Source organism: Cedecea sp. Ae19-4 (assembly GCF_059801165.1).
The window spans coordinates 171487-227928 of record NZ_JBCHWG010000003.1 but is presented as its reverse complement, the minus strand read 5'-3'; the positions used below and the strand labels follow the sequence as shown (position 1 = coordinate 227928).

Here is a 56442-nt window from a genome sequence, read left to right as displayed (position 1 = left end):
CTGCACCGGAATGCGCTGGGTGGCAGAAATCAAACGCTGTTTGGCCGCGTCCTTATCCCCCAGCCACAGGGCAATCGCGGCGGCCTGAACGTCGTCCCAGGTGCCATGATTATTTTCAGCCGCAGCCTCTTTTTGGCCGTTTTCGCTGGTGGTCAGCCACTGGTAATAATCCCGGTACCACTGCCTGAGCGAGCGCCAGGTTTTATCATCCAGCTTTCCGCCGTCGTGCAGCAGCTCAATGGCATCAATAAGCCGCACAAAGCCGCGTCCGTCGAGAATACCAGTGCCGCGCACGCCTTTTCTCCCGGGAATGGTTTGGGCGTGAGCGAGATTCGGCGTCATCCGGGTTTCCGGCGTGATAAACCAATTCACCAGCTGCTGGCGGGCTTTTTCCGCGTAGGTATCTTTACCGGATAACTGCCAGGCCAGCGCCAGATTCCATACGTCATCGGTCATGCTGTTCAGGCGGGCTTTATCGCTTTGCTTGCCGACGGCGACGGGATTGATCTGGCCATCTTTTCGCACCCACGGCAGGCCGTCGGGGCTTTTAGGATCGGGCCACCAGTAGTCAGAAAAGCTGTAATAGTCGTGAGGATCGCCTGCCGGTGCGCCGGGGCTTTTTTGGGTGATGCTGTAGAGCGGATGAATTAGCGCCTGGTCGGCTTTATGCTTAAGGGCTTGCCAGGCGGGCATCAGGGCCGGGTTTTGCTGGCTAATCTCTTGCTTACTGTGCGCCAGCTGTGCCGTGTCCAGCAGCAGCGGGGCGCCAAAGGCTAACGGTGCGCTGCCGCAAAGCAGCGCCAAAACAGAACAACGAAATAACGACATAAGCCACCTCGCAAAATGCTCAATGGCCAGATTACTAGAAATCCCAGTCCTCGTCCTCGGTTTCCACCGCCTTGCCCATTACGTAGGAGGAGCCTGAGCCGGAGAAAAAATCGTGGTTCTCATCGGCATTGGGGGACAACGCCGCGAGAATGGCCGGGTTAACTTCCGCCATCTCCGCCGGGAACAGCGCCTGGTAGCCCAGGTTCATTAGCGCTTTATTGGCGTTGTAGCTCAGAAACGCCTTCACTTCGTCTTCCCAGCCCAATTCACGGTAAAGCGTTTCGCTGTACGCCAGCTCGTTATCGTAGAGATCCATCAGCAGATCGAGGGCAAAGTTTTGCAGCTCGGTCTGGCGCTCGCGGCTCTGCTGCGCCAGCGCTTTCTGGTACTTGTAGCCGATGTAATAGCCGTGCACCGCCTCGTCGCGGATGATCAGCCGAATGAGATCGGCGGTGTTGGTCAGCTTGCCGCGGCTGGAGTAATACATCGGCAGCCAGAAGCCGGAGTAAAACAGGAAGGACTCGAGAAACACGCTGGCAATTTTCTTCTTCAGCGGGTCGTTGTCCCGGTAATGGCCCAGAATAATCGAGGCTTTACGCTGCAGGGCTTCATTCTGCTCGCTCCAGTCGTAGGCGGCGTCCACATCTTTGGTCTGGCAGAGCGTGGAAAATATCGAGCTGTAGGAACGGGCATGCACCGCTTCCATAAAGCTGATATTCGACATCACCGCCTCTTCGTGTGGCGTCAGCGAATCGGCCATCAGCGCGGGGGCACCCACGGTATTCTGAATAGTGTCCAGCAGCGTCAGTCCGGTAAACACGCGGATAACGAGCTGCTGCTCCTGCTCGCTGAGCGATTGCCAGGCCGGAATATCATTAGAGAGCGGCACCTTCTCCGGCAGCCAGAAGTTACTGGTCAGGCGGTTCCAGACCTCGAGGTCTTTATCGTCCTCGATTTTGTTCCAGTTGATGGCGCTTACGCGCGTCAGTTGCGTCATTTTCTTTCCTTGTCCTTTAGCCTGGTTCTTTGCGTTATAGCGCGCAGGACACGCAGCCCTGCACCTCGGTGCCTTCCAGCGCCAGCTGCCGCAGACGAATGTAGTAGAGCGTTTTAATGCCTTTCTTCCAGGCATAAATCTGCGCTTTATTGATGTCGCGGGTGGTGGCGGTATCGCGGAAGAACAGCGTCAGCGAAAGCCCCTGGTCAACGTGTCGGGTGGCCTCGGCGTAGGTGTCGATGATCTTTTCCGGGCCGATATCGTAGGCGTCCTGGTAAAACTCAAGATTGTCGTTGGTCATAAACGGGGCGGGGTAGTACACACGCCCGGTTTTACCCTCTTTACGGATCTCAATCCGGGAGACAATCGGGTGGATGCTCGAAGTCGCGTGATTGATGTAAGAGATTGATCCCGTCGGCGGGATAGCCTGCAAATTCTGGTTATACAGGCCGTGCTCGCGTACGTCGTCGCATAGCTGCTGCCACTGTTCGCGCCCTGGAATCGCAATCCCTGCTTTGGCAAACAGCGCCCGGACTTTCTCCGTTTTTGGCTCCCACGTTTGTTCGAGGTACTGTCGGAAATATTCGCCGCTGGCATAGCGCGACTGTTCGAAACCGGCAAAACGCTGCTGTCGCTCCCGGGCTAAAGCATTGGAAGCGCGAAGCGCGTGCCAGGTGATGGTGTAGAAATAGATATTGGTGAAATCCAGCCCTTCGGCTGAGCCGTAGGCAATGCCCTCGCGCGCCAGGTAGCCGTGCAGGTTCATTTGCCCGAGGCCAATAGCGTGGGAGGCGGCATTCCCGGCTTCAACCGACGGCACCGAGCGAATATGGCTCATATCAGACACCGCCGTCAGGCCGCGAATGGCGGTCTCCACGGTGCGGCCAAAATCCTCAGAGTCCATGGCATGGGCGATGTTCAGCGAACCAAGGTTGCAGGATATGTCTTTGCCCGTTTGCGCGTAATCCAGGTTTTCATCGTAGGTCGAGGCGCTGTTTACCTGCAAAATTTCCGAGCAGAGGTTACTCATGTTAATACGCCCGGCAACCGGGTTTGCCCGGTTAACCGTGTCCTCAAACATGATGTACGGGTAGCCGGACTCAAACTGGATCTCCGCCAGCGTCTGGAAGAAGTCGCGAGCGTTGATCCAGCTCTTACGAATCCGATCGTCCTCCACCATTTGCTGATAAAGATCGTTGACGCTGATGTCGCCAAACGGCTTGCCGTAGATTCTTTCCACGTCGTAAGGCGAAAACAGCGCCATCTGCTGATTGGTTTTGGCTAGCTGGAAGGTGATATCCGGAATAGTCACCCCGAGCGACAGCGTTTTAATGCGGATCTTCTCATCGGCATTTTCCCGCTTGGTATCGAGGAAGCGCAGGATATCCGGGTGGTGCGCGTTGAGGTAAACCGCGCCCGCGCCCTGGCGTGCGCCAAGCTGGTTGGCGTAGGAAAACGCGTCTTCCAGCATCTTCATTACCGGGATCACGCCCGATGACTGGTTTTCAATGCGTTTGATGGGCGCCCCGGCTTCACGCAGGTTGGAAAGCAGGAAGGCAACGCCGCCGCCACGTTTGGACAGCTGGAGCGCCGAGTTAACCGCGCGGCCAATCGACTCCATATTGTCTTCAATCCGCAGCAGGAAGCAGGAAACCAGCTCGCCCCGCTGCTTCTTACCGCAGTTGAGGAACGTTGGCGTGGCAGGCTGGAAACGGCCGCTGAGCATCTCTTCCATCAGGCGTGTGGCAAGCGGCTCATCTCCCTGCGCCAGGGTCAATGCCACCATGCAAACGCGATCCGGGAAATGTTCCAGATAGTGCTTCCCGTCCCAGGTTTTCAGGGTGTAGCTGGTGTAGTACTTCCACGCGCCTAAAAAGGTCTGGAACTGAAAGCCGCTGCCGTGCGCTCTGTCGAACAGTTCAAGGATAAACGGGCGCGAATAGCGGGTTAGCACGGCATCGTCGTAATAGTGCTCGGCCACCAGATAGTCCAGCTTCGCCTGCCGGCTAGGGAAGCTGACGGTGTTCGGTAAGACGTGCTGTGCAAAGAAGCTTTCCACGGCCCGTTTGTCTTTATCAAACTGGATATTTCCCTCTTTGTCATAGAGGTTGAGCATGGCGTTGAGGGCGTGGTAGTCCACGCTTTCCGTTGCTAAACGGACTGCTTCTGTCGTTGCCAAAATTCGCTTACTCCCTTACGCACGTTGTCGATGTCTTGCGGGGTGCCCAGTAGCTCAAAACGGTAGAGGTAAGGCACCTGGCATTTTTGTGAAATGACGTCCCCGGCCCGGCAAAACCCTTCGCCAAAACTGCGGTTACCGCTGGCGATCACGCCGCGGATCAGCGCGCGATTGTTCGGGTTGTTCAGGAAGCGGATCACCTGCGGCGGTACCGCCCCGGCAATGCCGCCGCCGCCATAGCTGGGCACGATTAAAATGTAGGGTTCCGTCACTTCCAGGCGCGCTTTTACCTCCAGGGGAATGCGTAAGGCGGGCAGTCCCAGGCGTTCGATAAAACGCAGGGTGTTTTCCGACTCGCTGGAGAAGTAGACGAGGGTGCTCATGCGCTGGCAGCAACGCACAGGCGATTGATCATATCCGGGCGAAAACCACTCCAGCTTTCGGCTTCGGTCACCACCACCGGCAGCTGACGAAAGCCTTTGGCCCGCAGGTCGTCAGCCGCTTCCGGATACTGATCGAGGTTGATCATGTCGAAGGCAAAACCCCGGCTCTCCATCGCCCGTTTTGTAGCATGACACTGAACACAGTCATCTTTAGTGTAAATAGTAATGCGCATGATTCGTATTTCCCTTTAGAATAATGGAACGCCGCATAAAGTGGACAGCGGGTGGTGTGTTCGTACTGAAAGAAATACTAGATGTTGATTTTAAAATTTTCAACCACGCAAGATATAGTGTTTCTGTGATTTTTTGTAGGGGGTTGAAAAGTGTAGGGGAAGGGGGATCTTTTTCAGTAGAAAGAGCTTTATCTATGAAAGAACGGTTGAGATTCCGGTCACTTGTAATCCTGTTTCCTCTGCACGTTCAAAGCACGTGAACGTGTCAGGGGGCATTACGCCATGCCTCCTGACAACCCCCGGCGCCCGGCGAGCTCATCGCCGCTGAAGCGGTAAACCCACCGGTTATCACCCAAACATTCGGGGTCGTTCGCGATTCGTTCCCGACAGCTCAACCCCGTCTGAGTTGGGTCATAACCGGGGGTGCTGAGAGCCGGGAACAAGGGCGTGGCTGTAAGACTTGCAGCAACGTTAACGTCCCGTGTGGCTGCAGGTTAAAAGCGAGGCTCGGCTCCGGCTTAAATCGCCTCTGTTTTATCTCCGACCCAGGACTGGGAGATAAAACAGAGGCGATTTATTTCGCCGGGAGTCCGGGTTCTTAGGGGAGTGACGGTGACTCCCCTAAGACGCTCACCGTTACAGTGGCTGCATATCAAACAGGCCTGGAAGTGAACGTAATATTCTCCAGGCTACATAGAACGTGTTTGTGTCTCAAAGACAAAAAAATCTCTTACTGCCGCATCCCAATCGCAACGCGGTTAAACGCATTCATCATGCTGGCCGCCAGGGTCAAATCTACAATCTCCTCGGCGCTGAAAAACTGCAGCAGCGGTTGGTACACATCATCTTCGGCATTGCTGTCGGCAATCAGGGTGAGCGCTTCTGCCCATGCCAGCGCCGCACGTTCTTTCTCCGTAAACTGGTGGCTGACTTTCCACCCCGCCAGTGAATCCAGCTTCACCTGGTCAACGCCGGATTTACGCAGCGCTTTGGCATGCATCTCCAGGCAATAGGCGCAGCCGTTAATCTGCGACACACGCAGGAAAACCAGCTCGATCAGCTCGTTGCTCAAGGGGCCATTTTCCAGCCCCTGCAGCGCCTGCCGCATCGGTTTGATCACGTTGGGGGAGAGTTCATAGTAAGGCTGACGTAATTCGATCATGGTGTGGCTCCTCAGGTTGATGTGAGGACAATTTACCACTATGATGGACTATCAAAGAGAGCCATAAATTAACTAAAAAACCAGACCATGAAACAAAAATTTGCGCCGCTTACCGTGACCTCTCATCCCGCTCAGCCGCGCTACCAGCAAATTGCCCGTCAGCTAAAGCAGGCGATAAACAGCGGTGAACTGGCGGCAGGGAGTCGCCTGCCGTCCAGCCGGACGCTGGCGCTAGAACTGGGGGTTGCCAGAGGCACGGTTGAGAACGCTTATGGCGACCTGGTGGCTCAGGGCTGGCTGGAGCGACGTGGGCAGGCGGGCACTTTTGTGAGTCCATCGGTGAAGCACGATCCCGGTGGTCAAAACATTTCGGCCGCTCACCCGCAGGGCGCGCCCAGGCCTTTTCAGATGGGGCTGCCCGCGCTGGATCTCTTCCCCCGGGCTATTTGGGCGAGGCTTATGGGGCGGCGTTTGCGGCAGCAAACTCGTTTTGACCTGATGCTACCGGAACCCAGCGGGGAAACCTCATTGAAGCAGGCGATTGTGGATTACCTGCGCTTCTCCCGCAGCATTGACTGCCAGCCGGAGCAAATCTTTATTACCCCCGGCTTCCAGGCTGGTATTGCCCTGATCCTCGCCACGCTTGCACGGCCCGGGGATGGCATCTGGCTGGAAGATCCGGGCTACCGCTTTGTTCGGCCTGATTTTGTAAAAGCGGGGATGGCGCTCCGGGCGATCCCCGTGGACGATGAGGGCATGCAGGTTGATTACGGCGTGAACCATTTTCCCAATGCCCGTTTTGCACTTTTGACGCCTGCGCACCAAAGCCCGTCAGGCGTGGCGCTCTCTCTTTCACGGCGACACGCGCTGCTGGAATGGGCCAGTCGGGAACAAAGCTGGATCATTGAAGATGATTACGACAGCGAGTTTCGCTACCACGGCAAGCCCTTGCCGCCGCTAAAAAGTCTGGACAGCCCGCAGAGGGTTATTTACGCGGGGACTTTCAGTAAGTCGATGTTTCCGGCCCTGCGTGTTGCATGGCTGGTGGTGCCTTCCCACGCGGTAGAAGATTTTCAGCGTCAGGCTCGCAGGCAACCCTGTACCGCTCCAATACTTATTCAGCAGGCTATCGCCGACTTCTTGCGGGAAGGGCATTTCTGGCGGCACTTAAAAAAAATGCGTCAGTGCTACGCCGAACGCCGGTTATGGCTCGAGGAGGCGCTACGTGAGCAAGGGTTTACGGTTGTGCCTCAGGAAGGCGGCATTCAGATGGTGATGCAAGTCGAAGGTGACGAGTTGATTATCGAGGGCAAAGCCAGAGCCGCAGGACTTGCCGTCCAGGCACTCAGCCACTGGCGAATTGAACATCATGGGCCCGGTGGTTTGCTGCTGAGTTTTACCAATATCAGTTCGTATGAAATGGCCCAGCGCTATGCGCTTCAACTGCGGTTGGCCATAAAGTAAAAACCCCGGCGAATGGGGCCGGGGTTACAACGCGCATTTAGTCTCATTTATCGACTGTTAAACGCCCGGGGTTAGCGGCGTGACACCAGCAATGCCCCAAGGACAATACCTACCGCTGCGCCAATCCCCACGCTCTGCCAGGGTTTATCGCGAACATAGGAATCTGCGCAGCCAACAGCATCTCGCGCGGCTTGCGTCACTCGGCCCTGATTACCGTTAATCCTTGCACGGGTCTCTTTCAGAAGCGCTTCGGCTTTTTTACGTGCGGCATCAACTTCATCTTTCGCATCGCTGCCGAAGGATTTCAATACATCTTCCAGCGTATCTGCCAGCTGACTGACATCGTTATTGATTTCGTCTACCTGATCGTCAACGTTATTTTTGTTTGCTCGGCTAGCCATTATTGTCTCCCTTTTTAAGATGTAACGCTAAGTGTAGACCATGGATTTTAGTTATGGGGCGGCGCAAAGCCTTTGCCGGCCTTTCTGGACAATTCCGAAAGCGTTGCCAATGCTGCTTATTGTATGGTTGCGATGCAGTAAATGATGACGAGGAAAATCTATGTATTTACGACCGGATGAGGTGGCCCGAGTACTTGAGAAATCGGGTTTTACCATGGATGTGGTAACGGCAAAAACCTACGGCTACCGTCGTGGTGAGAATTACGTTTATGTTAACCGCGAAGCGCGCATGGGGCGCACCGCTCTGATTATTCACCCTACCCTGAGAGAGCGCAGCCAGTCGCTGGCCGAACCGGCTTCAGAGATGAAAACCTGCGATCACTACGAGCAGTTCCCGCTCTATCTTGCCGGCGAAACGCACGAGCACTACGGTATTCCGCATGGTTTCAGTTCCCGTATTGCGCTGGAAAGATATCTGACAGGGTTATTTGGCGAGTCTGAATAAGTGAACGACTGGCTTCAGGCCAGTCGCCTTTGCATGTCGGGACTCAGGCGCCCGCTTTCACGCCCATCTGGCCGCTGACGCGAAACAGTCGGCGGCAGAAATCCAGGAAGTAGCCGTAAGCGGCACCCATCATCATCGACACCAACAGGTTAGAGGTCACGGCAGCCACAATCTGGTGCCAGTCAGCGCCCACGCTCCATAAAATCAGCACGTAAACCGGGGACTGGAAAGTCACATAAGCCAGCACGTCAGCCAGGTTTTTCGCCCAGCTCGCCGGGGTCATGCGGCGCGCGGTACGCATAAAGGCATCGCGGTAGAAGCCATAGGGCCAGGCGATAATAATGTTGACCGGCACGGCGACCAGGCGGGAAGAGAGCGACTGCTCGAAGGTCATGCCTGAGAGGAAGATCTCAATCATCATGTTCACTACCGAGCAATACACTACCATTGCAAAAATATCTGCGGCGGCATGGCGTAAGCGTGACTCAGGGGAAAACATAATGTTGACTCCGGTTTAAAAGTAGTCGCTTGCGCTACTTTTATGGCTAATTATTGGTGTTATAAAACATGTAAATCACTGGGAGTAGAGTATGTCACTGCAATGTTTTCATCAATTAGCTATAAATTTTTATTTATAGGTTTTTTGTCGATAAAGTGCGTTGAAACACACTTTGCCGCTGGCATTTCCTGATTTTGTGGTTCTTTTTTTAATTTCTTATTGATTATCAACGAGATGATTTAATTACGTCTTAATGCACAACATCCCCCAAAAACTCCGGGTTTTAGGGATATCCATCGCGCTTAGAATCGTTATATAATTATTTATATAGCGAGTGATGAGGAGTCGCTGATGGATAACCATTTTGGTAAGGGCCTGATGGCCGGAATGAAAGCCCGACAGGCCGACAGCGCAGTTAACGTGGAGCGTTTCTGCGCGGATTACAAACGCGGCTTTGTGCTGGGCTTTACTCACCATATGGCCGAGCAGACCGGCGATCGCCAGCGTGCAGCCTGGGAAGCCGGGGTGTTAACTCGCCGCTATCAGCTGGATAAAGAGTCTGTGGCTGACTTTCTGAAAGAGGTCAACGCGGACGTTGTGGTTCGATGTTTCTTTGCGGGTTATGAGAAGGGCTATTGATTGCTGGCCTGGATTGCCGCCGTGCCCGGTTGTTTATGAATGGCGACGACAAGGATAGGGGCACTTTTATTGAGAAGAACGGCGTGATTAACCTCACGCCGTTTTTTGTTGCTTAGCAAACGCCGAAATCGCCTTCTTCCTGGTACAGCGAAACCGAATCTGCTTTCAGCGTCAGTTGATCCGCACCTAAGGTCGCGGCCGGGACGCAAATCAAATCTTCTCCCTGAACCTCAACCACCTGTAGCTTAGGGCCGCCCTGTTTGGGCTGCACCACATCACCTGGTTTGAACATAGAAAAACCTCTGAATGCTAAGGGAATTTAATGCGGTTTTGCCGCCTGATAACCATAGATCAGAAATCGAGGCGGATAAAGCAAGATACGCTAGCGCCGGTTCCACGGCAGCCAGGCCAGTAGACGTGCCATACCGCAAAATCCGCTGATACCTGCGAACAACAAACCTGCTCCAACAAAGCCGGAAAGCAGGAAAAATCCGCTATTAACGCTGTACCCGAGCACGACCCCAAGTAGGATTAACGTCCCCGCCACAATTTGTACCTGCCGCATGATTGGCAGAGGCTGGCTTTTATCCGCCAGAATCTCCTGCCCGCCTTTTTTCCATGCTTCGAGGCCCCCGGCCAGCAGCATGACCTGGGCCGGTTCGGCAAGCGCCGCCAGCTTTTGGGCATGCTGAGAAGAACGCATTCCGGACTGACAGTGGAAAATCACCACGTCGTGAGGATCTAGCGGCCCCAGCCTGGCGCCGTTTTCAATGGCGGAAAGCGGCATCAGATGCGCCTCTGGAATGTTCTCACGGGCATGTTCATCCGGTTCGCGGATGTCGATCAGCGCGGCACCGCCGGCAATGAGCTTTTTCGCTTCTTCTGGCAAGATGGATGAAATAGTCATGATGTTCCTCAGGGGCAGTAAATGGTTTTCAGCGTCGCGATCACTTCGCGTACCGCGCTATTTTTGATGAAATAGAGCACACGCTGAGCATTACGCTGGTGCGCTATGAGCCCTTCATCCTTCATTTTCGTCAGATGCTGGGAGGTCGCTGAGGGGCTCAATCCTGCGGCGGCGGCAAGTTCTCCGGCCCCGGTGCCTGGGGAGTCGAGCAGCAGGCAGAGGATCAGCAAACGCCGGGGATTACTCATGGCTTTTAGCAATTTGGCTGCTTCGTCCGCACTGGACTGAAGCTGGGAAAGTTCAGGTGTCATGATTTTTACTTTAGATAACTCTAAATTTAGTAAATGCTAAATTAAATTTTCAACAAAGGAAAGAGCGTGCGGGCAATTCTGGTACGGCATGGCGAAAGTGAGGGGAATCAACAGGGGATTATTCAGGGAAGGCTGGAAAGCCAGCTCACGGCGCGGGGGCTCCGGCAGAGCTTTGCGCTGGCTGCCGAGTTGGCCGATTTATCCGTCCCCCATATTTATACGTCACCGGCGCTGCGTGCACAGGGCACGGCTAATGTGCTGGCCAGTGAATTGCGCAGCCAGACAACCGTGGATGAACGTCTACAGGAACGTGATTTTGGCCCACTCCAGGGGCTAAATGTTATCGAGGCGCAAAAAACACATCCCGGGCTGTTTAATACCCTGCTATCGGGCGAGCCGCACCGGGTGACTCCTGAAGGGGAGTGCCTGGATAACGTTAGTCGCCGCCTGTTTTCCTGCCTGAACGATTTGAATGAACGCCACCGGAACGACACGGTGATTATTGTGACTCACGGCCATGCTTTGGAAATTGTCATCTGGCAATTGAAAGGCGCTTTAATTACCGACGATCTCAGACAATATGGACATCAAAACTGCAGTTATAGCATCATGAATATTGAAGGTGAATGTATCAAATTGGTTAAATGGGGAATTGCGACGTATTTACGTGATATTAAATAGACTTTGTTGGGGCTTTTTAAACTTGTTAATGGTTTATTTGTTGCACTGAAGGTAGGGGTTTTATTCGTGTTTTTTTGATAACGAAATTGATTCTTTGCTTTCAAAAACAAAATTAATGCTCACTTGCTAATAGGATTAATCTGTAAGTTGTCGTTTTTGAGTATTTCACGCCTATAGGTGTTCAATTGTTTTAAGGTAAATAAAAACAATTAGTTACTCTTTGTTTTTTGTCTAAGAACATCAGTTTTTATCCTCGCTCAAATTCTCCTTATTATTCATTCCATGCGTCAAATCAAATTGTAATACAATTTAGTTTTGCTTAAGTCTATTTTTGCGGTGTTAAAATCAGTCGCCGAAATAAACTTCTTTCATGAAATACATGGCCGTGAAAGGTTAATTTCGTTATCGCTCTGGTGTTTTTGTAATTACATTAGATTAACACCAGAAACATTTTTTAGTGATTTTACCTTTCGTTTGAAAGTCGTTTTCGTTCGTCTTTTAAAACCCGAAGGCAATTTTAAATAAATTGTTGCACGCCTGTTTCTGATATTTCGAATCAACAGACTCCGCAGAGTTAAAGAGGATGCAAATGCCCCGTATATTACCGAACCCCGGCAAGCGACGTTTGATTGCCACCGCTATCAGTGCCGCCTTATTAAGCGCCATTCCACAGCTAACGTTTGCCGCAGATGGCCAGACCGGTGGCCCGGCGACCTCTTCTGACAGCGCTCAGGGCGGCGGTGGCGGCACAATGGATACCACAACGGGCATCGGCGGCAACGGCGGTGACGGTGGTTCCGGTGAGCGTGGGCAGGGGAGCAGCCAGGGGGAAAATGGCGGCGCAGGAAGCGTGAATGGCGTGGATAATTCACTCCCTCCAGGCACCGCTACCGGAGGCACAGGCCAGCAGCCAGACGGGACAGCCACCAACGGCAGCGGTTCTGCTGGCGGCGGCGGCGGTGGCGGCTCAGCCGGGTCGGTGCTGAATAGCAGCAGCGGTAGCAATAGCGGCGATATCACAGGCGGAAATGGTGGTCGGGGAGGCAACGGCGGCAGCAATACCACGGACGTGGCCGATGCGGGCAACGGGGGTAACGGCGGTGACGGTGGTGGCGGTGGCGCTGGCGTGCTGATCACCGGCACGGGCAGCTATACCAACGGCGGTTCCATCACCGGCGGCGACGGTGGTACTGGGGGTAACACCGGAAGCGCAGCGGCAAACGACCAAACGACGGCGGGAGAAACGCTCCACGGCGGCAGCGGTGGAGCAGGCGGCGCGGGCGGGGATGGCGTCATGTTGACCCTGGGTGGGAACGTCACTAACACCGGGGAAATTACCGGTGGGCGGGGCGCTACGGGGGGCCTGGCGGCTAATGCCGACACCAAAAGCAATGCCAATGTGATCGGCGTTGGCGGAAGCGGCGGTGAGGCGGCCGAAGGCGGGAGCGGGGTCTGGCTGAGCGACACCAGTACGATAACCAACAGCGGCAGAATCCTGGGCGGCGGCGGCGGCGACGGCGGTAACGGCGGGGCGGTTGAGTCTGGCCAGGGAACAGGCGTTGTAGGTTATGGTTCTGCAGGCGGCAACGGCGGCAGCGGGATTACGGTTAAAGGCAGCGGCAACGTCATTAATAACAATGGCGGCCATATTATCGGTGGCAACGCCGGGACAGGTGGCGGCGGTAACTCTAACAGTACCGGGGATAATCTCAGCGGCGGTGACGGCGGTGACGGCGGGAAAGGCGGCAGCGGGATCGAGCTTGAAGGCGGCGGCAGCGTCAGTAACTTCGGCGAAGTGACCGGCGGGCTCGGCAACCGCGGCGGCGGTAGCGGGAACTTAAGTACCTCACAGGGCGGTGACTCCGGTGCCGGGGGCATTGGGATTGAAATCAACGGTGGCGGGGATGTTGTCAACGAAGCCAGCGGCGTCGTCACCGGCGGTAAAGGCGGGGATGATTCTGCGGGCGGCGGCGGCGTAGGTGGCGCAGGCGGTGATGCAGTCTCCATTGTCGGAGCCGGGAGCGTGACCAACCACAGCGCGTTTGTGGGCGGCGACGGTGGCGCGGGGGCGAACGGCAACAGCCCGACCTCCGACGGCGGGACCGGCGCAAAAGGCGGGAACGGCTTGTCCATTGACGGCAACGGTACGCTGACTAACGACAATGGCGCGAGTATCTCCGGTGGCCTGGGGGGAACCGGGGGCGGCAGCGGCGGTGATACCAGCCGCGGCGGTACCGGCGGTCAAGGCGGGAGTGGCGTCCTGATTGGCGCTGGCGGTCAGGTTATAAATAACGGCGATATCCTTGGCGGCACGGGTAACCGCGGGGGAGGCGGGGGCGGTAATGCCGGTGGCGCTGGTGGCGCTGGGATCAGCATGACCTCCGGCGGCGGGAGCGTCGTTAATACCGGCAGGATTTCGGGCGGTAACGGCGGTGAACCCGGTACAGCAGGCGGAATAAACGGCGTTGGGGATATTGGCGTCGGCGGAGTCGGGATCAGCGGCAGCGATATGACTATCGTCAACAGCGGAACCATCAGCGGTGGGCTGGATTTCAACGGGCAAAACCACTCGCAGGCCATTCTGTTTAACGGCGGAACCAACTCCCTGGAGCTGCGCGACGGCTATAACGTGCAGGGCACCGTGCAGGCTATCGGCGGTGATGACACGCTTATTTTGGGCGGTGATGCCAATAGCCAGTTCGATGCCGTCAATATTGGCGACAGTGCCCAGTACCGGGGCTTCGAGCACTTCCATAAAACGGGGGCGAGCACTTGGGTATTGAACAATACCACGGCAGCGGCCACGCCCTGGACTTTGTACGCCGGCATTTTACAGATTGCGCAGAACGGTGCGTTGGGGGCCGACACCAGTTTGTTGACCTTCGACGGTGGTACGCTGCAGGTAACTAATAGCTTTGATTTAGAGCGCCCCATCACGCTGGAAAACGCGGGTGGGACGCTGGACACTCAGGGGTTCAATACAACCATCAATCAGGGCGTGACCGGCAGCGGGGCGTTGACCAAGCTTGGCAGCGGGGCGTTGACCATGGCCGGGGACAGCACCTACACCGGCGCGACCACGCTGGCGGAAGGGAGCCTGGACGTGACGGGATCTTTGGTCAGCGATGTTATGGCTAAAAGCGCGACTCTGCTTTCTGGTACGGGCAGTATCGGCGCAGCCATGCTGGAAACCGGCAGTACCTTAACCATCGGCAGCCCGCAGCAGACAAACGACGACGCAGCCAGTTTCACCGTGAACGGCGATCTGAATAACAGCGGACTTGTGAATCTTTCTCGCCGTGCCGATATCGTCGGTAACACACTGAATGTCGGCGGCGATTATACAGGCGGCACCGATAGCCAACTGAACGTGAATACCGTGTTGGGGGACGATGCATCTGTCACTGACCAGCTAGTGATTCAGGGGGCGACGTCTGGTTCAACCGTGCTGGCGGTCAACAACGTTGGCGGCCAGGGGGCTGAAACACAGCAGGGGATAGAAGTGGTGGCCGTGGGCGGCAACTCTGCGTCAGGCGTATTCACTCAATCCGGGCGTATTGTTGCCGGGGCATGGGACTACAGCCTGGTGCAGAAGGGGCAGAATTGGTATCTGACCTCTATGAGCAATCTACCTCCGGAACCGCCTGTTGATCCTGTGACACCACCAGTCGATCCTGTCAGGCCTACGGTACCACCGATCCAGCCCGATCCGGTGCCGGTTTATCGGCCTGAGGCGGGCAGCTATCTGGTGAACCTGACGGCGGCGAATACGCTTTTCAACCTGACGCTGGACGATCGCGAAGGTGCCACAGAATACCGTGTCCCGCTGGATGAACGCGGCATGAGCCGCAGCACTTTCTGGCTGCGTCAGGAGGGCGGGCAGAACCGCTTCCGCACCGGGGAAGGCCAGGTAAGCTCCAGCGCCAACCGCTACGTTGCGCAGCTGGGGAATGAATTCTTGCACGGCACCAGCAATCAGACCGACCGCTGGGGCGCTGGGCTGATGGCAGGCTATGGCAACGTGCAGGGCAACTCACGTTCAAATTTGACCGGCTATCGCTCTGAGTCCGAGCTGGACGGTTACAGCGTCGGGGCTTACGGCACCTGGTACCAGAACGCCGTTTCCCGCGAAGGCGTCTATGTTGACGGCTGGGTGATGTACAACTGGTTTAACAACAGCGTCAGCGGTGATGATTTGCCGAACGAGGATTACAAGAGCCGCGGCTTCACCGCGTCGCTTGAAAGCGGCTATAACATGCTGCTTAGCGAAAGCGAGCGTCAGGCCGTCTACCTTGAACCTCAGGCGCAGCTGACCTGGATGGGCGTTCACAGCGCTGAACATACGGAAGCTAACGGCACTCGCGTGCAGGACAGCGGCCAGGGTAACCTACAGTCTCGCCTTGGCGTACGGTTATATCTGCGCGGCCACCGCACAGAAGACGACGGCAAAGGGCGTGAATTCAAGCCTTATGTAGAAGCAGACTGGCTGCATAACACCAAAAACTTTGGCGTGAGAATGGGGGATAAGCTGCTCAATGAAGAGGGCGTCCGCAACATCGGCCAGCTCAAACTTGGCGTGCAGGGGCAGATTTCCCATGATCTCAATATGTGGGGCGGTGTTGCCCAGCAAATCGGCGACAAAGGCTACCACGACACCTCCGCGATGATCGGCGTGAAATACGGGTTCTGATCAACCAACAAAGCGGCCGGAATAACCCGGCCGTTTTTTCATAAAAAGACTATTTGTTCCCCTTCTCGCTATTGTGCGGCGTTTTTTTATTCTCAACTTACCGTGTTGCGAGCGGCGTTACGCCAGGCTCTGGGTGACAGCCCGGTTTCGCGCTTAAAGGCGTTGCTAAAAGCGCTTTCGGAGGTGTAGCCGAGGGATTGGGCCACCATGGCAATTTGGTCTGCCTGCTCGCGCAGTGCTTTCTCCGCCAGCCGCATACGCCACTGGGTAAGATAAGCCACAGGCGTAATGCCCGATACGTTACGGAAATACTCCGCAAATGTGGTGCGCGACATCGCACAGGCTTGGGCGAGATCTTCCAGGCGCCAGTTCCGAGCCGGGTTGGTGTGGATAAGCTGCAGCGCCGGGGCTAGGCGGGCATCTCCCAATGCGCGTAGCAAACCTGCCGGAAGCGAACTGCTGGTTTGCAAATGGGCACGAAGGATCTGAATAAACAGCAACTGCGAAAGCTGCGCGGAGGCGAGCTGGGTGCCGGGCTGGGCCGTTTCTCTTTCGGCAATCAGCTGATCGAGCAGCCAGCGGAAAGACGCCGCCTGCGGGGATGCGGCCGGGATGTGAATCCACTGAGGCAACACCTGAGCAAGCATCTGCCCGCGATGGGGATCCAGCAGGACGTGGCCGCCCATATACTCAAACTCTTTCCCTTCTCCCAGAGCGGCGTAGTTCCGCTCTCCGGCCTTAAAAACGCTCATCGCATCGACCGGTTTGATCTCTGGTGAGCTGGCGACAATAAACGCCCGCCTGGCATTCAGCAGGCCGACATCGCCGGTGCAAAAATAAATCGGTTCCGCATGGCCTTCGAGCATCACCCAGCAACTGCCTTTGACGATGGCGAAGAACTTAATTTTGTCCGGAGGTGGGAAGTGAAGCGCCCAGTCGCCGCCCGCGGTAAAGCCGCCGGTGACCAGCGACTCGGCGTCGGCAAATTTGAGGATTTCAGAAAAAGGATCGGTGTGCATTTCCGTACTATCGCGCAAGTAGAACGGACTATCAAGCATTCAAAATCCAGCTGACCGGCTTTATTCTGCGCAGCAAGTGAACGTATGCCGCCTGCTTGCCAGGCCACAGAGGACCAAAGCATGACACAAGATATTGTATTAGTTACCGGTGGAACCGGATTTATTGCCCAGCACTGCATCATTACCCTGCTGGCAAAAGGCTATGAAGTTCGCACCACCGTACGTTCCGCTGACCGCAAAGCAGAAGTGCTCCAAAACCTGAAAGAGGGCGGCTGCGAGCCCGGAGAGCGCCTCTCCTTTTTCATCGCTGATTTAATGGCGGATGAAGGCTGGGCTGAAGCGATGGCCGGGTGCCGTTATGTGATGCATGGCGCATCGCCGACGCCTTCCGGCAACCACGCCACCGACGAGGACTGGATCAAACCTGCGGTGGACGGCAACCTGCGAGTGCTCCGCGCCGCAAGCTTTGCCGGGGTTAAGCGCGTCGTCCTCACCTCAGCCTTTGGGGCCGTTGGCGTCGGGCACCCGGCAAGCCATCGCCGCCCGTTTGATGAAACGGACTGGAGCGACGTGTCCGGTAAAGTGTGGCCCTATCAAAAATCGAAAACGCTGGCGGAAAAAGCCGCCTGGGACTTTGTGGCGACAGAAGGGCGTGGCCTGGAGCTGTCGGCGGTGAACCCGGTGGCGGTGATGGGGCCGGTATTGGGGCCTGATTTTTCCCATTCCACGCGGCTGGTGAAAAACATGCTGGATGGGCAAAAAGGCAACCCGAACATCAACTCTTGTTTTGTGGATGTGCGCGACGTGGCCGATTTGCATTGGCTGGCGATGACGCACCCTGCCGCCAACGGCGAGCGTTTCCTTGCCAGCTCCGGCCACAGCCTGCTGATGGTTGAGGTGGCGAAAATCCTGCGTAAACACCTCGGCGAAGCCGCCAGCAAAGTCTCCACCCTCGCGCTGCCCGACTGGATGGTGCGCCTGGCGGCGCACAAAAATCCGGGCATGAAAGGATCGCTGACTCTGCTGGGCGTCAACATGAACGTGACCAATGCGAAAGCGGTGAACCTGCTCGGCTGGGTGCCACGTCCACCGGAAGAAGCGATTGTGGCCACCGCCGAAAGTTTTATTCGCCTGGGCTTACTGGAAAAATAAGCGCTACTGCTTCGCGCTTAGCAGCAGCGCTGACAGCGAGGCGATAAGCCCGAAGAGTGACATCAGCAGCCACGCGGTGTGGTACTGCTCGCTGGCAACGGCGCTGCCGGACACGGCCACAAACACCGCCACGCCTATGGCGGCCCCAATTTGCCGTGAGGTGTTAATGATCCCGGTGCCGGTGGCATATTGCTGCGCCGGGAGCGCCGCCGTACCGCCTGCGATAAACCCCGTCTGGCCGATACCCGCTCCGGCTCCGGTCAGCATCAGCGCAGGCAGATAGGCCAGCAGATAGTCCGGTTCGGCGCTAAGGGCGCTGTACCACCAGAGGCCGGCTATCACATACAAAATACCGGCGGCGATGGTGAGTTTTTTAGGGGAGACCCCCGTTCTGCCTGCGATCAACGCCGCGACAACGGCGGTGCCAGGGCCGAGGCCAAAAGCGGCGCCTGCCTCGACGGTCGGCCAGTGCCAGACCTGGGTCAGATACAGGCTACCGCCCAGCAGCATGATGGCAAATCCCATGTAGAAAAAGGCCATGCCAAGCGTGGCCAGGGTAAACGCAGGCACGCGGAATACCCGCAGGTTTAGCGCCGGGGCGGGCTGCGTCAGGCAGCGACGAACGAACAGCGTCAGGAAGACGAACGCCCCGCCCAACACCGTCCAAAGCCTGATACTGGCGAAGCCCCAGTCGCTGGCCCAGGAGATCCCGGCCACCAGCAGCGCAAGCCCCGCAACCAGCATTAGCGAGCCGAGAATATCCGGGAAACGGCTCTTTACGATCTCCGTTTCCGTCAGGTGCTTGCTCAGCCACAGCGCCGGGATTGCCACCGGCAGGTTGATCAGGAAGATCAATCGCCAGTCGATATTCACCAGCGCCCCGCCGAGCATTGGGCCAAGCGCGGCGGCAACTGAGCCGGTAGCGGCCCAAATCCCTACCATTTGCTTATGGCGCTCTTTTGGGTACGCCGCCAGCAGCAGCCCCAGACTAGTGGGGATCATCAGCGCTGCGCCGATGCCTTTCAGGCCCCGAGCGCAAATCAGCGAGATAACATCCGGGGCAAAAGCACAGGCTATGCTCGCCACGGAAAACACCGCCAGACCTGCCTTGAAGATACGCTTGCGGCCGTAAATATCCGCTATTCGGCCTGCGGGCACCAGAAACGCAGCGAAGGCAATGGAATACGCGCTGATCACCCAGGACAGCGCCTGGTTAGTGGCCCCGGCAAAGCTATCGCGAATAGCCGGGAAAGCGAGGTTAACGACAAACAGATCTAGCGACGACAGCACGCTTCCCGCGCCAATCACAATCATGACCCAGGCGGACACTCGCGCGCTGGCCTGGCTGACGGACGGTGAATCCGTAGAATGAGACATACTCTGCTCCGAAGAAAGTAAGAACCTTAAAACGCAGGAGTATGAAAAGGTCAGCGGCGGCGGTATTGGATATTTGAAAAGTGTGCGCTAACAAATTGTGCGGGCGTGATGCCGAAGCAGCCTTTGAAGCGGCGAATCAAATGGCTTTGATCGAACAGGCCAACGGCGGTGGCGACGTCCGAAGCAGGCTGGCCCGCGCGGAGCATTTGCCTGGCGGAGTCCATGCGGACTCTGTTGAGGTAGGCGTGCAGCGACAGGCCATAAGCGGCGCGAAACAGTTGGTTCAGCCGAACCCGGCTCAGGCCGGATGCCTGCGCCATATCTTCCGTGGTCAGCGGGGAGGCAAAGCTGGCATGAATCAGGTCGCGGACTTTGGCAATTCGCGGCTCGCGGCGTTCTTCCTGCGGCGTAAACCGGCGGGTGGAATAGCGGCTTAGCAGCGGCTTCAACGCGTCAATCAGCAGCACTTCCAGCGCTAAGTTATCCTGCGATTGAAACAGCGTGCGGTGTAGCGTTTGCAGCCTGGCGACGATATCAGGATCGCTCAGGATCGGGCTGGTGAAGCACAGTCCGTGGTCGGGATCCAGTTCCAGCTCGTGGGCAATGCCGTCCACAACCCAGGGCTGGACGTAGAGCATGCTGTAGGTGTAGCCCTGCTCGGAATAAACGCTGCCGTCGTGGGCATCCCCCGGATTCACGATCATCGCACTGCCGGCAGGCGCGATAATCGAGCCGCGGCCCAGCCCCACTTTAGAGGCCCCGACGTCCATAGTGCCGATCACAAAGTAATCGTGGGAGTGGCGCTCGTAGCGGTGCTTATTAAAATGGGCGTGCAGGCCCTGGAGCCCCTGCGACGGCGCCGCGACGAACTGTGTCCACTCGTTGGCGAGAAGCTCCATATGACCTCGTTATTTGAACGGCTGCTGGGCCGCCGCGCCTGGCGTGTGCTGGTGGGCGTAAACCTGGAGATGGCAGTACGCAGCCCGATAAAGGGGGACGTTCAGGCCGTGTCGAGTGGCGCGGGTAATCATATCGCCGACAATCGCATCACCTTCCAGGCGTGGCGCGTTGCTGGCAATGTCGCGCCTCATCGAGGCGGCCCAGGCGGATTGTGGATCCAGCAGGCGTTCTTCAATGCTGGTGATTTCCGCCTGCGGTAGCGCATAGCCTTCCGCTGCGGCGACGCTCAGGCTCTCCGAAATCGCCTGTTTCATCAGCGCCTCTCCGTCCCGTGTCGCCATGATATCTCCCACCGTGCCACGCATCAGGCAGTTCATTAACGCGCCGGAAGCCAGCATCACCCATTTGTTCCAGAGCGCCTGCATGATGTTATCTGACAGGACGCGTGCGCCTGCGGAAGAGGCTAAAAGCGCGTAAACCGCTTTTGCTACATCAAGCGTTGCGGGCGATCTCGCGCCGACAACAACTTGATCCGCCGCACCCATCTGTTTGATGTCGCCGTTGGCGTTAAGCGTGGTGGCAATATAAGCCACGCCGCCGAGCACCCGGTCGCGGCCAAAACGAGCGTCAAGCTCGTCGTAAACCGAGAGGCCATTGAGGAAAGGCAAAATGGCGGTAGAAGGGCCAACTGCGGGCGTAATGTCCTCGATAGCCGCCTGCAGATCGTACGTTTTGCAACTGAGCAAAATCAGATCGTAGTCCGACCGGAGGCTCTCCCGGGTGACTGCGTTAATCGGGGCGTTAAAATCGCCCAAACTGCTTTCCAGCCGCAGCCCTTGCTTTGCCAGCAGCTCAGCCCGTTTTGGCCGAACGAGAAAAGTTACGTCAGCGCCGGCCTGAATCAGCCTTGCGCCGTAATAACCCCCGATTGCACCTGCCCCAACCACCAGTATTTTCATTACTTTTCTCGCTGAGTTTACGTTGATCTTACCCGACTTAGCTTTCGCTGGGTTCGGGGTTTCTGATTCGACCCGCCGAACGCCAGCGGGTGAGGTCGTCGGCACCTGGCCCCAACTCCACCATGACGTCCTGCGGCGAAACTTGCTGCCCGGTTTCGGTATCCACGAGGGCAACTTTCACTTTATGGCCGCTGCTGCCGTCCACCATGAAAAGCGACGGCCCCACAAGGCCCGGGATATTCCACTTACTGCCTATCTGCATCATGCTCAGCAGCACCAGCCCGATATCCCGCCCTTTTTCGGTGAGCAAATATTCGTAGCGTTCCGGTCTTGTCTGGTAGCGCTGCCGGGTAATTAACCCTTGCTCTTCAAGCGCTTTTAACCTGTCGGACAGTGTGGCATTGGTGATGCCGCTGGAGCGGCGAAAATCGTCGTAGCGGCGGAGGCCTAAAAAGAGGTCCCGCATAATCAGCATTCCCCAGCGGTCGCCTAAGGCTCCCATCACGCAGGCGATGGAGCAGGTCATACCTTCAAAACCTTTCGAGCGCATAGCGTTCCTTATTTTTCATCAACGTGGACCCGGTAACAGTCTATAGCCGGATCTCTGCCTCCGGCCAATGGTTACGCTGCAGTTGATCTTTTTATTGTTACTCTTATTATAAGAGTTAATGGTGAAAGGGCAAGTTTTAAACAGCCCGATGCCAGAGAACCGTCGCTCATTTACCCAGGTGAATCTTGATGAAATTTACGCGAATCCTTACGAAAATCAGTCTGTTGTTAAGCCTTTTGCTGGCCGGTACCGGGCTCTCCAGCCCCGTATTTGCCGCCCCCGCAGCAGCCCCCGCGGCGCCCTGGGATACTCAGCTCAACCCGGCGGCACATCAGGCCAATGCCGTATTCAATGACTACAAGTTTCGGGATGGTGAAACGCTGGCTCAGGTGAAGTTACACTACGCCACGCTCGGGAAGGCACACCGAAATGCACAGGGAGAGATTGATAATGCGATTCTCGTGCTGCACTGGACGGGGGCGGACAGCCGGGCGCTGCTGAGCCCTGTCTGGACTAAATCCCTCTACGGGCCAGGCCGCCCGCTGGACTCGAGCCGCTACTACCTGATTTTTGCCGACAGCATTGGTCACGGCCAGTCGAGCAAGCCGAGTGACGGCTTAAAGGCAAAATTCCCCAACTACGATTACGGCGATATGGTTGATTTGCAGCACAAGCTGGTGACCGAAACGTTGGGCATTAAACATCTGCATGCCGTGATAGGGATGTCGATGGGGGGCATGAATGCCTGGCAGTGGGCGGTGGCGTATCCGAGCATGATGGACGGCGTCATGCCGGTGGTGTCGCTGCCGATCAAAGTTTCCGGGCGTAATCTGCTGTGGCGCAGAATGATCGTGGACTCGGTACGAGCCGATCCGGCCTGGCACAACGGCAATTATACCCAGGCTCCCGAGAGCTGGCTTCAGGGCTACAACATCCTGCGAATGATGATCGACAGCGCGCCGGATCTGCAAAGAACGATCCCGGACAAGGCCGCGGCGGACAAGTTCCTGGCGAACAACCGTTTCACCGCCAACCATATCGACACCAACGATGTGATTTATTCGCTCAAATCCTCCTTCAGCTATAACCCACAGCCTGACCTGAACAAAATCACCACCAAACTGTATGCGCTGAACTTTTCGGATGACGAGTTCAACCCGGACAGCCTGCGCGTGCTGGAAACCGAAGTGCCGAAGCTAAAACAGGGCCGCTACGTGGTGCAGGCAGGCACGCCAACATCGCCGGGGCATTTCACCATGACGCGCCCGGATCTGTGGGCTAATCACGTCGGCGAGTTTATGCAATGGATTGGCGATAAACGAGTTAAGCGTCCTGCCAGTAGGGCGGAGAGCCAAACTTCGCCATAAAAAAGTCTATTGCGGTGCGGGTGTTGAGCGACGGAAAACGCCCGCCGGGGTAGAGCATATAGAGTGAATGGTCGGTGGCGCTGTAGGACGCGGTGTAATCCGTCATCATCGGGATAAGCCGCCTGGCCCGCAGCGCATCGCTGATTTGCCAGTCCGGGAACAGCACGATCCCCGCGCCATCTTCTGCCGCTTTCACCAGCATTTCAGCGTTGCCGGAGATGATTTTAGGCTCCGGCGTGAGCTGTACTTTTTCTTCGCCCTGCGTGAAATACCAGCGCTGTAGCCCCATCAGGCCGCGGTAGGCCAGCAGTTTATGACTGTGTAACTCTTCGGGCTTTTGCGGTGTGCCGTAGCGTGCGAGATAGGCCGGGCTGGCGACCAGATAAGCGCGCTGGCGGGTAATAAAACGCCCGTGCAGTGAGCTGTCCTGCATCGGCGAGATACGCAGCAGCAGATCGGTGCCGTCCGCCAGCGGGTCGATGTAGTTATCGGTCAGGTTTAGCTCCAGCCGCAGCGCCGGATAACGTTCGCTGAATTCAGCAATCCACGGGGCGATGTGACGCAGGCCGAAAGACACCGGCGCGTTGAAGCGAAGCACGCCGCCGGGCTGCTGGCGGCGCTCGCTAATTTGGTTTTGCGCCTGCTCAAGCTGGCTCAGCATTTCCCTGAACGCTGCGGCGTAAATATTCCCCGCCTCGGTGGCGACCACGGCTCGCGTGTTACGGTAAAGCAGCTGTGTCTCCAGCGATTGCTCAAGCTGAATTACGGTGCGGGAAACGGAAGAGGGGGAAAGGTTCTCCTGGCGGGCCACTTCTGAAAAGCTGCCTTCGCTGATAACGGCAAGGAAGAGGCGCATTGAGCGCGCATTTATCTGGCTCAGATCTTTCATTTGTGCAATTTCCGCAAAAGTCTTTAATGGATTATACGGTTTTTCGCTACGTCCGGCAGCGTTATCCTCCCCGGCAAGTAACGATGTCCGGTTTCGCCGGGCAAGCACAGAGAGGATGGTATGAGCAATACAGTTTTGGCTTTTGACGAAGCCGTACGTCAGCGTTTTTCATCCAGAGCGTTTCTGCCTACGCCGCTGACTGAGGCACAAATTCGGGATGTTTTGCAGGATGCCCAGCATTCGCCGTCCAACTGCAACACGCAGCCGTGGAACGTCCATATTGCCTCCGGCGCAACCAAAGATGCGCTGCAAAAGATGATGATTGAGAACGATACGGCGGGTAACGTCACGCCAGATTTCAGCTTCAGCTATGACGATTTTCACGGAGATTATTACGAGCGCAGCCAGCGCCAGGCGAAGGTTTATTACGATGCGCTTGGCATCGCCCGTGACGATAAAGAGAAGCGCCGCGAAGCGTATCTGCGTAACTTCAACTTCTTCGGTGCCCCACATGTAGCGTTCCTGTTTATGCCGTCGTTTGGCGACAACGTGCGCGTGGCGTCCGACATCGGCATGTACGGGCAGAGCTTCCTGCTGTCTTTGGCGGCGCGCGGTTTTGCCGGTATTCCGCAAACGCTGCTCGGCTTCCATGCCGATGCGACGCGTAAAATTCTTGGCGTGCCGGACGAGTATCGCCTGCTGTTCGGGATCTCCTTCGGCTATGCCGATCCGGACGCGCCTTCTGCTCAGGTTCGCATGTGGCGCCAGAGCGTGGACGACAGCGTGACGCTGCATAACTAGCGGCTGAGCGGGCGCTCTTTTTTCATGCCGATGGCCAGGGCCAGCAGGATCGCCGCCAGCGAAAGCGCGCTGGGGAGATCGGCAACCTGGCCAAGAATCAGCGCCGAGCTGAGCATGGCGAAGACCGGGATCAGCAGAGAAAGCGGTGCCACGCGGGAAGCCGGGTATGTGTGAAGCAGGGTATTCCAGCCCCAGTAGCAGAAGTGCGTGGCGGCATAAACCTGGAACAGCAGCGAAAACACGGCCTGTTTATCGATATTCTGCGCCAGCGAAGTGAAGGGCGCGGAACCGTGCCAGGCCCAGGTCAGCAGCACCAGCGGCACAGGAGGAAACAGGCTGGCCCACACCACAAAAGCAAAGATCTCTTTCACGCCGGAAAGTTTGATGATGATGTTCCCGGCGCTCCAGGCCAGCGCGCTGATCACAATCAGTATCAACCCGGTTAGCGTTGCGCTGCCGGCGCTATCCAGCACCACGCCAAGCAGCCCCGCCGCCGCCAGAACAATACCGCAGCGCTGCGGGCGCGTAAGGCGTTCGCCAAACAGCAGAACACCCCAGCCCAGGGTAAAAAAGGCGCTGAGCTGGATAAGCAAGGCGGCGCTGCCGGGCGGCACGCCAAACGCGATACCCAGATTGATCAGCGCCCACATCGCCACGCCAAAAATCAGGCCATAGGCCGCTACCCAATGTAAGGCTACTGCCGGGCGTTGGATAAAGAAAACCCACGGCAGGGCGGCAAACGTAAACCGCAGGGCGGTTAATAGAAGGGGATCGATCTGGGCCAGCCCGAGCCGGGTAAGAGGAAAGTTAATCCCCCAGGCGGCGGTGACGGCCAGGGCGAGAAAAAGGTGTTTGCGCTGCATGTCTGTGTCCGGTGAAAAGTGTCGCCGGGACTGTAGCGCTTCCCGAATTGGCCTGCTTTTATTAACGGGTCAATTTTTGTTAAAATTGGGCCATGCAAAATAACATCACAGCAGTTTATCAGGATTCGCCTCAGGCAATCATCGTCACGGAAAAGCACTTCGCCGATGGGGAATGCTTCCCGGTGCACAGCCACGATCGCGGGCAGTTTGCCTACGCCGCAAGCGGCGTCATCTCCGTGGAGACGCCAGATGGAAACTGGGCAGTGCCGCCGCAGTGCGCCATTTGGGTGCCGGGCGGCCTGGTTCACGCCATGCAAATGCGCGGGCCGGTCACCATGCTTAACGGCTATATCAGTGATGCCGCAGCGCACAGGCTTAGTCTGCCGCAGACGAGCCAGGTTTTTGGCGTGTCAATACTGCTACGTGAGCTGCTGGCGCAGGCTGTGGCCCTGGCTGAGGCTTCCCAACCTGAAGGGCGAGACCGGAGCCTGCTTGATTTTCTGCTCTATGAAATTGCCTCGATGCCCGCGCTTTCTCTCAATGCCCCGCTGCCCGACGAACCTCGTCTGCAGGCGGCCTGTCGGGCGTTCTTACTGGCGCCTTCGCTGGAAACGTCAGTTGATGATATGGCAGCGCGCGTGGGCATGAGCCGCCGAACCTTTACCCGCCAGTTCAGGCAGCAGACCGGCATCAGCTTTGTAGCATGGCGGCAACAGGCCTGCCTGCTGGCGGCGATAGGTCGGTTAGGTGAAGGGGAGGCGATCACGCGCATTGCGCTGGATTTAGGCTACAGCAGCCCTGGGGCTTTTTCTGGCGTGTTTAAAAAAGCGCTGGGGAAAACGCCGGGACGATATTTTGCTGAAAAACGGACAGATTGAGGCAATAAAAAAGCCGCTTTCGCGGCTTATTGTTTAAAGAAAGCTAATTATTCAGTGACCTTTTTCTTCAGGTCAGCAGCGCCTTCTTTGGTTTTATTCCAGCCTTTTTCAGCACCTTCTTTGGTTGCGTCCCAACCTTTCTCGGTGCCTTCTTTGGTTTTATGCCACGCCTTCTGGGAGCCTTCACTTATCTTGCTGCCCGTGCTGTCGCTCTTCCCTTCGGCGGCGTGTTTCGACTTAAGCTTCAGCTCTTCGCCTTTGTTCTCTGCCTCGTGCAGTTTCTCTTTGGCGGTGTTCGCGCCTTCGTGTGCTGCAGCGACGGTCTCATCGGTTGCATGTGTGGTGGTCGCGGCAAAAACAGGGGCAGCCAGCAGAATTGCAGATAAAGCGATGATCGTTTTTTTCATAATATCCTCAACAAACGTTATCAGTCCTTATGACCGTGAATAAGCCTGGCACAGCGAAGCGGATGTTGCCTTAGGTAATATTCCTAAATGATTCAGGGTGTTCACGGCTGGTGGATATATTCTGCTGAATAATCCACCAGAAGATAGGCTTATGGGTGGCGAATAAAACGCCCTATACGCTGCCGGAGCAGGCGATTCTCCTGGCGTAGGCGTTCGTTCTCCTCCAGCAGGGTGAGCGCCACGGCGATGCCCGGCCAGTCGAGTTCTAATTCTCGTCGTAGCCGCAATGCCCGCTGCGCTATGTTGATCGCGTGGTCGTCAAACTGCCACGGCCTGACTTCAAAATCGTAAGGCTCGACGACGCCAAGACCGACGATCTCATTGAGTTCCTCCTCCTGAATGCCGGTGTGCAGGCAGAACTCGGTGATGGTAAAAGTGACGGTGACGTTAGCCATTATTTTTTCCCCCAATCTTTGCGCGGATTGAACGCCGACTGGGCGTCTGCCAACTGTTGCCAAAGCGCCGCAGCGTTTTCATCCGGCTTAGGCGGCATCACGATTTTGATCACCGCGAACAGGTCGCCGGTGTGCTGTTTGCTGACCAGCCCTTTGCCCTTGATACGTAGCTTCTGCCCGGCCTGGCTGCCGGCAGGAATGGTCATCAGAATGCTGTCTTTGAGCGTAGGAACCTCGACTTTTGCCCCTAGCGCGGCTTCCCACGGGGCAAGCGGTACCACGACTTCAAGGTTGTGGCCGACGATGTCGAACAGCGGATGTGGCGCGATATGAATCACCAGCCACAGGTCACCGTTTGGCCCACCGTTTTCACCCGGTGTGCCCTGGCCTTTGAGCCGGATGCGCTGGCCGTCTCCGACGCCTGCCGGGATTTTTACATTCAGCGTTTTCGGGATTTCCTGCTCGACGATACCAAACACGTTATAGACCGGCAGCTTGTAGCTGATGGTGCGGCTGTGTTCGGCCAGGGTTTCTTCAAGGAATACGGCAACTTCGATTTCTAAATCGTGGCCGCGCGCGGCGTGCGGCTGGCGAGAATGCCTGGCCTGCTGGCCAAACATAGACGAGAAGATATCTTCGAAGTCCTGGGCGTTGTAGCTTTGCTCGCCGCCCTGGTGGAACTGCTGATTAAACTGCGGGTCGTTGCGGTGCTGCCACATCTGGTCGTACTCGGCGCGGCGCTGCTCGTCGCTCAGTACTTCCCAGGCTTCCGCCACTTCTTTAAAGCGTGCTTCTGCGTCTGGCTCTTTGCTGACGTCGGGGTGATATTTGCGCGCCAGGCGCCGGTAGGCGGTTTTGATGGTTTTGAGTTCGTCCGTCGGTTTCACGCCCATGATGGCGTAATAATCCTTTAATTCCATAGCGTTATCTCGCATAAATCGGTGCATGCAGAACAGAACGTGCGGAAAAGTGTCGCCGATAAGTATAGGCCCGTTGCGGGAAGGTGGGGCGGTGATGGCGGGTTTTTTCGGGCCAGGGATCTGGCCAGAATTTATGACACCTTAAGCCTCAGACGCTGTTGAAAATTTATCCCGACAGGCGTATTGTTTATGTACGGTTTTTTTCCGTACACCTTAAGGTGTTCATTGATTTCATCCTCCTGCTGACACCTGCGGCAGGTCGGGGAGTAAATACAGGATGTCAGCTTTAAAAAAACAGCGCATCGACCTCAGATTGAGTGACGACGACAAAAGCATGATCGAAGAGGCGGCAGCCATGTCCAATCAGACGATCACCCAGTTTATGATTGCCTGTGCGTCTGCTCGCGCTGCAGAAGTGATCGAACAGCATCGCCGCCTGGTGCTAAATGAAGCATCGTGGAACCGAGTGATGGATGCCATTAGTAACCCTCCTGAACCGGATGACAGGCTAAAACGTGCAGCAAGGCGTCTGAAAGACATGGAGTAAGCCGTGGCCGACCTGACTATTGAATTGTTTTCAGCAGACACCGCCTATGATTTTTACGGCTTTGACTGCGGAGAAACGTCTCTGAATGCTTTTCTCGCCGAACACTTTATTCGCCAGCACAATGGCCGCTTTTTACGTGGCTATCTTCTCGTGACCAAAGACGCCAACCCCAAAGTCCTGGGCTACTACACCTTATCCGGCAGCTGTTTTGAAAAAGAGGCGCTGCCGTCGAATAGCCAGAAACGAAAAATTCCTTATGCCAATGTGCCCAGCGTGACGCTGGGGCGACTGGCTATTCATAAAGATCTGCAGGGCCAGGAATGGGGTTCAACGCTTGTGGCTCACGCGATGAGAGTGGTTTATTTAGCGTCACAGGCGGTGGGCGTTCATGGGATTTTTGTCGATGCCATTAACGACAATGCGAAGCACTTTTATCAAAAATTAGGCTTTATTGCGCTGGTGGGGAAAAACGCTAATTCGCTTTTTTATCCAACCCGGTCGATTGAAAAATTATTTGAAGATGAATAAACGATCTATTTGATCCCCCGCCAGTTTCAGACTTACTGAATTGAAATCTAGTGCACTTCCTTCTATGGTCTGAGATCGGAGAATGATCGAGTATTTTCCGGGCACCTGCCTCTGGAATATTTTAATAAAGACTAAAAGGAATCTCGTTTTTGAAAACTTATCATATCGCTACCCTGGCATCTGTTTTTCTGCTGGCCGCCTGTGCGGGCCCGCAGTCGGCAAAAACATCGAAAATTAAAGACCTGGCGGCTCCGCAAACCATCGCTTTTGCCGGCAAAACGTACGGGCAATCCTTCACTCGCTCAACGCCGCAGCAGGCGGTGTGGGAATACACCACCGACGGTGAAAAGGCCGAAAACTGGCAGTGGACGCAGCTGATTACGGTTAATCAGATCAAACTCAATGCCCCGCTTGACCGCTGGATGCAGGCGACGGCGGTGGAGTTAAACCGCACGGTGCCGAAGCCACATTTCGATATAGCGAAAAATGGCGACGTGGCCGAGGTTCGGATTATCTATCTGCCGAAGCCGGGGGACGCAAAGCAAAGCGGCTACGAGTCTGACGTGTGGCTCGCCCGTGAGGCCTGCGGCGGCATCGTCAACCTGCAGTTTGCCCGCCAGTATCCCGCCGACGCGAAAGTAACCGAAAACGACATGGTGAAGCGTATTAAGGCGGATAACGACAAAGATATGGCGGCATTGCAGGCGTTAAACTGGAAAGCGGAGTGCCGCTAACCCGGGTCCCCGGTCGAATCAGGCCGGGGCATTTTATTAAACCTCAGCGGCATGACTTATTATTCAGCATGGCAAAGACTTGTATTAATTTACCGGCCTGCCAGAATTCATTTATTGAATAGTTTACTCCCGTAACTTATTGAAAATGAGCTTTCGATTATTTTGAGCTGGGTCCCAGGGAAAGCTCAGATTGCTTCAAAAAAAACCTGACATTTGTTATATTGTGCTGATTGCTTATTCACCTAAGCGGTGCCAAAAAGAACAAGATTCACCGCGACCCAGGAAAATGAAATGTTAGATTACCGCTTCCCGACAGCTTTGCAGATGGTTCTCAGCGTAGCGATGGCGGAGCAAATGGGTGAACGTTCGACCAGCGCAATCCTCGCCTACGGCCTGGAAGCCAACCCGAGCTTTATCCGTAAACTGATGGTTCCCCTCACGCGCGACGGCATTATTGTCTCGACGCTGGGGCGCAACGGTTCCATTCATCTTGGCCGCCCGGCCGAAGAGATAACCCTGCGAGATATTTACCTGTCGGTGATTGAAGACAAAAAGATTTGGGCTTCCCGCCCGGACGTGCCTGCCCGCTGCGTGGTGAGCGCCAACGCCTGCTGGTACTTTAAAACGATTGCGGAAGAAGCCGAAGAGGCGTCGCTGGCGGTGCTGGCTCGCCATACCGTGGCCAGCGCGCTGGAGAAAGTGAAAAAGAGCGATACCAGCGGCTGCCAGCCGGTGCCTGAGCTAGAGGCGCTGTACAAAAAAGGCCATTAACCGCCGCAGCCACTTCCCGCAGAAATAAAAAAAACCGCCTCTTTGAAAGGCGGTTTTTTATTGGGCTCATCAGGCAGTTTTTTCACCGCCTGATTTAGGGCATTCACGCCTCGACAGTTTTTGCCTGGGTTTTGCCGCGCGTAACGAGCTTACGCAGCGTGACGTAGAACACCGGCGTCAGGAACAAACCAAACAGCGTCACCCCTAACATGCCCGAGAACACCGTCACCCCGGTCACGCCGCGCACTTCCGCCCCCGCGCCATGGCCCAGAATCAGCGGGATAGTCCCGGCGATAAAGGCAATCGAGGTCATCACGATAGGGCGCAGTCGCAGGCGGCAGGCTTCCAGCGCGGACTCCATAATGCCTTTGCCCTGCATCTCCAGCTCGCGAGCGAACTCGACGATCAGGATGGCGTTCTTACAGGCCAGGCCCATCAGCACCACCAGCCCGACCTGGACGAACACGTTGTTATCGCCCCCGGTCAGCCAGACGCCAAACAGCGCGGACAGCATGGTCATCGGCACGATCAGGATCACTGCCAGCGGCAGCGTCCAGCTTTCGTACAGCGCGGCGAGCACCAGGAACGCCAGCAGCACCGCCACCGGGAAGACGATCATCGCCGTGTTGCCCTGGGTTGCCTGCTGGTAGCTCAGATCCGTCCATTCGATGTTCATCCCGTTCGGCAGCACCTGGCCGGACATTGCGGCCAGTTTAGTCATAGCCTGAGCGGAAGAGAGCACGCGTGGATCGGCATCCCCGATGAGATCCGCCGCCGGGTAGCCGTTGTAGCGGATCACCGGGTCCGGCCCGTAGGTGGTGGTGATTTTCACCATGCTGCCGATCGGCACCATTTCACCCTGGCTGTTGCGGGTGCGCAGGTTGCCGATGTCTTCCACGCTGTCGCGGAACTGCCCGTCGGCCTGGGCCATCACGCGCCAGGTACGACCAAACTCATTGAAGTCGTTCACGTAGGACGAGCCCAAATAAGTCTGCAGCGTGCCGAACAGGTCGGTCAGCGACACGCCCTGGGCTTTGGCTTTGTCACGGTCTACCTGCACATCCAATTGTGGCACGTTCGCCTGGTAGGTGGAGATCGGGAAGTGCATCCCCGGCGTTTGCATGATCGCGCCGGACATGGTGTTCACCGCGGTTTGCAGCGCCCCGTAGCCTAAGCCCGCCCGATCCTGGATATACAGCGAGTAGCCGGAACCCTGGCCCAGGCCCAGAATTGGCGGCGGCAGAATTGAGAAGCCGAAGCCTTCCTGAATTTGCGAGATTTTGGCGTTGATCTCGGCGTTAATTTCCGCCGCGGTATGTTTGCGCTCACCGAACGGCTTCAGGCCGAAGAACACCGTGCCGGTATTCGGCGTGTTGGTGAACTGCAGCGCGTTGAGGCCAGGGAATGCCACCGCGTAATCCACGCCTTCGGTGTTCATCCCGATTTCGCTCATCTTGCGGATCACCGCGTCGGTGCGCTCCAGCGAAGAGCCTTCCGGCATCTTCACGCCGCCGATCAGGTAGAGCTTATCCTGGGTCGGAATAAACCCGCCCGGCACGGTTTTGAACATCACTCCGGCAGCACACAGCAGCAGCACGTACACCGCAAACACCGCGCCACGGCGGCCAAGAGTTTTACTCACCAGGCCCTGGTAGCCGTCCGAACTGCGGTGGAAGAAGCGGTTGAACGGGCGGAACAGCCAGCCGAACAGGCGGTCGATCAGCCGGGTAGGCATGTCCTTCGGCGCGCCGTGCGGCTTCAGCAGCAGGGCCGCCAGCGCCGGGGAGAGCGTCAGGGAGTTAATCGCCGAGATCACCGTCGAAATGGCGATGGTCACCGCGAACTGCTTGTAGAACTGCCCGGTTACGCCGGAGAGGAACGCCATCGGCACGAACACCGCGCACAGCACCAGGGCGATAGCGATAATCGGCCCGGAAACCTCGCGCATGGCCTGATGCGCCGCCTGCAGCGGGGCAAGCCCTTCTTCGATGTTACGCTCGACGTTCTCCACCACCACGATGGCGTCATCCACCACGATGCCGATGGCGAGCACCAGCCCGAACAGACTCAACGTGTTCAACGAGAAGCCAAGCAGATAAAGAATACTGAACGTCCCCACGACTGAAACCGGGACGGCAATCAGCGGGATAATCGACGCGCGCCAGGTTTGCAGGAACAGGATCACAACCAGCACTACCAGCACCACGGCTTCCAGCAGGGTTTGCACCACCGCCCGAATGGAGTCGCGCACGAACACGGTCGGGTCATAAGGCGCCGCCCACTTCATGTCTTCCGGGAAGCGTGTGGAAAGTTCGGCCATCTTGGCGCGCACGGCGTTAGACAGGTCGATGGCGTTGGCGCCCGGCGCCTGGAAGATACCGATCCCGACCGCATCTTTGTTGTTCAACTGGGAGCGCAGGGCGTAGCTGCCTGAACCCAGCTCGATACGTGCCACGTCACGCAGGCGAACCAGCGACCCGTCCGGGGCGGTTTTCAGGATGATGTTGCCGAACTCTTCTTCGCTGTGCAGGCGGCCCTGGGCGTTAATGGAGATCAGGAAGTCGCTCGCTTTTGGCAGCGGCTCTGCGCCGAGCTGACCGGCAGAGACCTGCACGTTCTGCTCCTGCATCGCCGTGACCACGTCAGAGGCCGTCAGGCCACGCGCCGCCACTTTGTTCGGATCCAACCATACGCGCATAGCGTATTCGCCGGAGCCGAAAATCTGGATCTGCCCTACGCCCGGCAGGCGCGCGAGTTCGTCCTTCACTTTCAGCGTGGCGTAGTTACGCATGTACAGCGAGTCGTACTTGCCGTTCGGCGAGAACAGATGCACCACCAGGGTCAGCGTCGGCGACTGTTTCTGGGTGGTGATGCCGAGGCGGCGAACGTCTTCCGGCAGGCGAGCTTCGGCCTGGGAAACGCGGTTCTGCACCTGAACCTGCGCCTGATCCGGATCGGTACCCGGACGGAAGGTGACGGTTGTCACCAGCACGCCGTCAGAGCCAGCAACGGATTTCATGTACATCATGTTTTCGACGCCGTTAATCGCTTCTTCCAGCGGCGTCGCCACGGTTTCAGCGATCACCTTCGGGTTGGCGCCAGGGTATTCCGCCCGAACCTGCACGCTTGGCGGCACGACGTCCGGGTATTCACTGATCGGCAGCAGCGGGATCGCGATAAGCCCCGTAATAAAAATCAGAATCGACAGCACCGCGGCAAAAATCGGCCTGTCGATAAAAAAGCGGGAAAAGTCCATGCGTCGGATTCTCTGGTAAGGGATCAGTTAACGGCAGCGCTGGTAGCGGCCATGGCGACAGGTTTCGCGTTCACCGGCATGCCCGGCATAAACACTTTCTGTAGCCCGTCGACGATGACTTTATCGCCAGGGTTCAGCCCCTGCTGCACGATGCGCAGCCCGGCGGCCAGGCGGCCCGGCGTGATGTCGCGGCGCTGGGCCTTGCCGTCTTTATCCACGATGTAGACGTATTTTCTGTCCTGGTCAGTCAGCACCGCTTTGTCGTTGATCAGCAGGGCCTGGAACTCTGCACTGCCCGGCAGACGAACGCGGGCGAACAGCCCCGGCGTGAACTGACGCTGGGCGTTATCCAGCAGGGCGCGCATGCGGATGGTGCCGGTGCTGGCGGTGAGCTGGTTGTCGAGGAAGTCCACGGTGCCCTGATGCGGGTAACCTTCTTCGCCGGACAGGCCAATTTCAACCGGCAGGGCTTTATGGTCGCTGGACGCGCCCTGGCCGCTGCGGGCGAGGTTCTGGTAGTGGAGATAGGTGGATTCATCCACGTCGAAGTAGGCGTAAACCGTCTTCTGAGACACCACGGTGGTGAGCACGCTGGCGCTGTCGCCCGCCGTGACCAGGTTGCCGCTGGTGATCAGCGCGCGGCTGGCGCGGCCGTCGATTGGGGCGGTGACTTTGGTGAAGTCGAGGTTTAGCTGCGCCGCATCAACCGCCGCCTGTGCCGCACGAATATCGGCGTCGGCCTGGGTGGCGGCGGAGCGGCGCTGTTCCCACTCTTCGCGGGAAATGACGTTGGTGCCGATCAGCTTGTCGGTGCGGCTGGCTTCGCTGCGGGCGAGGCTGGCCTGGGTTTTGGCTCTCATCAACGCCGCCTGCGCCTGTTCCAGCGCGGCGCGGTAGGTTCTGTCGTCGATGGTGAACAGGACTTCACCTTTCTTCACTTCCTGGCCGTCGGTGTAGTTCACTTTGTCGATATAGCCGGAGACGCGGGGGCGGAGCTGAACGCTTTCCACCGCTTCGATGCGGCCGTTAAAACTATCCCACTGGCTAACGGGTTTCACCACCACGTCGGCGACGCTCACGGCTGGTGCCTGCGGCACGGCGTTTTGTGCGACTCCCCGGTCGCATCCGGCGAGCAGCGCGGCAAGCAGTACCGGCCCCAACACGCGCAGATGAAGGCTAACCCAATGTTTTTGCAGGCTCATTATTCTTATTCCGATAGTTGAAGTCGGCCGGACAAGACGCAGCGGAGGGTGCCGCGCCACTTCCTTTGTCCGGGCTGACCTGAGGCCATTTGTGTCGCTCATCGGCACAAAATGTGTATCAATTACGAATACAGTATCGCGGCGATTGTAGGAAGGCGTAGAACTAAGTGCAAGAATAATTGTTGCACTTTCTGTGCTATTTGTGCCATTCGAAAAAGGCCCATTTGTAACGAGGATTTAATGTAACAATAAAACTTGCAATTATTGTCAAAGCAGGTCAGATTTAAATGCAACTGATAAAGATGCTTTTAACAAACCCGCAGGGGAGAGAGACAATGAGCACCGATGCCTTCATGCATGATTTACTCGGCTGGATCGATAGCCATCTCGACAGCCGCCTCGACATCAACACCGTTTCCGAGCGGGCAGGGTACTCGAAGTGGCACCTGCAGCGGATCTTCAAGCAGCACACAGGCTACAACCTGGGCGAGTACATCCGCGCGCAAAAGCTGAAGAAATCCGCCGAGCGCCTGAGCCGCACCGCAGAGCCGATCCTGAACGTGGCGATCTCCCTGGGCTTTGACTCCCAGCAGTCTTTCAACCGCAGCTTTAAGCGCCAGTACGGTATCGCGCCGGGCGTATGGCGTCGGCAGTTGGCTCACTCCGGGAACCGCTATGGGGCCTGAGAGACATCAACTTACAGCCTGCTCTTTGATCAGAGCGGGTTGGGGGATGCCTGTTTCTCTTTACGTCATATTAAAATGGCGTTCAGCCTGTTGAATCAGAATGAATATATAGTCGATGAAATAAACCTGCCTATATACAATATATAACATAGTTAACCCGCCTTTTCGCTATATTCCATTTTGTACAAATGCTTATTCAAATAATCACCGTGATAGTAATGTGACATTTATAAGCCTGTTAAAATCAGGCCTATTAAAAATAAAAAAATAATGTTTTATGGCGGTTTGATCTTTTGCCTGGCCTGTATTAGAAATTATATCAGGGTAGGGAATGCATTGTTTTACCGCCTCACTATCCGCGAGAGCTTTTAACCTTTCTTTCCGTTTATTTTATTATGGTGAAAATCATGAAAGAATTATCCACTCAGGAAGTTAAGTCAGTTAGCGGTGCGGGTTTACTGGATGGCGTGATCGGCGGCGCGGGCGATCCGCTGGGCACCGTGGGCGGCATTGTTAGCGGCCTGCCGGTTGTGGGCGGCGTTCTCAATGGCGTGACCCAGCTCGTGGGTGGCGTGGTAAATAGCGTGGTTAGCGGCGTGAGTTCTATTCTGGGCGGCCTGCTTGGCGGCACCGGTCTGTTCGGCAGCACCAAGCGTTAATATCACGGATGCGATGCTTTTCCCAAGGGAATAACGGAACGGCATTTTAAAGGATTAAAACACTCCCCATAATATATGGCAGCCGCCGGAAGGGTGCTGCTGTATATTTTATTTGCGTTTATTTATTTTCCTTTTCTGTTTAGTCACTATTGCTCTGGAAAAAAATAAGAGGAATATTCCCCTCTTATTTAAGCCTCTGGCCACTATCCTAAATCTATCACCCGGTTAGCGCTGGCGATTGTCGACGGGCGATGGGCAATAAAGATGCGGGTTATTTTCAGCGAAGCGATAGCGGCATTGATATGCGCCTCATTGGCCAGATCCAGGTGGCTGGTGGCCTCGTCAAGAAACAGCAGATTGGGCTGCCGGTAAAGCGCCCTGGCGATCAGCAGCCGCTGTTTCTGCCCCCCGGAAAGGTTGCCCCCCAGTTCGCCAATCAGCGTTTCATAGCCCATCGGCAGGCTCATAATTTCGTCGTGGATGTTGCAGTTCCGGGCGCAACTGACAATGCGCTCTGCGTCTTTGCTGATGTCGAAGCTGCCGATGTTGTCGGCTATCGACCCGGCAAAAAGTTTGTCGTCCTGCAGCACACAGGCGATGCTATCGCGGTAGTTATTCAGCCCGACTTTGCTGATGTCCAGGCCGTCGATCAGGATTTGCCCGCGCGTGGGGTCGAGCAGCCCGGCCATCACCTTCATTAAGGTTGTTTTCCCGATCCCGGAAGGGCCGACGATGGCCACGCTTTCCCCGGCGGCGACGGTGATGTTCAGATCGGCAAAAATCGGCCGCGAGAGCGCGTCGTACTGGAAGACCAGGTCGCGGGCTTCAAAGCTGGCGGGCTGATTTTTAGGCAGCAGCTTGCGCGGCGGCTGGCTGGTTTCGGTCTCGGTAAACACCACGTCGGCGATACGGTCGCTGTGCAGGCCGAGCATACGCAGCTGCAGAATCATATCGATCAGGTTGGCCGCCCGCTCAGAGAACTGCCCGCGATAGGCGTTGAAGGCGACGAACATCCCGAGCGTCATCTGGCCATTGATCACCATCAGCGCGCCCAGCCACAAAATCACTATCTGGTCGACGGCACCGATAAAGGTGTTGATGCCCCCAAAGAGCATATCCAGCTTGGTGATGCGGATGTTGGCGTTGGCGGTATCTATATTGAGGTTGAGCCAGTACTGCGAGCGCGTAGTGGACAGTCCCAGCGCTTTCAGCGTGCCGATGCCGTAGAGGGTTTCCATAAAGTGGGAATTGGCCCGCGCGCCTTTGACGATCTTCTCTTCCGAGGCCTGGCGGTACTGGTTGTAGGTGGCCAGGCGCAGCACCATATAAAATGCGGTAAAGCCCAGCACGACCCACACCAGCCAGCCGCCGTAAAGCACCATCATAATCAGCACGCCGACCGACATCAGGGTGTCGATAATACCGTTGACCAGGTTGGTGGTCAGCGTGGTGCGAATGGTGTCCAGGGAGCCAAAGCGGGACTGGATATCGCCGAGTTTGCGCTTTTCGAAATAGGCCAGCGGCAGTTTGAGCAGATGGTCGAACATGCCCGCTTTCCACTGCACTTCAATCAGGGAATTCATCACCAGCGACGTCCAGGCCCGGAGCATGCTGACGAAGGTGCGAAACAGGGTAAAGAACAGCAGCCCGATACAGATCAGCGCCAGTAAATCATGATCCTCCGCGATGATGACGTGGTCCATCACCAGCTGGGTGCCGATGGGGATCAGCAGGTTGATCGCCTCCACCACCAGAGACAGGCAGAAGATTTTCGTCAAAAAGCCTTTCAGGCCGCCGATGTTGCCGAGCAGGGTGCGGAAGCTGAGGCGGCTGCGCTGGGTGACGCGGGCAAACTCGCTGTCCGGCCACAGCTCCAGCGCGACGCCGGTAAAATGCTGGGACATTTCCGCCAGGCCCACGACGCGGCGGCCAAAGCCCGGATCGTGGATCACAAAGCCCGAGCGTTTGACGGCGACCAGCACCACAAAGTGGCTCATGTCCCAGTGGAGAATACAGGGCGTTTTCAGCTCGCGCAGCTCGTTCAGATCCAGCGAAAGCGGGCGGCTTTTCAGGCGCAGCTGGGTGGCGATGTCGATCAGCACCGCCAGCGTTGCGCCGTGGGAAGAGATGCCAAACCGCTGGCGCAGGTTGAAGAGGTCGATGTTCATGCCGTGGTAGCGACAGACCATCACCAGGCAAGCCAGGCCGCACTCTGCCGCTTCCGTTTGCAGGACCTGGGGCACTCTGCGGCGCAGGCTAAAGTTCAGCTGATGCATCATGTCTTTAAAAGCGGATTCATTCATGCACGGGTCCGGTTAGGCTTTTTTTAAGGTCGTAGTAAGGGGCGAGCATCCACTGGTAGACGGGGCGTTTTTCCAGGAATAGCGTGGATTCCGCCTTCATGCCGCTGGAGAGCCGAAGGGGGTTGTCTCTGGCGGTGAGACGGTTCAGGTCGAGCGTGACCAGCACTTTGTAAAAGGGCTGACTGGTGGTGCCGGACGGCTGGCGAGGCACATTATTGTACATCGCCATTTCCTGCGCCGAGGCGGGCACGCTGGAAATCGACAGTATTTTGCCGGGGAACTGGCCAAACTTCTCAAAGGGAAAAGCCTCGTAGCGGATGTTAATGCTGTCCCCCGGCGTGACGTAGGGCAGGCTGCTGTTGGGGAGCCACAGCACCAACGCGTAGCCGTCGCCCCCGTTGGGCACCAGCTGGGCGAGGCTGTCGCCGGCGTTGACCATCTGCCCCTGGGTGACGCTCAGGGAGTCGATTTTGCCGTCGCTGGGGGCGTCGATAAACACGGTCCCGCCGCCGTCCACCTCCGCCAGCTGGCGGTTGAGCCCGCTTAGCTGGAACTGATACTGGGAGATTTGGTTGTCAAAATCTGTCGCCCGCGTTGAGAGCTCGCTTTGCAGGTTGGTGATCTGCAGGCTTTCCTGGATGCTCTGGGTGTTCAGGCTTTGGTAGGCGGTTTGCTGCTGATAATAGAGGTAGCGCTGGTTGTTGAGCTGGTCTTTGGTGATCATGCCCTTGCGCTGGTAGCCGTCGTAGTTGTCCATGCTCTGGCGCATCTCTTCCATGCCTTTGGCGGCGTTCGCCACCAGGGCGAGGGACTTCTCGTGCGCGGTCTGGTACTGAGTCAGCTGTTGCCTGAGGTTTTGCTCGGTTTTCTGCTTGTTCTGCTGCAGCTTGAGGATTATTTCCTCGATAAGCTGGATCTGTTTCTGGATGGCGGCGATAGAGTTCTGGCTGACGTTGCCCGACTGCGTCGAGCGGCTGGTATCTATCTGATAAAGATGGTCGCCTTTGGCCACGCTGTCGCCGGTTTTAACCCAGGTGTGGGTGATAAATCCCTGCTGCGGAGAGAAGATATTGATGGCGTGCGGCTGGGTGATGACTTCCCCGCTGACGTTAATCCGGCGGGTATAGCTGGAGAAGGCCATCAGGCTTATCAAAATAATTAAAAACGTGGCGGAGAGTAATACCACCACCCAGGCGGGATACCCGGAGATCAGTAACGCTTTACCCAGCCATTTGCTGCGGGTGTGCTCTATGGCTTCCTTGCGGAATATATTTCTGTTCATTGGGGGAGAGCAGGCCATCATCGTTTTTTATACTCATTAGAGTAGTTTAAGCGTTTGCGCGCGCCAGCAATGTGGTGAGATTTTTTATTCTTATGGCGAGAGGGAATAATATATTTGAAACAGATAAGCCCGAACCTGGAATAGGGTTTTTATTTTCAGGGTTATTTAAAGTGAAATTAACCTGGCGGTAAAACTTAGCTCATTAACCCCGGAAATTCACCGGGGCCAAGGTTAGCCGTTAACGCACCGGCGGTTTAGGGGCGATCACGTCCTCGATAAACGCTTTGACCTGCTTCTGCCTGCGGGCGGAAAACTTACACACCTTGCGCAGCGTCTGCATGATCTCCGGCTCTTCCACCGGCGGCAGCGGCTCTTTGGCCGTTAATATCAGGCAGCCCGGCAGAACCCGCACCTCCACGCTCGTGCCCGTATCAAAACCGGCGTCTGCAAGCCAGAACCCATTCAACGTTATGGCGGGTGAAGGCTGGAATTTTTTCGAATCTCGAATGTAGCCCACAGTATAAGTCCTTGTTGTTGTGGGGATGTGCTTCTCTGGCTTATTATGCTGGTCAGTCATGGTCAACTCTCTGTTAGTTGGTTGTGATTAGCGGTTAGGGCGGGTTGCCGCCTGCCTTAATCGCGCTTCTTTTGGCTTCTTTTCTTACTGCTCTCTTACTTTTGCTCTTACTGCTTTTGGTTTGTGCTTTCTGATTGCTTCATACGGGAATTATACCTTGCTGGAGGGATTGGCTGGGAAAAGGGGGGGATAAATGGAATGCGCCTCCCAAAAAATGGTAGGGGGAAAATATGTTTTATTTGTTTACTATCGCTTCTCTTTAGCTGTTGTCGGTTATGGATAAAAACAGGCCAATATTTTGATGAAAGCAGGTGTTTTACTGACGATGTTGTTCATTACATCTATGTCCTGGGCCGCAGAATCTGGGCCAAAAGTGCAGGCGAGAGAAATGGCGGAAGCACTCTGTCAGGCCCAGTATGAATTACTCCATACGCGTTTTGAACTGGAGCGTTCTGAAACGGAGGCAGTAGCGGCCTCAAATAAAATATTGGATGCTTACCTGAGAAAGAATAAAGAAAGCTTAGGTGAGCATGTCGCTGCCTTAATGGGGAAAGTTTTTCTGTCGCAGTTGCATGAATTAGAGTCTAATCCTGAGGCTGTAACGCACCTGAAATCATCTCCAGCAGGTTTTAAAGAGAAGTTCCTCTCGTTTTGTATTTCCGATAAGACAGAAAAGATTGAGTTTCTGCATGTTTTTGGGTGAAGGGCTTAGCTGTGGAGGCTAGAAACTTCAGAGGCAATAACCTGGTTATATCTCAACGAAGATTCTTAATGAGTGAAAAGCCGATTGTGATTATATGAGGAGGAATTTTATGTTCTAGTACTGCTGTTGTTGGTTATTATTAAAGTTTGGGTGATTGGTTGTTTTTTGTATTTTTATTACGTAATTTAATGTGCGAAAAAACAATCAAAGGTAGTTGTATTCATTTATTTCATTTTTGGTGGGGCTAGTTTTAGAATGGAACACATAAAACAATTGTTGAAAAAAAATGAATTTATAGAAAGGTATGGTTTAGGAAACTCGCATTTATTATGGTCATTAGGTTTATACTTGGATGAGTCAGATTTTGACAAGTTAGCCTCTGATGGATTAACTGATGGAGGAAATGATAAAAAAATAGATTTCATTACTGTAATAAATTCAACGCTTTTTATTGCGCAGGGTTATTATTGTAATCAGGAGGCATTGAAAATTGTTGCACCTGCTAATAAAGCATCTGATCTTAATACTGCCTTAGCTTGGATAACTTCAGGTTCTGGTCAATCTCCTAATGAAAAGCTAAGAGTTAAGATTTCCGAAATTAGAAGACTTATTGATGATAATGAAATAGAAGCAGTAGAGCTTTTGTATATTCATAATTGTGCAGAATCAGAACAGGTCCGAGTTGAGTTGGAAACGTGTCGCGACTACTTAGCTGGTCGATTTACTGATAAAGAAATAGAAGTAACGTACAAAGAGTTAGGTGTAAATAGTCTTGAGAAACTATATATAGCTCTATCGCAGCAAATAGTAGTTAAGGATAACATAATTTTTGATGGTGTACTTGTCGATTCGATAATGGGCGATGGGTGGACATCTCATGTGGGGTTTGCTAATGGTAGTTGGCTGAACTCACTTTTTAAAACGCATGGAGCTGAATTGTTTTCAGCTAATTATCGTGGTTTTATGGGGTTGAGTAAAAGAAGAAAAATAAATTCATCTATAAGAAGCACTGCAGAAAGTACACCAAAAGATTTTTTTGTTTTTAATAATGGCGTGTCGATTCTTACAACTAAATTTAACAAAATTAGAGGTGAGGGAGTTTTAGAGGGCATATCAATTATTAATGGGGCTCAAACAACAGGCTCGATAGGTTCTGTGCAAGATATACAAAAGCTTGATGGCTTGAAGGTTTTATGTAAAGTTATTGAGTGCAATGATGCCGATAAAGTGAAAAAAATTGTTCAGTTTAACAATACTCAAAACCATATTACAACGTGGGATCATTACTCAAACAGCCCGGAACAAAAACAAGTAGGGGAAGAATTTTCAACTTTAGGATATAGCTACTCCTTAAAAAGAGGTTTTGAAAATACTGGCTCTTTATTTGGCATAGAATCTGTCGCACAACCGCTAGTTGCTTTGCATGGTGATTATGCGAGCGCAAATAGAGGTAAAAACTATGTTTTTGATACTAAAACTGCCTATGACAATGCATTTCATGAATCAAAAGCCCAACATATTTTATGTGCTTATACTATATCTAAGGCAATAGAGCGAGTTAAAGCACAGATTAAAAATAAAGAAAATAAGATAAAATCTGATGAGGATAACTTATTGTTTTTACAGAATCTTAAGTCTCGATTCTTTTTGATTGCAATTGTTGGCGAGATTCTTGAAGAGTTAACGGATAAACCACTTAACAAGAAATTTGTAAAGTATAAATATAATACATCTCTTTCTAGAAATAATTCTTTAGATGATTTGATTAATTTATGGACGCCAGTAATCGCTGCAATACTACCATTTGTGATTAGGTTTTCTGGTCAAGACTTGACAACCTATCTATCTGAAACAGAAAGCCCATTGCTAAAAGTTGCGAACGAAGTTAAAAATACTTTAACCTCTTTAAAAGCATTTCAACCTATCGAGCCATTGAGAGTTTTAGCTGATAACTTAGAGTGATTTTTATTTAGGCGGAATTAATATTTCGCCTAAGTAATTAATTATAAATATATTTATCAGTGAGCATTTTTCAATTGTAACTATCTTATCGAACTCTAGGTTGTATGTTTGTAAGCATCCCAACTTCAGTTCCATGCACTTTTTGAGTGTTCCAGTTTTTCAGCCATCAGCCGGTACTCTTCCGGCGTCAGGTTATTCAGGGATTCATGAGGCCGCTCGTTGTTATATTCCATCAGCCAGCGCTCGGTAATCTCCCGTGCTTCATTCAGTGTTCTGAACAGGTAAAAATCCAGGATTTCTGTCCGGTACGTCCGGTTAAAACGCTCAATAAAGGCATTCTGCGTTGGCTTGCCGGGCTTAATAAATTCCAGTAACACACCATGCTCCTCAGCCCATTGTGCCAGCGCCAGTGAGACCAGTTCTGGCCCGTTATCCATCTGCATCTTTAGCGGATAACCGCGGTTTGCCACTATCCTGTCCAGCACTCTCACGACGCGTTGTGCCGGGATATTCAGGTCGATTTCTATCGCCAGGGCCTCACGATTAAAATCATCCACTACATTGAATGTCCGAAAGCGTCTGCCGCAGACCAGCGCATCGTGCATAAAATCTATCGACCAGCTCTGGTTAAGTGCCTCAGGCGTCATCAGTGGTGCCGGATTACGCACTGGCAGCCGTTGTTTTCCCTTACGACGAAAATTCAGTTTCAGCAGACAGTAAATTCGGTGAACGCGTTTATGGTTCCAGGCGTTGCCTTGCCTGCGTAGCAGCTGGAACAGCTTCTTAAAACCATATCGCGGATAACGTTCTGCCAGTTCGGTCAACGCCAGGACCACCGGCTCATCACGCCGGGTGTCGGGCTGATAAAAATATACCGTCCTGCTCAGCGATAATGTCCTGCACGCCTGGCGAATGCTCATGGCAAATTGTGCCGTCAGATAGCTGACGAGCTCCCGCTTTATCGCTGGTTTTAAAGCTTTTTTTCGATAACGTCTTTCAGGGCCCGGCATTCAAGGCTGAGATCGGCAAACATCTGTTTGAGACGACGGTTTTCGTCCTCAAGATCTTTCATCTTTTTGATATCTGAAGCCTCCATCCCGCCATACTTTGCTTTCCAGTTGTAGTACGAGGCTTCAGATATTCCCGCTTCGCGACAGACATCTTTGACGGTGCGGCCTGCTTCGACAGACTTTAGTACAGTGATGATCTGGTGCTCGGTGAATCGGGCTTTACGCATGGCGATCTCCTCAGGGGACATAATCAGTATGTCGGAAGATCTCTAAAAGTGAATGGTTCGGTTTGCCGGGATGCTTACATGTTGAGCTGAGATATTCATGTAGCTTTCTATCGTCAGCAGCCTATGGTTGAAATTATCTATCACGTTGAAGTTTCATAAATGTTTTCCGCAGACGGTTGCATGAATATTTACATTTGCGCAGTCATCAAAAATAGAAAAATATTCCCGACAGACACCGGGTGCAAAAAACTATTTATCAGGCAATCAGAAATGCGTCGAAAAATGTAGTATGCCAAGCCAAGCCAAGCCAAGCCAAGCCAAGCCAGAGCAGGCGGTTGGTAATGAGCCGTTTTTATTATAGAGTTCGGTGAGCGCCTGAGTTATCATTTTTAATACGGTGTTAGTTACACAGAATTACTGACAAGCCCTTTCATTATCGAGTTTGGTGACCGCTTGAGCGATCACCTTTAATCCAAAGGAAACTACACTGAATTAAGGAAATGTTCATACAATTAAATATTTTGTACATAAGAGTTCAATAATTTTACTTACAATGAATGCTAACTTAGCCAATTTTCTTCGGAAGGTCGTTGTGACCAATTATGTAGAATTCTGCACCTGATGCTCTAACGGCTGACTCGGCGCTAATTAACAATACGTCTAGTTGTTTTCTTATGTTAGACTGAATATTCTTATCATAATAACTTTTCATCGTGTGAGGTTGTACAATTATAACCCTAAATTTTATTTTGCTATTTTTTTCATATTTTTCAATGGTCTCTAAAAATGAGTTGTGATCACTTTTTTCATTACCATTCCAGCAAAATTTCATGGCAGCATTATTAGCTCTTTCTCTAAGATCTGTTATTAGTTTTTTTTCTGCTAATATATCGAAGGTTTTTTATTGCTTGATTTAAAACGATATCATGAGCACCAACTGAAATTCTTCGGTCTTTGCTTTTTGAATTCGCCGCCTTGATATGAACTAAGGAAATGTAGACTCTGCCGTTATGTTCCTCGATGTGAATAAAGTCAGCTTTTTCTCCGGCACCGTCATCGCATAGCAACCATCCAGATGGCTTATCGGTCGTCATGAAATTTTCATGTGAATCCCAACGTCCACTCCAGTGATGTTTCATCCAGCAAAAAAGAGATTTTTGGCTTCCGATTTTATCTAATGCTACGTTTCCATTTAATTCTGGTTTTTCTTTTGATATATCAAAATCTTCAAAGTCTGCCCATATAAAATTGTTATAAGAAACATCACGATATTCTGTTTTGAATACCCTGCCGTTAATGATGGCATGCCCTGATTCGTACCAGCACTTAACTAATTCTGGGTATTTAAAAGTGTTTGAAAAATATTCAATATCATGCTTTTTACCTTTCTTAGGTGTTTTATTAATTACATTAAAATTTACGGAGTAATCAGATATCTGAGGTGATATACTTATGTCGCCAATATTTTCTGAGTTTTTGAAGATCTCTAGGTTTATATTTGGTGAGTACAATGTGTCCAATACCTTAAAACTATATGTATTTTTAATTGTGTGCAGCCGCTCTACTTTGCTTTCACTCAGATCATTTCTATTGAACTCAGGATCAATAAAGGCTAGGTCATAGACATTGCTAACATCTTTCAGTTCTGCAATTGGAATGACTAGTATGCTTATTGGGTTATCCAATTCATTTTTATTTTTATCAATTGTATCTATTATTTCAAGAACTCTATTTTCAAATGTTTCCCAATCCCTACATGGGCCTCTCCATATAGATGACTTATATGGATTTAAGCCGATTGTTTTTTCTGTGCCGTCTAAGGACGTTCGAACTGCAGACATTACAAAAGATTGATCTTCAAGTGGATTCAAAGTGTCTGCTACATTCTCTCCGCCTAGAACTTTTGAATCAGCCTTAAAACTTTCTCGACCATGTGTGCCTAAAAGCCATAGCATTTTGATCTTATCTTCATTAATGAAGAGATAATTAAGATGACTAATGTTGATTACTCTTAAATTAGGGAGTGCTGGGGTATGGAAGTATGTCCTTATTTCATCTTTTAACCCTTTTTCAGACATGTAAAATGCGTAGGTATTGTTTAGATTAAAAGTAATAAAAACATGATTCTCAACATCAGTTAGAGTGTTTCCTGAGAACCAACTCGGGTTTTTTAAAACTGCATAGTGGGTATAAAATATAAGAGATTCACCAGATGAACCTTCTTTGGTCATGTTCATCTCTACTATTTGTTCTTTTCGACCTTCGGTTTTAATTATTCTTGATATCTTTTCATGAATTTCAAAAGCATTTAAAGCTTGATGGCTCATTCCTAAAAGTATTGAGAGGAAAGGTTTGATTTGGAGTTTATCAATTTCATCCATAAGAATGATCCTTATTAATTAGCATTTTTAATATGATCTATAAATAATTGATTGAATAAAACAGTGACTAATGTCTTTTTTATGATTAGTCAATAAAAAAACATATCATGGAAATGTCTCTACGTAACCCCCTCATTTTTGATAGTAAAGATAATTAGTATTACTTAAATGAAAGCGTTTTATATCGTGATAGTGATATTTTTTATCAGGTTTAGTCGTTTCTTGCTTATAAATCCACTGAAACTATATTATATATTTCAGTCGCTCATTTAGCGATAGAACCTGGCTATCAGGCAAAATAGAACTTTTCATATAAATAAAATTCTCTATATGCATTAGCTGGTTTTTTGAGCGTATTATCGAAAACAGACACAAAAAAGCCCGCATAACGTTAGCCATGCGGGCTTTCAGGACTTCGTATCGGGCTCTGGTAACCGTCAACAAAGGATTTTGGTGCTGGCGTCCCTGTAATTAGCTATTCATTCCATTGATTTTTAATATTATTTAAACTTTGAATTTTATGTGTGGTTCTAAAAAGGAACCATAAATCGTAATGGTATGGGCTCTCACGATTAGCGGATTGGAGAATTGTATCAAAAGGAAACAAATTCTTCAGTTCAACTCCCTGCTGGTAGCTGAACTGCGCAAGCAGGATCTGCTTTTCACCGATTAGTGAATGCGGTAGTTTTTCAGCAAAACTGAATTCTATCCGTAGGGCAGTACCAGCATAGGTGGAGAATGGATTTTGAACAACTGGTCACCAGAGCACACAAAAGACATCAAGAGTTGGTTTAAGATTGATACATATCGCAAATTTGAAGACCTCTCATTGCTCCAGTTTTACCATGAGATATGGGCTCGTAACTTGTTCTTTAAGGAGTATCGGGAAGAGTTTGAGAGCAGAACTCTTATGGGTTACTTCTCAAAAATTTTCAGTGGCAATCCTTTTTTAATTGAAGAAGGGCAACTGGGATACATGACTCCTGCCAACAAACTTTTTCAGCCTCCCCATTTTTTTCTAACAACTCTTGATCGCCTTGCTGAAACGAGCATCATTGCTATGCAACGCGGAGGTTTTGTTTGGGATGGTGATGACAATTATTCAATAAACAGAGATCTTCGGGAAGAATCACTTTCAGATATTATGCCAGATCAGTTTTCACGAACAGTCATGTTCGAGATTGATTTGGCAAGTGGCACAGACGAAGAGATTGCAGAGTCGCTTAAAGCTGCATTACCGCAGTGGCGTAAAATCAAAGGTATCGAACCAGATCCTTTAGAATCAGTTCGCTTTGGGTATGGAACTATCAAGAAACTCATCAGTTATCGTGTGATACCTATGCTGGATATCCTGGTGTGGGCAGCCGTTAAAAAAATCCGTGTCTCTGACGACAGGTTATCCAGACTGCTATATACAGACGATGACGAAGAAAGCGAAATGAGGCAGTCTAGCCAAATCAAAGATACCGACAGGCCTTTGGCTCTTAAATCCTGCACAACTGACTTTATCCGACAATTCCATTACTTCATGAACAAAAATAGCCATTTGAAGCAAATGAAAGTCTCTGATGTAATGAAACTATCGGATTAGAATTACATTTATAACTATTTGTTTTAATTGTGAAAATTAACTAAAGGCATCATTGTGAATGGTGCTTTTTTTTTGCGATTTTTACTTTAAACCGGGCATTTTGACACTTGCTATAAAACGGGGGAATTTCAGCTACTCTCAAGTTCCCCTTTTCTATACGGCACCAACTTCGAGAAAACCATCCTGCATAGCTACGAAGAACCTCCGCTTCAGGAGCTTCGCTCTTTTCTTTTCCCAACTGCTCGTATAGTGACTTCACCGCAACGACAAGGGATAACGAAATGAAAAATCAAGCAACCCGCCTAATACGATTACCAGAAGTTCTCGAACGAACTGGCTACGGAAAAGCCTGGATATATCGTCTGATCAACGATGGTAAGTTTCCTGCTCCTGTCAAAATTGGAAGTCGTGCAGTAGCTTTCGTTGAAAGTGAGATTGATACCTGGATTCAGTCTGTTATCGAAACAAGTCGAAATAATGTTGCTTAATTGAACATAGGAGCGGTTTTATGAATATCGAAGAATTTGTAAGCGAAGAAAACCATATGTGCAATTTATGCGGAGATCTTTTTTACAAGATCTTTGACCAAGAAGTGATTTATGACTTACCTAATAACGAGTTTAATAAAGAAATCATTTACTGGCTCAGTCAGTACCTTGTAGGAAATCTGAGAGAACCTTTAGACTCGATCTCTGAGCTTAATGCTTGCAAACAGATATATGTTTACGAGACCTGGTTATCTCTAATTAAATGTCCTGATGAATTGAAACTCCTAGCGAAGCGGATAATTTTATATCTAATGGATTAAGAGCTTTTTATGAAAGTGTAAAGTTTGGCTGCATAATTTACCTTAAAACTTTACAGAATAAATTACATTATTTTGGTTGTCGTTTATTAGCAAGGCAGTGAGATAGTTTTCGAAGTATTAGGTGTACATAAATATATCTAGATCTACCAGATGATAATTTGACAGGAATAATCGTCTATCTCACTGTTTTAATTTAAATAAATGATTCTAACGATTCAAATAAATTTGTAAATCTACGAAATGCTTATTATTAATATATTGGAATTATACTTTTTGTAAGGTTTAGGAGGAAAATATGTGCAGTATTTGTGTAGATTCGTTTATGTTGGAAAATGGTGAGAGGTATTGTCATGTAGTAAATAAAAAAACTGGTGAGCCATTGTATTATCCAAATTTGTATATAACAACACAAGTCAGAAATCGGTCAGAGTCTATATCAACAATGAAAGTTATTGCTGGTAGCATTTCATTGTTATATCGATTCTTTACGAGGAAAGATATCAATATTGATGAAAGAATTCAGAAAAGGATATTTCTGGCTCCTCATGAAATTGATGATTTGATTGAGTTTACTTCATTCAATTTTAAAGGTGGTGTAGATAATGATTTTTGCGTTTCAAATGTCAAAAAACCAACTAAGTATTTTCGGATTACAACAATAGCTAACTATCTGGAATGGTTATGTAAAATACTTCTTTCTCATACAGGTCAGAAAGATACAATCAAAGAGATACTTGTTTTCATTGACAACATAAAAAGAAAGAAACCAAGAAACAATGACAAATATGTTATGGATATCGAAAAGAGCTTAGATAAAGCTCAACTGGATACTTTGTTTAGCATTCTTTCGCCAGGAAGTAACTTGAACCCGTTTACGGAAATAGTACAAAAAAGAAATAACCTAATATTCCTATTATTACATTGCTTTGGCATGAGAGCCGGTGAACTTTTGAATCTGCGAATTGGTGACATAGATTTTGCAGAATCAACAATAGCAATAAGGAGGAGAGCAAATGATAAAACAGATCCACGAGTTTATCAGCCATTAGTGAAGACTTGTGAGAGGAAGTTAATTGCTGATGCGAACCTTATATTTGAAATTTCAGATTATATCTTGAATGATCGTAGGAAAGTCCAAAATGCTAATAAGCATGACTTTCTATTTATTACCTATAAGGAAGGGAAGACTCAAGGGCAACCGCTGTCATTTTCTTCATACCATAAGATAGTGAGTGTTGTTCGTCAATCATCCTCGCTTCTAAGTGGATTAACAGGCCATAAATTACGACACACATGGAATTATGAGTTCTCGAAAACAATAGATAAGGCCAAGGACATATCCGACGAAAAAAAGCAACAAATCCGTTCTTATCTAATGGGATGGATACCAGGTTCAGACACATCAATAATCTATAATCGCAGGCATATTTTTGAGCTATCGAAAAAAACTGCACTTGAGCAGCAAGAGCAGCTATTCAAAGGAGGATTTGATGAATAATTTAATTAAACAAAGCTCTGATAAAATGTCAATTCATGAACAAAAAATCGTCACTTTGATTGAGAGCCATGGAATCAATATTAGAGACTTGATATGTGTTATGAACAAAAGTTTGGTTTGTGGATTTGTGAATACATTACAGTATTATTTTTGTAGTAAAAGCCATTTGTATGTAAAAACAATAGTTAAAAATATGAAGAAGTTCATTAACAATGTTTCTCCTAATTACATTGATGATAAAGTAATAATCCAATATCAAAATATGCAATCAGCAAATAAACCATCATATTTGCGAGGTTTACGGCCATTTTTTACTAAATGGTTTGAATTAGGATACCCCGGAATAGATGAAAGTGCTGTTGAAATAGCAAAGCATTTTGACCTAAAAATAAAAAAAACTGGTCAACCTATATTACAAGATGATCCAACTGTGGGTCCACTGACTAAAGAGGAACACACTTCCTTGATCAAGGCTATGAGTCACGCATATAGCATAGGTGAACTGTCACTGTCAGATTATGCGATATCGCTATTAATAAGTCTTACCGGCAGAAGACCTCAGCAGTTAGTTATGTTGAAATATAAAGACCTTCTTCAAAAGAACTTAGATAATGGTAAAGAAGAATATTTAATTTCAGTACCACGAGTTAAACAAAGGGGTAAACAACTACAATATCGAGAACTACCAATAATCTCAGAGGTTGCATCAATTGTTCAACTTCAAGCTAATCATTCCGTTAGGCTTGTTGAGCAAAACCTTGGCAAAACCCTTGATGATCATTCTAAAGGCAAGGTTCCAGTTTTCTTGAACGAGGAAAAACTGCTTGATTTAGCCGTAATAGATATTAACTTCCTAGAGTCTAATAAAATATATGCGAAACCAACAATTGCTAATCGAGCATTAAAGAATATTGTTAATACTGGGAACTTAATTTCAAATCGTACAGGTTCTCTACTCAATGTTACTCCTCGCAGGCTTCGTTATACAATAGCAACTATGCTGGCTAAGGATGGTCATAATGCCAATACTATAGCTGAGTTGTTGGATCATTCTTCTACTTCAAGCACTGGAATTTATATTAAAAATCTTGCTGAGAGTGTTGAAAGGATTGATTCCGCTGTTTCAGAACAATTGTCATTTGTCGCTGAAATTTTTATGAATGGAATAAGGTCAAAAGAGATAACGAATTTCAAGTTTTGCTCTTCTAGAAAATGCCAAATTCAGAATTTAAATGTAAATTTTCCTTGTAATGAATGTGCTTTCTTTATGCCAGTTGATATTGACGAGGTAAATCCACGATGAACAATATTATTTTGTTTAAATCTAAAAAAGAAATTACGGCTGAAAACAATTATAATGACTTCATAAGTTTTTGCCGCTATCAACTATCAGGACTCACCCAAACTCAGGATTGGGAACAATATGTCTGGAAAGGGTATATAACTTTTAGAAAGATAGGGGTTGGACATAAAGCATTTAACTCCAAAGATGCAATGCATGAAGATTTTCTCGATTTTGCAAAAGCATATATCAGATATCAACACTCATTGAAACCTTTGAAAAACTATGGGGCTACAATGATGGCTTTGAGATGTCTCGAACAGGCTCTTTTGCAAGTTCTGAACAGTGGTCTCATTTATAATGTTACAGCCGTTGTTTTTGATGAGGCAATGCAAATCGGAAGTAAATATTTTGAAGGTAATGTTCTCGCTCAATGTGGGATACAACTTGAAAAATTATCAAAATTTCTATGTGAACATAACCTTGTGAAATCAGGATACATATCCTGGAAAAACCATGTTAAGCAGAAGGTCAAAAACAACTATCTTCCTGAGATCGAGGACTATCACAGAAACGATAAGTTACCAGATGAATCAGCATTACTTGCTATTGCTGATATTTTTTCTAAAAATGATGAGCTACTGAGTCCAAGGGATAAATTCACCAGTTCAGTATTTGCACTTCTGCTTTGTTGTCCGAGCAGAATTTCTGAGATTTTAGCCTTACCTGCTGATTGTGAGATTACACAAAAAGATGAGAAGGGTGTCGAAAGATATGGTCTGAGATTCTATTCGGTTAAGGGGTATGGCCCTAATATCAAGTGGATTCCACAGGTTATGATACCAGTTGCGAAGAAAGCGATTAGAAGATTGCTTTCCTTATCACAAAATGCAAGGGCGTTTGCTCAATGGTGCGAAAAATATCCTGATAAATTTTACCAACATGAACTTTGCCCAAAAGTTGATGAAAAATCAAAGTTGACAGTTATACAGGTTTGTCATGCACTTGGCTACCCTTTACATGATCACAAATCTTGCGTTCTAAAAATCAAAAAAACAAGTCTGGATGGTAGGAAAAGTTTCTTAAACCCCAATGATTATAACTATTCATTGAATGAGTTATGGGAAATGATTATCTCTGGTTTTAGTAAAGACTTTCCTTGGTATGATGAAGAAAAATCTATAAGATTTAGTAATGCATTATGTTTATTGAATCCTCGCCAATTTTCTTTATCCCAAATGAGCGATATCTATTCATTTTATAAACCTACTAAAGGATTCTTTTTTAAAGACATACAAGATAAAACAAGTAATGAGTCTGGATTTAAAAATATTTTCGCCCGATACGGATTCAATGATATTGAAGGAAAACCACTACTTATTCGGTCGCACCAACCACGGCACCTATTAAATACAATAGCCCATTATGGTGAAATGTCTGAGCTTGATATAGCTAAATGGTCTGGTCGTATCAATGTGAATCAAAACAGAGTTTATAACCATGTGTCGGAAGAAGATATGTTAGATAAAATTAAAGCTATTAAATTGAACAAGAGTAATTATTGTAAAAGGGAGTTAATTCCCTCAAATGAATCGACAGTTGACTTTGATAACCTTTATCAAGGGGCGATTCACTTAACAGAGTTTGGTTACTGTGTGCATAACTATTTAGTTCGTCCTTGTACTAAAATCAATGAATTTATAGAATATGATAATGAAACACTGGACATGAAATCAGTAGATAGAATTAGACTGGAATCAATCCGAGAAAAATTAATGCAATTGATAAATATAACTCAGATCGCTTTTGAAAATGGTGACTATGGGGCTGATAAATGGTTGCAACACCACGAAAAAAACTTGGAAAGAATTAATAAGCTTTTGAATAATTAAAATAGGAGATACTTATGGCAAAACATTTGAACAGGAGTGAAATAAAGGCAATTACACACATTATATTGACTTGGGACGGCAAAATCACATGGAGTGATTTATGTGAATCAGTTTATAAGAATTTAAACAGAACTATCACAAGGCAATCTTTAAGTGCTCATGATGAAGTTGTTGAAGCATATAGAACAAAGAAAAATTTGTCTAATTTGAAAAAATCTGGCCTTAAAAAGCCAGCTAACTTAACGATTGCGGCACAACAAATAATAAATCTTAAAGCCGAAAATGAAATGTTGAAAAAACAGAACATTAGATACAAAGAGCAGTTTAGCTATTGGCAGTATAATGCTTATAGACATGGTCTCACTATGGAACAATTGAATAGACCATTTAATAAAAAATAATAGTTGATAGGTTACACCTATTGACAAGTTAAATAATTACGATAAATATAAATATATGGTCAGGATGACTATTTCAATTATGCAAGGATGCATTTTATGGACAAAAACATCATCAATTCAGAGTTTACTCTGGAAGAGCAACTTATCATTATAATTGATAAATATATCTCAAAACGGTACCAGCCTGGAGATAAAAGTTTCTCATACCAGCTTTACTTAATTTTTGTGGGATACCATTTAAAATATTTCTATCCTAAAAGGATATATTCCAAATCCAATCGTAATATTGGTAACATAATGGCTATGTTTAGCTCAGTACACAAAAGTCTGACAAGCAATCTATTACAACGATTAAATAACAAAGAAGCCGTTCTCCGTGAACTAAATTCTCTCGTTAACTATATTGATAACAATCAAGAAAAAGCAGAAGAAATCTATGCTACTGTCAGAGCACAATATGAAATGAAAGTAATCGAGAAAGAGTTAACCCATGAAGTTCGCGTAAGAACCATTAGGCTGTAGCAAAAAAGCCCCTATGTAGGGGCTGACAAAGAGTGTTTGATAGCGGCTGTTACTGAACTTCTTTCCATACACCATCAGCTTTAACTAATTTGATTGGCTTTGTCTGTTTATTGTTGCTAATAGAAGCATCTACAATGCAGTTATATACATTATTTGCTTCCTCTGAACAGCTAACTTTCTTCACATAATCGATTCTTAAAAGATCCTTTTCTGAAACTCTTGAATCAAAAGCTTTCATACTTGCGTTTGTTCTATCTACAACACTTTTGAATGCATTATAGATGTCTTTGTCTGATGGTTCAGAATTACATGCGGTTAATAGGAAAGTAGAAAGAATGATTGTAAGCATAACATATGCTTTCATGTTTAATCCCTTTTGTACTAAATTAATGTTTGTGTGTGAAAACTGCTCTGTGTGCAAATTTCTTACGTAAATAAAATCTTAAAGAAATTGCTGACGCAAAATAGATAACGACAGTTAATATAAAATTTTGACTGATAGCGAATATAAGAAAAGCAATCGCTAACAGCACAATTCCTATTAGTAAAGCTAACCAGGCTGAAAAGGCTCCGTATCTAATAGTTGAATGACAGCCAGTGCAGACACGGACACCAAACGGACTCTCCTGAAAGCAGAACGGGCACTTAATTGTTTCGTTTTTCATAGCAACCCCAGAGTGGAAGATTTACTGCTGTTTGTAGGGATTCTCGATGACTGACTCGCTTTAGTAAAATTGCTTGTACCGATCGATAAAAGACTCATGATAGGTTATGGCTATCATAACTAGATTATCGATCTGTAATAACGATCAATTTATTATTGACTTATGCTAAATTTACTACTAAATAAAAATAATATTGTTGTCAGGGGTAAGCTGTAAGCTGTTGTCTATAAATGAATTTTCCTTTCTTTATGTAGAAGTCGGGTTGCATAGAGTTTTGAAAATCCAGGGTGGGGTTTGTGAAGAATGCTCTTACCGTAGCTTCGGAGAAGCTCTATGAGCCGTTGTAAAAAGGGAAACCAGCTACTGAGCCTTAGATGCTTTTTCTGTTGTATTGCATTCTTTTGAAGAATCTTCTCAACGATCTCGTTTCGTCCGTCTTTTCTGAGTCGCAGTTCGAGTTCGGAAATTTTTTCACTTATGCTTTCCTTTGGAATATCCGTTGTTGCAACATCTTTTGCAGGAGCAGGAGCAGGAGCAGG

General features: G+C 51.0%; 55 protein-coding genes (2 of these 55 cut by a window edge). 25 read left to right on the top strand and 30 right to left on the bottom strand.

Features of this window, described 5'->3' with window-relative positions; genetic code table 11:
- The 6 genes from AAIE02_RS19005 to AAIE02_RS18980 form a co-directional block, all read right to left on the bottom strand.
- A protein-coding gene (locus AAIE02_RS19005) for an alginate lyase family protein (RefSeq protein ID WP_336983708.1) crosses the window boundary here: on the bottom strand, positions 1-828 show its 5' portion. The gene continues 363 nt to the left of window position 1, outside the view; only the first 828 of its 1191 coding nucleotides appear in the window; the start codon lies at positions 826-828; its stop codon lies off the left edge, out of view.
- A 34-nt stretch (positions 829-862) separates the two neighbouring features.
- Positions 863-1960, bottom strand: coding sequence for a class 1b ribonucleoside-diphosphate reductase subunit beta (gene nrdF / locus AAIE02_RS19000; protein WP_498533052.1), 1098 nt, complete (start codon positions 1958-1960; stop codon positions 863-865).
- Positions 1860-4004, bottom strand: a complete 2145-nt coding sequence (nrdE, locus tag AAIE02_RS18995; protein WP_336983709.1) for a class 1b ribonucleoside-diphosphate reductase subunit alpha — start codon at positions 4002-4004, stop codon at positions 1860-1862. The genes nrdF and nrdE overlap by 101 nt, the downstream gene beginning before the upstream one ends.
- The gene (gene nrdI, locus AAIE02_RS18990) at positions 3977-4387 is read right to left on the bottom strand and encodes a class Ib ribonucleoside-diphosphate reductase assembly flavoprotein NrdI (RefSeq protein WP_008458227.1); all 411 of its coding nucleotides are present in this window, start codon (positions 4385-4387) and stop codon (positions 3977-3979) included. Before nrdI ends, nrdE begins: the two co-directional genes overlap by 28 nt.
- Complete coding sequence (gene nrdH / locus AAIE02_RS18985; RefSeq protein WP_008458226.1) at positions 4384-4620, bottom strand: glutaredoxin-like protein NrdH; 237 nt, start codon at positions 4618-4620, stop codon at positions 4384-4386. Before nrdH ends, nrdI begins: the two co-directional genes overlap by 4 nt.
- Positions 4621-5350: 730 nt before the next feature.
- Positions 5351-5782 (bottom strand): carboxymuconolactone decarboxylase family protein, encoded by a 432-nt coding sequence (locus AAIE02_RS18980; RefSeq protein WP_008458225.1) that lies wholly within the window; start codon positions 5780-5782, stop codon positions 5351-5353.
- Positions 5783-5869: 87 nt separating this feature from the next.
- Between AAIE02_RS18980 and pdxR the strand changes: the two genes are divergently transcribed.
- The gene (gene pdxR, locus AAIE02_RS18975) at positions 5870-7246 is read left to right on the top strand and encodes a MocR-like pyridoxine biosynthesis transcription factor PdxR (protein ID WP_498533051.1); all 1377 of its coding nucleotides are present in this window, start codon (positions 5870-5872) and stop codon (positions 7244-7246) included.
- 71 nt (positions 7247-7317) lie between these two features.
- Here pdxR and AAIE02_RS18970 read toward each other — a convergent pair whose 3' ends face one another.
- Positions 7318-7647 (bottom strand): DUF883 family protein, encoded by a 330-nt coding sequence (locus AAIE02_RS18970; RefSeq protein WP_008458223.1) that lies wholly within the window; start codon positions 7645-7647, stop codon positions 7318-7320.
- A gap of 160 nt (positions 7648-7807) precedes the next feature.
- On the opposite strand from AAIE02_RS18970, the gene AAIE02_RS18965 reads away from it, so the two are divergent.
- Positions 7808-8152 (top strand): DUF2002 family protein, encoded by a 345-nt coding sequence (locus AAIE02_RS18965; protein ID WP_498533050.1) that lies wholly within the window; start codon positions 7808-7810, stop codon positions 8150-8152.
- A gap of 43 nt (positions 8153-8195) precedes the next feature.
- On the opposite strand, the gene AAIE02_RS18960 is transcribed toward AAIE02_RS18965, so the two are convergent.
- On the bottom strand, positions 8196-8651 hold the full coding sequence (locus AAIE02_RS18960) for an L-alanine exporter AlaE (protein ID WP_008458221.1): 456 nt from the start codon (positions 8649-8651) through the stop codon (positions 8196-8198).
- Positions 8652-9002: 351 nt separating this feature from the next.
- Between AAIE02_RS18960 and AAIE02_RS18955 the strand changes: the two genes are divergently transcribed.
- Positions 9003-9290 carry a DUF2623 family protein gene (locus AAIE02_RS18955; RefSeq protein ID WP_008458220.1) on the top strand — a complete coding sequence of 96 codons (288 nt, stop codon included), beginning with the start codon at positions 9003-9005 and terminating at the stop codon, positions 9288-9290.
- A 112-nt stretch (positions 9291-9402) separates the two neighbouring features.
- Here the strand turns inward: AAIE02_RS18955 and AAIE02_RS18950 are convergent, their stop codons facing one another.
- From AAIE02_RS18950 to AAIE02_RS18940, 3 genes are all read right to left on the bottom strand, one after another.
- Positions 9403-9582, bottom strand: coding sequence for a GDFGVC terminal motif YodC-like protein (locus AAIE02_RS18950; RefSeq protein ID WP_008458219.1), 180 nt, complete (start codon positions 9580-9582; stop codon positions 9403-9405).
- A 90-nt stretch (positions 9583-9672) separates the two neighbouring features.
- Positions 9673-10197, bottom strand: a complete 525-nt coding sequence (locus tag AAIE02_RS18945) for a rhodanese family protein (protein WP_008458218.1) — start codon at positions 10195-10197, stop codon at positions 9673-9675.
- Between the two features lie 8 nt (positions 10198-10205).
- Entirely contained in the window at positions 10206-10508 is a 303-nt protein-coding gene (locus tag AAIE02_RS18940; protein ID WP_166995667.1) for a metalloregulator ArsR/SmtB family transcription factor, read from the bottom strand.
- 66 nt (positions 10509-10574) lie between these two features.
- Here AAIE02_RS18940 and AAIE02_RS18935 point away from each other — a divergent pair, with 66 nt between their 5' ends.
- Together AAIE02_RS18935 and AAIE02_RS18930 are read left to right on the top strand one after the other, a co-directional pair.
- Positions 10575-11189 carry a histidine phosphatase family protein gene (locus AAIE02_RS18935; protein WP_498533049.1) on the top strand — a complete coding sequence of 205 codons (615 nt, stop codon included), beginning with the start codon at positions 10575-10577 and terminating at the stop codon, positions 11187-11189.
- A 589-nt stretch (positions 11190-11778) separates the two neighbouring features.
- On the top strand, positions 11779-15879 hold the full coding sequence (locus AAIE02_RS18930) for an autotransporter outer membrane beta-barrel domain-containing protein (protein ID WP_498533048.1): 4101 nt from the start codon (positions 11779-11781) through the stop codon (positions 15877-15879).
- A 92-nt stretch (positions 15880-15971) separates the two neighbouring features.
- Here AAIE02_RS18930 and AAIE02_RS18925 read toward each other — a convergent pair whose 3' ends face one another.
- Entirely contained in the window at positions 15972-16937 is a 966-nt protein-coding gene (locus AAIE02_RS18925) for an AraC family transcriptional regulator (RefSeq protein ID WP_166995673.1), read from the bottom strand.
- Positions 16938-17018: 81 nt separating this feature from the next.
- On the opposite strand from AAIE02_RS18925, the gene AAIE02_RS18920 reads away from it, so the two are divergent.
- Entirely contained in the window at positions 17019-18050 is a 1032-nt protein-coding gene (locus AAIE02_RS18920; protein ID WP_498533047.1) for an SDR family oxidoreductase, read from the top strand.
- A gap of 3 nt (positions 18051-18053) precedes the next feature.
- Here AAIE02_RS18920 and AAIE02_RS18915 read toward each other — a convergent pair whose 3' ends face one another.
- From AAIE02_RS18915 to AAIE02_RS18900, 4 genes are read right to left on the bottom strand one after another with little or no spacing between them, the layout of a single operon-like run.
- A complete protein-coding gene (locus AAIE02_RS18915) occupies positions 18054-19427 on the bottom strand; it encodes an MFS transporter (protein ID WP_498533046.1) in 1374 nt (457 codons plus the stop codon).
- 50 nt (positions 19428-19477) lie between these two features.
- The gene (locus AAIE02_RS18910; RefSeq protein WP_498533045.1) at positions 19478-20326 is read right to left on the bottom strand and encodes a helix-turn-helix domain-containing protein; all 849 of its coding nucleotides are present in this window, start codon (positions 20324-20326) and stop codon (positions 19478-19480) included.
- A gap of 9 nt (positions 20327-20335) precedes the next feature.
- On the bottom strand, positions 20336-21286 hold the full coding sequence (locus AAIE02_RS18905; protein ID WP_498533044.1) for a ketopantoate reductase family protein: 951 nt from the start codon (positions 21284-21286) through the stop codon (positions 20336-20338).
- Positions 21287-21323: 37 nt separating this feature from the next.
- Complete coding sequence (locus AAIE02_RS18900) at positions 21324-21836, bottom strand: winged helix-turn-helix transcriptional regulator (RefSeq protein WP_336709462.1); 513 nt, start codon at positions 21834-21836, stop codon at positions 21324-21326.
- A gap of 188 nt (positions 21837-22024) precedes the next feature.
- On the opposite strand from AAIE02_RS18900, the gene AAIE02_RS18895 reads away from it, so the two are divergent.
- Positions 22025-23203 carry an alpha/beta fold hydrolase gene (locus AAIE02_RS18895; protein ID WP_498533043.1) on the top strand — a complete coding sequence of 393 codons (1179 nt, stop codon included), beginning with the start codon at positions 22025-22027 and terminating at the stop codon, positions 23201-23203.
- On the opposite strand, the gene AAIE02_RS18890 is transcribed toward AAIE02_RS18895, so the two are convergent.
- Complete coding sequence (locus tag AAIE02_RS18890; RefSeq protein ID WP_336819490.1) at positions 23160-24092, bottom strand: LysR family transcriptional regulator; 933 nt, start codon at positions 24090-24092, stop codon at positions 23160-23162. The two genes, AAIE02_RS18895 and AAIE02_RS18890, sit on opposite strands and share 44 nt — an antisense overlap.
- Before the next feature lie 120 nt (positions 24093-24212).
- On the opposite strand from AAIE02_RS18890, the gene AAIE02_RS18885 reads away from it, so the two are divergent.
- Complete coding sequence (locus AAIE02_RS18885) at positions 24213-24893, top strand: nitroreductase (RefSeq protein ID WP_336983721.1); 681 nt, start codon at positions 24213-24215, stop codon at positions 24891-24893.
- Here the strand turns inward: AAIE02_RS18885 and AAIE02_RS18880 are convergent.
- Positions 24890-25756, bottom strand: coding sequence for an EamA family transporter (locus tag AAIE02_RS18880; protein WP_498533042.1), 867 nt, complete (start codon positions 25754-25756; stop codon positions 24890-24892). The genes AAIE02_RS18885 and AAIE02_RS18880 overlap by 4 nt on opposite strands.
- Positions 25757-25848: 92 nt before the next feature.
- On the opposite strand from AAIE02_RS18880, the gene AAIE02_RS18875 reads away from it, so the two are divergent.
- Positions 25849-26634, top strand: coding sequence for an AraC family transcriptional regulator (locus AAIE02_RS18875; RefSeq protein ID WP_498533041.1), 786 nt, complete (start codon positions 25849-25851; stop codon positions 26632-26634).
- Between the two features lie 47 nt (positions 26635-26681).
- Here the strand turns inward: AAIE02_RS18875 and AAIE02_RS18870 are convergent, their stop codons facing one another.
- The 3 genes from AAIE02_RS18870 to cbpA all read right to left on the bottom strand — a co-directional run bounded on the left by AAIE02_RS18870 (position 26682) and on the right by cbpA (position 28416).
- Complete coding sequence (locus AAIE02_RS18870; protein ID WP_166869063.1) at positions 26682-27041, bottom strand: KPN_00521 family repetitive protein; 360 nt, start codon at positions 27039-27041, stop codon at positions 26682-26684.
- Positions 27042-27190: 149 nt separating this feature from the next.
- Positions 27191-27496: a chaperone modulator CbpM gene (gene cbpM, locus AAIE02_RS18865; protein WP_008458201.1), complete on the bottom strand. Its 306-nt coding sequence runs from the start codon at positions 27494-27496 to the stop codon at positions 27191-27193.
- The gene (gene cbpA / locus AAIE02_RS18860) at positions 27496-28416 is read right to left on the bottom strand and encodes a curved DNA-binding protein (RefSeq protein WP_166879086.1); all 921 of its coding nucleotides are present in this window, start codon (positions 28414-28416) and stop codon (positions 27496-27498) included. Before cbpA ends, cbpM begins: the two co-directional genes overlap by 1 nt.
- 277 nt (positions 28417-28693) lie before the next feature.
- On the opposite strand from cbpA, the gene AAIE02_RS18855 reads away from it, so the two are divergent.
- The 4 genes from AAIE02_RS18855 to oqxR all read left to right on the top strand — a co-directional run bounded on the left by AAIE02_RS18855 (position 28694) and on the right by oqxR (position 30996).
- Positions 28694-28963: a type II toxin-antitoxin system TacA family antitoxin gene (locus AAIE02_RS18855; RefSeq protein WP_039297448.1), complete on the top strand. Its 270-nt coding sequence runs from the start codon at positions 28694-28696 to the stop codon at positions 28961-28963.
- 3 nt (positions 28964-28966) lie between these two features.
- A complete protein-coding gene (locus AAIE02_RS18850) occupies positions 28967-29491 on the top strand; it encodes a GNAT family N-acetyltransferase (RefSeq protein WP_498533040.1) in 525 nt (174 codons plus the stop codon).
- A gap of 149 nt (positions 29492-29640) precedes the next feature.
- Positions 29641-30225 carry an HI_0983 family protein gene (locus AAIE02_RS18845; protein WP_498533039.1) on the top strand — a complete coding sequence of 195 codons (585 nt, stop codon included), beginning with the start codon at positions 29641-29643 and terminating at the stop codon, positions 30223-30225.
- A 291-nt stretch (positions 30226-30516) separates the two neighbouring features.
- Positions 30517-30996, top strand: coding sequence for an efflux pump transcriptional repressor OqxR (gene oqxR / locus AAIE02_RS18840; RefSeq protein WP_008458195.1), 480 nt, complete (start codon positions 30517-30519; stop codon positions 30994-30996).
- 103 nt (positions 30997-31099) lie between these two features.
- On the opposite strand, the gene oqxB is transcribed toward oqxR, so the two are convergent.
- Both oqxB and oqxA read right to left on the bottom strand, forming a co-directional pair.
- Positions 31100-34252, bottom strand: a complete 3153-nt coding sequence (gene oqxB, locus AAIE02_RS18835; protein ID WP_494493605.1) for a multidrug efflux RND transporter permease subunit OqxB — start codon at positions 34250-34252, stop codon at positions 31100-31102.
- Between the two features lie 23 nt (positions 34253-34275).
- The gene (oqxA, locus tag AAIE02_RS18830; protein WP_172744482.1) at positions 34276-35454 is read right to left on the bottom strand and encodes a multidrug efflux RND transporter periplasmic adaptor subunit OqxA; all 1179 of its coding nucleotides are present in this window, start codon (positions 35452-35454) and stop codon (positions 34276-34278) included.
- A gap of 335 nt (positions 35455-35789) precedes the next feature.
- Between oqxA and AAIE02_RS18825 the strand changes: the two genes are divergently transcribed.
- Positions 35790-36140 (top strand): helix-turn-helix domain-containing protein, encoded by a 351-nt coding sequence (locus AAIE02_RS18825; RefSeq protein WP_498533038.1) that lies wholly within the window; start codon positions 35790-35792, stop codon positions 36138-36140.
- A gap of 407 nt (positions 36141-36547) precedes the next feature.
- Positions 36548-36799 (top strand): hypothetical protein, encoded by a 252-nt coding sequence (locus AAIE02_RS18820; RefSeq protein WP_039286933.1) that lies wholly within the window; start codon positions 36548-36550, stop codon positions 36797-36799.
- Between the two features lie 203 nt (positions 36800-37002).
- On the opposite strand, the gene AAIE02_RS18815 is transcribed toward AAIE02_RS18820, so the two are convergent.
- The 3 genes from AAIE02_RS18815 to AAIE02_RS18805 all read right to left on the bottom strand — a co-directional run bounded on the left by AAIE02_RS18815 (position 37003) and on the right by AAIE02_RS18805 (position 40901).
- The gene (locus AAIE02_RS18815) at positions 37003-39102 is read right to left on the bottom strand and encodes a peptidase domain-containing ABC transporter (RefSeq protein ID WP_498533037.1); all 2100 of its coding nucleotides are present in this window, start codon (positions 39100-39102) and stop codon (positions 37003-37005) included.
- The gene (locus AAIE02_RS18810) at positions 39095-40384 is read right to left on the bottom strand and encodes an HlyD family secretion protein (protein WP_498533036.1); all 1290 of its coding nucleotides are present in this window, start codon (positions 40382-40384) and stop codon (positions 39095-39097) included. The genes AAIE02_RS18815 and AAIE02_RS18810 overlap by 8 nt, the downstream gene beginning before the upstream one ends.
- A 238-nt stretch (positions 40385-40622) precedes the next feature.
- Complete coding sequence (locus tag AAIE02_RS18805) at positions 40623-40901, bottom strand: SymE family type I addiction module toxin (RefSeq protein WP_498533035.1); 279 nt, start codon at positions 40899-40901, stop codon at positions 40623-40625.
- Between the two features lie 361 nt (positions 40902-41262).
- Here AAIE02_RS18805 and AAIE02_RS18800 point away from each other — a divergent pair, with 361 nt between their 5' ends.
- Together AAIE02_RS18800 and AAIE02_RS18795 are read left to right on the top strand one after the other, a co-directional pair.
- Entirely contained in the window at positions 41263-41664 is a 402-nt protein-coding gene (locus tag AAIE02_RS18800; RefSeq protein ID WP_498533034.1) for a hypothetical protein, read from the top strand.
- A 255-nt stretch (positions 41665-41919) separates the two neighbouring features.
- Positions 41920-43626: an AIPR family protein gene (locus AAIE02_RS18795; RefSeq protein ID WP_498533033.1), complete on the top strand. Its 1707-nt coding sequence runs from the start codon at positions 41920-41922 to the stop codon at positions 43624-43626.
- Between the two features lie 125 nt (positions 43627-43751).
- Here AAIE02_RS18795 and AAIE02_RS18790 read toward each other — a convergent pair.
- Together AAIE02_RS18790 and AAIE02_RS18785 are read right to left on the bottom strand one after the other, a co-directional pair.
- Positions 43752-44863, bottom strand: a protein-coding gene (locus tag AAIE02_RS18790) for an IS3 family transposase (RefSeq protein WP_498532060.1) whose coding sequence is annotated in 2 segments (ribosomal slippage) — positions 43752-44602 and positions 44602-44863 — 1113 coding nt in all. Because the reading frame shifts where the segments join, the coding sequence is not laid out codon by codon here.
- 854 nt (positions 44864-45717) lie between these two features.
- Positions 45718-47244 carry a hypothetical protein gene (locus tag AAIE02_RS18785; protein WP_498533032.1) on the bottom strand — a complete coding sequence of 509 codons (1527 nt, stop codon included), beginning with the start codon at positions 47242-47244 and terminating at the stop codon, positions 45718-45720.
- A 745-nt stretch (positions 47245-47989) separates the two neighbouring features.
- On the opposite strand from AAIE02_RS18785, the gene AAIE02_RS18780 reads away from it, so the two are divergent.
- The 8 genes from AAIE02_RS18780 to AAIE02_RS18745 all read left to right on the top strand — a co-directional run bounded on the left by AAIE02_RS18780 (position 47990) and on the right by AAIE02_RS18745 (position 55238).
- On the top strand, positions 47990-48835 hold the full coding sequence (locus AAIE02_RS18780; protein WP_001067212.1) for a DUF6387 family protein: 846 nt from the start codon (positions 47990-47992) through the stop codon (positions 48833-48835).
- 281 nt (positions 48836-49116) lie between these two features.
- A complete protein-coding gene (locus AAIE02_RS18775) occupies positions 49117-49323 on the top strand; it encodes a helix-turn-helix transcriptional regulator (RefSeq protein ID WP_000795663.1) in 207 nt (68 codons plus the stop codon).
- Positions 49324-49343: 20 nt separating this feature from the next.
- A complete protein-coding gene (locus AAIE02_RS18770) occupies positions 49344-49643 on the top strand; it encodes a hypothetical protein (RefSeq protein WP_001019190.1) in 300 nt (99 codons plus the stop codon).
- A 295-nt stretch (positions 49644-49938) separates the two neighbouring features.
- Positions 49939-51141, top strand: a complete 1203-nt coding sequence (locus AAIE02_RS18765) for a tyrosine-type recombinase/integrase (protein WP_498533031.1) — start codon at positions 49939-49941, stop codon at positions 51139-51141.
- Positions 51134-52444, top strand: a complete 1311-nt coding sequence (locus AAIE02_RS18760; protein ID WP_498533030.1) for a tyrosine-type recombinase/integrase — start codon at positions 51134-51136, stop codon at positions 52442-52444. Before AAIE02_RS18765 ends, AAIE02_RS18760 begins: the two co-directional genes overlap by 8 nt.
- Entirely contained in the window at positions 52441-54315 is a 1875-nt protein-coding gene (locus AAIE02_RS18755) for a DNA-binding protein (RefSeq protein WP_312775451.1), read from the top strand. The genes AAIE02_RS18760 and AAIE02_RS18755 overlap by 4 nt, the downstream gene beginning before the upstream one ends.
- A gap of 14 nt (positions 54316-54329) precedes the next feature.
- On the top strand, positions 54330-54716 hold the full coding sequence (locus AAIE02_RS18750; RefSeq protein ID WP_498533029.1) for a hypothetical protein: 387 nt from the start codon (positions 54330-54332) through the stop codon (positions 54714-54716).
- Positions 54717-54812: 96 nt separating this feature from the next.
- Positions 54813-55238, top strand: coding sequence for a hypothetical protein (locus tag AAIE02_RS18745; protein ID WP_498533028.1), 426 nt, complete (start codon positions 54813-54815; stop codon positions 55236-55238).
- 49 nt (positions 55239-55287) lie between these two features.
- Here AAIE02_RS18745 and AAIE02_RS18740 read toward each other — a convergent pair whose 3' ends face one another.
- Together AAIE02_RS18740 and AAIE02_RS18735 are read right to left on the bottom strand one after the other, a co-directional pair.
- A complete protein-coding gene (locus AAIE02_RS18740; RefSeq protein ID WP_072061045.1) occupies positions 55288-55602 on the bottom strand; it encodes a cell wall-binding protein in 315 nt (104 codons plus the stop codon).
- A gap of 525 nt (positions 55603-56127) precedes the next feature.
- A protein-coding gene (locus tag AAIE02_RS18735; RefSeq protein WP_498533027.1) for a relaxase/mobilization nuclease domain-containing protein crosses the window boundary here: on the bottom strand, positions 56128-56442 show its final stretch. Its footprint extends 876 nt past the window's final position; only the last 315 of its 1191 coding nucleotides appear in the window; its start codon lies off the right edge, out of view; its stop codon occupies positions 56128-56130.

What these genes read in the sequence shown, in the direction of transcription:
- oqxA (WP_172744482.1), bottom strand. Translation starts at nt 35,454, where the DNA reads ATGAGCCTGCAAAAACATTGGGTTAGCCTTCATCTGCGCGTGTTGGGG.
- AAIE02_RS18820 (WP_039286933.1), top strand. Translation starts at nt 36,548, where the DNA reads ATGAAAGAATTATCCACTCAGGAAGTTAAGTCAGTTAGCGGTGCGGGT.
- AAIE02_RS18740 (WP_072061045.1), bottom strand. Translation starts at nt 55,602, where the DNA reads ATGAAAGCATATGTTATGCTTACAATCATTCTTTCTACTTTCCTATTA.
- AAIE02_RS18885 (WP_336983721.1), top strand. Translation starts at nt 24,213, where the DNA reads ATGAGCAATACAGTTTTGGCTTTTGACGAAGCCGTACGTCAGCGTTTT.
- AAIE02_RS18895 (WP_498533043.1), top strand. Translation starts at nt 22,025, where the DNA reads ATGAAATTTACGCGAATCCTTACGAAAATCAGTCTGTTGTTAAGCCTT.
- AAIE02_RS18795 (WP_498533033.1), top strand. Translation starts at nt 41,920, where the DNA reads ATGGAACACATAAAACAATTGTTGAAAAAAAATGAATTTATAGAAAGG.
- AAIE02_RS18955 (WP_008458220.1), top strand. Translation starts at nt 9,003, where the DNA reads ATGGATAACCATTTTGGTAAGGGCCTGATGGCCGGAATGAAAGCCCGA.
- AAIE02_RS18925 (WP_166995673.1), bottom strand. Translation starts at nt 16,937, where the DNA reads ATGCTTGATAGTCCGTTCTACTTGCGCGATAGTACGGAAATGCACACC.
- cbpM (WP_008458201.1), bottom strand. Translation starts at nt 27,496, where the DNA reads ATGGCTAACGTCACCGTCACTTTTACCATCACCGAGTTCTGCCTGCAC.
- AAIE02_RS18905 (WP_498533044.1), bottom strand. Translation starts at nt 21,286, where the DNA reads ATGAAAATACTGGTGGTTGGGGCAGGTGCAATCGGGGGTTATTACGGC.
- AAIE02_RS18890 (WP_336819490.1), bottom strand. Translation starts at nt 24,092, where the DNA reads ATGAAAGATCTGAGCCAGATAAATGCGCGCTCAATGCGCCTCTTCCTT.
- AAIE02_RS18940 (WP_166995667.1), bottom strand. Translation starts at nt 10,508, where the DNA reads ATGACACCTGAACTTTCCCAGCTTCAGTCCAGTGCGGACGAAGCAGCC.
- AAIE02_RS18900 (WP_336709462.1), bottom strand. Translation starts at nt 21,836, where the DNA reads ATGCGCTCGAAAGGTTTTGAAGGTATGACCTGCTCCATCGCCTGCGTG.
- AAIE02_RS18775 (WP_000795663.1), top strand. Translation starts at nt 49,117, where the DNA reads ATGAAAAATCAAGCAACCCGCCTAATACGATTACCAGAAGTTCTCGAA.
- AAIE02_RS18920 (WP_498533047.1), top strand. Translation starts at nt 17,019, where the DNA reads ATGACACAAGATATTGTATTAGTTACCGGTGGAACCGGATTTATTGCC.
- AAIE02_RS18950 (WP_008458219.1), bottom strand. Translation starts at nt 9,582, where the DNA reads ATGTTCAAACCAGGTGATGTGGTGCAGCCCAAACAGGGCGGCCCTAAG.
- AAIE02_RS18930 (WP_498533048.1), top strand. Translation starts at nt 11,779, where the DNA reads ATGCCCCGTATATTACCGAACCCCGGCAAGCGACGTTTGATTGCCACC.
- nrdH (WP_008458226.1), bottom strand. Translation starts at nt 4,620, where the DNA reads ATGCGCATTACTATTTACACTAAAGATGACTGTGTTCAGTGTCATGCT.
- AAIE02_RS18970 (WP_008458223.1), bottom strand. Translation starts at nt 7,647, where the DNA reads ATGGCTAGCCGAGCAAACAAAAATAACGTTGACGATCAGGTAGACGAA.
- AAIE02_RS18875 (WP_498533041.1), top strand. Translation starts at nt 25,849, where the DNA reads ATGCAAAATAACATCACAGCAGTTTATCAGGATTCGCCTCAGGCAATC.
- AAIE02_RS18945 (WP_008458218.1), bottom strand. Translation starts at nt 10,197, where the DNA reads ATGACTATTTCATCCATCTTGCCAGAAGAAGCGAAAAAGCTCATTGCC.
- AAIE02_RS18745 (WP_498533028.1), top strand. Translation starts at nt 54,813, where the DNA reads ATGGACAAAAACATCATCAATTCAGAGTTTACTCTGGAAGAGCAACTT.
- AAIE02_RS18765 (WP_498533031.1), top strand. Translation starts at nt 49,939, where the DNA reads ATGTGCAGTATTTGTGTAGATTCGTTTATGTTGGAAAATGGTGAGAGG.
- AAIE02_RS18800 (WP_498533034.1), top strand. Translation starts at nt 41,263, where the DNA reads ATGAAAGCAGGTGTTTTACTGACGATGTTGTTCATTACATCTATGTCC.
- AAIE02_RS18810 (WP_498533036.1), bottom strand. Translation starts at nt 40,384, where the DNA reads ATGAACAGAAATATATTCCGCAAGGAAGCCATAGAGCACACCCGCAGC.
- AAIE02_RS18755 (WP_312775451.1), top strand. Translation starts at nt 52,441, where the DNA reads ATGAACAATATTATTTTGTTTAAATCTAAAAAAGAAATTACGGCTGAA.
- AAIE02_RS18980 (WP_008458225.1), bottom strand. Translation starts at nt 5,782, where the DNA reads ATGATCGAATTACGTCAGCCTTACTATGAACTCTCCCCCAACGTGATC.
- AAIE02_RS18770 (WP_001019190.1), top strand. Translation starts at nt 49,344, where the DNA reads ATGAATATCGAAGAATTTGTAAGCGAAGAAAACCATATGTGCAATTTA.
- nrdF (WP_498533052.1), bottom strand. Translation starts at nt 1,960, where the DNA reads ATGCCTGGAAGAAAGGCATTAAAACGCTCTACTACATTCGTCTGCGGC.
- AAIE02_RS18760 (WP_498533030.1), top strand. Translation starts at nt 51,134, where the DNA reads ATGAATAATTTAATTAAACAAAGCTCTGATAAAATGTCAATTCATGAA.
- cbpA (WP_166879086.1), bottom strand. Translation starts at nt 28,416, where the DNA reads ATGGAATTAAAGGATTATTACGCCATCATGGGCGTGAAACCGACGGAC.
- pdxR (WP_498533051.1), top strand. Translation starts at nt 5,870, where the DNA reads ATGAAACAAAAATTTGCGCCGCTTACCGTGACCTCTCATCCCGCTCAG.
- oqxB (WP_494493605.1), bottom strand. Translation starts at nt 34,252, where the DNA reads ATGGACTTTTCCCGCTTTTTTATCGACAGGCCGATTTTTGCCGCGGTG.
- nrdI (WP_008458227.1), bottom strand. Translation starts at nt 4,387, where the DNA reads ATGAGCACCCTCGTCTACTTCTCCAGCGAGTCGGAAAACACCCTGCGT.
- AAIE02_RS18880 (WP_498533042.1), bottom strand. Translation starts at nt 25,756, where the DNA reads ATGCAGCGCAAACACCTTTTTCTCGCCCTGGCCGTCACCGCCGCCTGG.
- AAIE02_RS18785 (WP_498533032.1), bottom strand. Translation starts at nt 47,244, where the DNA reads ATGGATGAAATTGATAAACTCCAAATCAAACCTTTCCTCTCAATACTT.
- AAIE02_RS18815 (WP_498533037.1), bottom strand. Translation starts at nt 39,102, where the DNA reads ATGAATGAATCCGCTTTTAAAGACATGATGCATCAGCTGAACTTTAGC.
- AAIE02_RS18910 (WP_498533045.1), bottom strand. Translation starts at nt 20,326, where the DNA reads ATGGAGCTTCTCGCCAACGAGTGGACACAGTTCGTCGCGGCGCCGTCG.
- AAIE02_RS18825 (WP_498533038.1), top strand. Translation starts at nt 35,790, where the DNA reads ATGAGCACCGATGCCTTCATGCATGATTTACTCGGCTGGATCGATAGC.
- AAIE02_RS18855 (WP_039297448.1), top strand. Translation starts at nt 28,694, where the DNA reads ATGTCAGCTTTAAAAAAACAGCGCATCGACCTCAGATTGAGTGACGAC.
- AAIE02_RS18750 (WP_498533029.1), top strand. Translation starts at nt 54,330, where the DNA reads ATGGCAAAACATTTGAACAGGAGTGAAATAAAGGCAATTACACACATT.
- AAIE02_RS18965 (WP_498533050.1), top strand. Translation starts at nt 7,808, where the DNA reads ATGTATTTACGACCGGATGAGGTGGCCCGAGTACTTGAGAAATCGGGT.
- AAIE02_RS18870 (WP_166869063.1), bottom strand. Translation starts at nt 27,041, where the DNA reads ATGAAAAAAACGATCATCGCTTTATCTGCAATTCTGCTGGCTGCCCCT.
- oqxR (WP_008458195.1), top strand. Translation starts at nt 30,517, where the DNA reads ATGTTAGATTACCGCTTCCCGACAGCTTTGCAGATGGTTCTCAGCGTA.
- AAIE02_RS18960 (WP_008458221.1), bottom strand. Translation starts at nt 8,651, where the DNA reads ATGTTTTCCCCTGAGTCACGCTTACGCCATGCCGCCGCAGATATTTTT.
- AAIE02_RS18915 (WP_498533046.1), bottom strand. Translation starts at nt 19,427, where the DNA reads ATGTCTCATTCTACGGATTCACCGTCCGTCAGCCAGGCCAGCGCGCGA.